The organism is Candidatus Halobonum tyrrellensis G22, assembly GCF_000495475.1.
Classification (GTDB): domain Archaea; phylum Halobacteriota; class Halobacteria; order Halobacteriales; family Haloferacaceae; genus Halobonum; species Halobonum tyrrellense.
In genome coordinates this window covers 1-57,671 of the sequence record NZ_ASGZ01000034.1, presented here as the reverse complement: position 1 = coordinate 57,671, position 57,671 = coordinate 1, and the positions used below count along the sequence as shown (strand labels likewise).

49 protein-coding genes and 1 pseudogene (1 of these 50 running past the window's edge) are annotated in these 57,671 nt (G+C 72.2%); 22 read left to right on the top strand and 28 right to left on the bottom strand.

Annotated features, from left to right (window positions below; genetic code table 11):
* Positions 1–670 carry the 3' portion of an AAA family ATPase gene (locus tag K933_RS10470; protein ID WP_023394708.1) on the top strand. 299 nt of this gene lie to the left of the window's left edge, so the window shows 670 of its 969 coding nt (coding positions 300–969); its start codon lies beyond the left edge, outside the window; it ends in the stop codon at positions 668–670.
* A gap of 301 nt (positions 671–971) precedes the next feature.
* Here the strand turns inward: K933_RS10470 and K933_RS10465 are convergent, their stop codons facing one another.
* The 6 genes from K933_RS10465 to K933_RS10440 all read right to left on the bottom strand — a co-directional run bounded on the left by K933_RS10465 (position 972) and on the right by K933_RS10440 (position 6,085).
* Positions 972–1,463 (bottom strand): DUF7519 family protein, encoded by a 492-nt coding sequence (locus K933_RS10465; protein WP_049947787.1) that lies wholly within the window; start codon positions 1,461–1,463, stop codon positions 972–974.
* Positions 1,460–2,788: a DUF58 domain-containing protein gene (locus tag K933_RS10460; RefSeq protein WP_023394706.1), complete on the bottom strand. Its 1,329-nt coding sequence runs from the start codon at positions 2,786–2,788 to the stop codon at positions 1,460–1,462. The genes K933_RS10465 and K933_RS10460 overlap by 4 nt, the downstream gene beginning before the upstream one ends.
* Positions 2,785–3,465 carry a DUF7269 family protein gene (locus K933_RS10455; protein WP_023394705.1) on the bottom strand — a complete coding sequence of 227 codons (681 nt, stop codon included), beginning with the start codon at positions 3,463–3,465 and terminating at the stop codon, positions 2,785–2,787. Before K933_RS10455 ends, K933_RS10460 begins: the two co-directional genes overlap by 4 nt.
* The gene (locus K933_RS10450; protein ID WP_023394704.1) at positions 3,462–4,457 is read right to left on the bottom strand and encodes a DUF4129 domain-containing protein; all 996 of its coding nucleotides are present in this window, start codon (positions 4,455–4,457) and stop codon (positions 3,462–3,464) included. The genes K933_RS10455 and K933_RS10450 overlap by 4 nt, the downstream gene beginning before the upstream one ends.
* Before the next feature lie 233 nt (positions 4,458–4,690).
* Positions 4,691–5,200: a helix-turn-helix transcriptional regulator gene (locus tag K933_RS10445; RefSeq protein WP_023394703.1), complete on the bottom strand. Its 510-nt coding sequence runs from the start codon at positions 5,198–5,200 to the stop codon at positions 4,691–4,693.
* A gap of 264 nt (positions 5,201–5,464) precedes the next feature.
* Positions 5,465–6,085 carry a DUF7504 family protein gene (locus tag K933_RS10440; protein ID WP_152529804.1) on the bottom strand — a complete coding sequence of 207 codons (621 nt, stop codon included), beginning with the start codon at positions 6,083–6,085 and terminating at the stop codon, positions 5,465–5,467.
* 548 nt (positions 6,086–6,633) lie between these two features.
* Between K933_RS10440 and K933_RS10435 the strand changes: the two genes are divergently transcribed.
* Entirely contained in the window at positions 6,634–7,536 is a 903-nt protein-coding gene (locus tag K933_RS10435) for an HFX_2341 family transcriptional regulator domain-containing protein (protein WP_023394701.1), read from the top strand.
* A 543-nt stretch (positions 7,537–8,079) separates the two neighbouring features.
* Here K933_RS10435 and K933_RS10430 read toward each other — a convergent pair.
* Positions 8,080–8,499 (bottom strand): Rieske (2Fe-2S) protein, encoded by a 420-nt coding sequence (locus K933_RS10430; RefSeq protein WP_049947777.1) that lies wholly within the window; start codon positions 8,497–8,499, stop codon positions 8,080–8,082.
* Between the two features lie 223 nt (positions 8,500–8,722).
* Between K933_RS10430 and K933_RS10425 the strand changes: the two genes are divergently transcribed.
* Positions 8,723–11,155 carry a ribonucleoside-diphosphate reductase subunit alpha gene (locus tag K933_RS10425; RefSeq protein ID WP_023394699.1) on the top strand — a complete coding sequence of 811 codons (2,433 nt, stop codon included), beginning with the start codon at positions 8,723–8,725 and terminating at the stop codon, positions 11,153–11,155.
* An 8-nt stretch (positions 11,156–11,163) separates the two neighbouring features.
* Positions 11,164–12,159 (top strand): ribonucleotide-diphosphate reductase subunit beta, encoded by a 996-nt coding sequence (locus tag K933_RS10420; RefSeq protein WP_023394698.1) that lies wholly within the window; start codon positions 11,164–11,166, stop codon positions 12,157–12,159.
* Between the two features lie 152 nt (positions 12,160–12,311).
* Here the strand turns inward: K933_RS10420 and K933_RS19330 are convergent, their stop codons facing one another.
* Together K933_RS19330 and K933_RS10410 are read right to left on the bottom strand one after the other, a co-directional pair.
* A complete protein-coding gene (locus K933_RS19330) occupies positions 12,312–13,880 on the bottom strand; it encodes an MASE3 domain-containing protein (RefSeq protein WP_023394697.1) in 1,569 nt (522 codons plus the stop codon).
* Positions 13,881–14,000: 120 nt separating this feature from the next.
* Positions 14,001–14,807: a glycerophosphodiester phosphodiesterase gene (locus K933_RS10410; protein ID WP_023394696.1), complete on the bottom strand. Its 807-nt coding sequence runs from the start codon at positions 14,805–14,807 to the stop codon at positions 14,001–14,003.
* 118 nt (positions 14,808–14,925) lie between these two features.
* On the opposite strand from K933_RS10410, the gene K933_RS10405 reads away from it, so the two are divergent.
* A complete protein-coding gene (locus K933_RS10405) occupies positions 14,926–16,359 on the top strand; it encodes an amidohydrolase (RefSeq protein WP_023394695.1) in 1,434 nt (477 codons plus the stop codon).
* 76 nt (positions 16,360–16,435) lie between these two features.
* Here the strand turns inward: K933_RS10405 and K933_RS10400 are convergent, their stop codons facing one another.
* The gene (locus tag K933_RS10400; RefSeq protein WP_023394694.1) at positions 16,436–21,001 is read right to left on the bottom strand and encodes a glycoside hydrolase family 15 protein; all 4,566 of its coding nucleotides are present in this window, start codon (positions 20,999–21,001) and stop codon (positions 16,436–16,438) included.
* Between the two features lie 154 nt (positions 21,002–21,155).
* Complete coding sequence (gene malA, locus K933_RS10395) at positions 21,156–23,168, bottom strand: alpha-amylase MalA (RefSeq protein WP_023394693.1); 2,013 nt, start codon at positions 23,166–23,168, stop codon at positions 21,156–21,158.
* 128 nt (positions 23,169–23,296) lie between these two features.
* Here malA and K933_RS10390 point away from each other — a divergent pair, with 128 nt between their 5' ends.
* A complete protein-coding gene (locus tag K933_RS10390; protein ID WP_023394692.1) occupies positions 23,297–23,656 on the top strand; it encodes a DUF7510 family protein in 360 nt (119 codons plus the stop codon).
* Positions 23,657–23,662: 6 nt separating this feature from the next.
* Here the strand turns inward: K933_RS10390 and K933_RS10385 are convergent, their stop codons facing one another.
* Complete coding sequence (locus tag K933_RS10385) at positions 23,663–24,775, bottom strand: glycosyltransferase family 4 protein (RefSeq protein WP_023394691.1); 1,113 nt, start codon at positions 24,773–24,775, stop codon at positions 23,663–23,665.
* 136 nt (positions 24,776–24,911) lie between these two features.
* Here K933_RS10385 and malQ point away from each other — a divergent pair, with 136 nt between their 5' ends.
* Positions 24,912–26,402, top strand: coding sequence for a 4-alpha-glucanotransferase (gene malQ, locus K933_RS10380; RefSeq protein WP_023394690.1), 1,491 nt, complete (start codon positions 24,912–24,914; stop codon positions 26,400–26,402).
* 38 nt (positions 26,403–26,440) lie between these two features.
* Here the strand turns inward: malQ and K933_RS10375 are convergent, their stop codons facing one another.
* Positions 26,441–26,791 (bottom strand): hypothetical protein, encoded by a 351-nt coding sequence (locus K933_RS10375; protein ID WP_152529803.1) that lies wholly within the window; start codon positions 26,789–26,791, stop codon positions 26,441–26,443.
* Between the two features lie 198 nt (positions 26,792–26,989).
* Here K933_RS10375 and K933_RS10370 point away from each other — a divergent pair, with 198 nt between their 5' ends.
* Positions 26,990–27,190, top strand: a complete 201-nt coding sequence (locus K933_RS10370; RefSeq protein WP_049947775.1) for a hypothetical protein — start codon at positions 26,990–26,992, stop codon at positions 27,188–27,190.
* A gap of 18 nt (positions 27,191–27,208) precedes the next feature.
* Here K933_RS10370 and K933_RS10365 read toward each other — a convergent pair whose 3' ends face one another.
* Positions 27,209–28,054, bottom strand: a complete 846-nt coding sequence (locus K933_RS10365) for an MOSC domain-containing protein (protein WP_235063441.1) — start codon at positions 28,052–28,054, stop codon at positions 27,209–27,211.
* Between the two features lie 109 nt (positions 28,055–28,163).
* Positions 28,164–30,569, bottom strand: coding sequence for a bifunctional metallophosphatase/5'-nucleotidase (locus K933_RS10360; RefSeq protein ID WP_080509253.1), 2,406 nt, complete (start codon positions 30,567–30,569; stop codon positions 28,164–28,166).
* A gap of 265 nt (positions 30,570–30,834) precedes the next feature.
* Between K933_RS10360 and K933_RS10355 the strand changes: the two genes are divergently transcribed.
* A complete protein-coding gene (locus K933_RS10355; RefSeq protein ID WP_023394685.1) occupies positions 30,835–31,428 on the top strand; it encodes a hypothetical protein in 594 nt (197 codons plus the stop codon).
* Positions 31,429–31,458: 30 nt separating this feature from the next.
* On the opposite strand, the gene K933_RS10350 is transcribed toward K933_RS10355, so the two are convergent.
* The 5 genes from K933_RS10350 to K933_RS10330 form a co-directional block, all read right to left on the bottom strand.
* The gene (locus tag K933_RS10350; protein WP_023394684.1) at positions 31,459–33,042 is read right to left on the bottom strand and encodes an ABC transporter ATP-binding protein; all 1,584 of its coding nucleotides are present in this window, start codon (positions 33,040–33,042) and stop codon (positions 31,459–31,461) included.
* Positions 33,039–34,106, bottom strand: a complete 1,068-nt coding sequence (locus K933_RS10345) for an ABC transporter ATP-binding protein (protein ID WP_049947783.1) — start codon at positions 34,104–34,106, stop codon at positions 33,039–33,041. The genes K933_RS10350 and K933_RS10345 overlap by 4 nt, the downstream gene beginning before the upstream one ends.
* Before the next feature lie 62 nt (positions 34,107–34,168).
* A complete protein-coding gene (locus K933_RS10340; RefSeq protein ID WP_023394682.1) occupies positions 34,169–35,596 on the bottom strand; it encodes an ABC transporter permease in 1,428 nt (475 codons plus the stop codon).
* A gap of 1 nt (position 35,597) precedes the next feature.
* Positions 35,598–36,620: an ABC transporter permease gene (locus tag K933_RS10335; protein ID WP_023394681.1), complete on the bottom strand. Its 1,023-nt coding sequence runs from the start codon at positions 36,618–36,620 to the stop codon at positions 35,598–35,600.
* Positions 36,621–36,756: 136 nt separating this feature from the next.
* Entirely contained in the window at positions 36,757–38,673 is a 1,917-nt protein-coding gene (locus K933_RS10330) for an ABC transporter substrate-binding protein (protein ID WP_049947774.1), read from the bottom strand.
* A 151-nt stretch (positions 38,674–38,824) separates the two neighbouring features.
* Between K933_RS10330 and K933_RS10325 the strand changes: the two genes are divergently transcribed.
* Complete coding sequence (locus K933_RS10325) at positions 38,825–39,301, top strand: DUF7529 family protein (RefSeq protein ID WP_023394679.1); 477 nt, start codon at positions 38,825–38,827, stop codon at positions 39,299–39,301.
* The gene (locus K933_RS10320; protein ID WP_023394678.1) at positions 39,298–40,239 is read left to right on the top strand and encodes a metallophosphoesterase family protein; all 942 of its coding nucleotides are present in this window, start codon (positions 39,298–39,300) and stop codon (positions 40,237–40,239) included. The genes K933_RS10325 and K933_RS10320 overlap by 4 nt, the downstream gene beginning before the upstream one ends.
* A gap of 279 nt (positions 40,240–40,518) precedes the next feature.
* Here the strand turns inward: K933_RS10320 and K933_RS10315 are convergent, their stop codons facing one another.
* Entirely contained in the window at positions 40,519–41,487 is a 969-nt protein-coding gene (locus K933_RS10315; protein ID WP_023394677.1) for a Gfo/Idh/MocA family protein, read from the bottom strand.
* Positions 41,488–41,720: 233 nt separating this feature from the next.
* On the opposite strand from K933_RS10315, the gene K933_RS10310 reads away from it, so the two are divergent.
* The 9 genes from K933_RS10310 to K933_RS18730 all read left to right on the top strand — a co-directional run bounded on the left by K933_RS10310 (position 41,721) and on the right by K933_RS18730 (position 49,659).
* Positions 41,721–44,051, top strand: coding sequence for a type II/IV secretion system ATPase subunit (locus K933_RS10310; RefSeq protein WP_023394676.1), 2,331 nt, complete (start codon positions 41,721–41,723; stop codon positions 44,049–44,051).
* On the top strand, positions 44,041–45,969 hold the full coding sequence (locus K933_RS10305) for a type II secretion system F family protein (protein ID WP_080509252.1): 1,929 nt from the start codon (positions 44,041–44,043) through the stop codon (positions 45,967–45,969). Before K933_RS10310 ends, K933_RS10305 begins: the two co-directional genes overlap by 11 nt.
* Positions 45,966–46,688: a DUF7289 family protein gene (locus K933_RS10300; protein ID WP_023394674.1), complete on the top strand. Its 723-nt coding sequence runs from the start codon at positions 45,966–45,968 to the stop codon at positions 46,686–46,688. The genes K933_RS10305 and K933_RS10300 overlap by 4 nt, the downstream gene beginning before the upstream one ends.
* Positions 46,685–47,206, top strand: a complete 522-nt coding sequence (locus K933_RS10295) for a DUF7266 family protein (RefSeq protein ID WP_023394673.1) — start codon at positions 46,685–46,687, stop codon at positions 47,204–47,206. Before K933_RS10300 ends, K933_RS10295 begins: the two co-directional genes overlap by 4 nt.
* A complete protein-coding gene (locus K933_RS10290) occupies positions 47,203–47,886 on the top strand; it encodes a DUF7263 family protein (RefSeq protein ID WP_023394672.1) in 684 nt (227 codons plus the stop codon). Before K933_RS10295 ends, K933_RS10290 begins: the two co-directional genes overlap by 4 nt.
* Entirely contained in the window at positions 47,879–48,346 is a 468-nt protein-coding gene (locus K933_RS10285) for a DUF7262 family protein (protein WP_023394671.1), read from the top strand. Before K933_RS10290 ends, K933_RS10285 begins: the two co-directional genes overlap by 8 nt.
* Entirely contained in the window at positions 48,334–48,888 is a 555-nt protein-coding gene (locus tag K933_RS19030; RefSeq protein ID WP_023394670.1) for a DUF7261 family protein, read from the top strand. Before K933_RS10285 ends, K933_RS19030 begins: the two co-directional genes overlap by 13 nt.
* Positions 48,889–49,031: 143 nt before the next feature.
* A complete protein-coding gene (locus K933_RS10275; RefSeq protein WP_023394669.1) occupies positions 49,032–49,433 on the top strand; it encodes a hypothetical protein in 402 nt (133 codons plus the stop codon).
* Between the two features lie 61 nt (positions 49,434–49,494).
* Positions 49,495–49,659 carry a hypothetical protein gene (locus K933_RS18730; protein WP_023394668.1) on the top strand — a complete coding sequence of 55 codons (165 nt, stop codon included), beginning with the start codon at positions 49,495–49,497 and terminating at the stop codon, positions 49,657–49,659.
* Positions 49,660–49,936: 277 nt separating this feature from the next.
* Here the strand turns inward: K933_RS18730 and K933_RS10270 are convergent, their stop codons facing one another.
* The 3 genes from K933_RS10270 to K933_RS10260 form a co-directional block, all read right to left on the bottom strand.
* A complete protein-coding gene (locus tag K933_RS10270; RefSeq protein ID WP_023394667.1) occupies positions 49,937–50,182 on the bottom strand; it encodes a hypothetical protein in 246 nt (81 codons plus the stop codon).
* Between the two features lie 78 nt (positions 50,183–50,260).
* Positions 50,261–50,998, bottom strand: a complete 738-nt coding sequence (locus tag K933_RS10265; RefSeq protein WP_023394666.1) for an SDR family oxidoreductase — start codon at positions 50,996–50,998, stop codon at positions 50,261–50,263.
* 174 nt (positions 50,999–51,172) lie between these two features.
* Positions 51,173–52,696 carry a helix-turn-helix transcriptional regulator gene (locus K933_RS10260; RefSeq protein WP_049947772.1) on the bottom strand — a complete coding sequence of 508 codons (1,524 nt, stop codon included), beginning with the start codon at positions 52,694–52,696 and terminating at the stop codon, positions 51,173–51,175.
* Between the two features lie 204 nt (positions 52,697–52,900).
* On the opposite strand from K933_RS10260, the gene K933_RS10255 reads away from it, so the two are divergent.
* Positions 52,901–53,278 carry a hypothetical protein gene (locus tag K933_RS10255; protein WP_152529802.1) on the top strand — a complete coding sequence of 126 codons (378 nt, stop codon included), beginning with the start codon at positions 52,901–52,903 and terminating at the stop codon, positions 53,276–53,278.
* Positions 53,279–53,379: 101 nt separating this feature from the next.
* Here K933_RS10255 and K933_RS10250 read toward each other — a convergent pair whose 3' ends face one another.
* Positions 53,380–54,306: a glycosyltransferase family 2 protein gene (locus tag K933_RS10250; RefSeq protein WP_023394663.1), complete on the bottom strand. Its 927-nt coding sequence runs from the start codon at positions 54,304–54,306 to the stop codon at positions 53,380–53,382.
* Between the two features lie 160 nt (positions 54,307–54,466).
* Here K933_RS10250 and K933_RS10245 point away from each other — a divergent pair, with 160 nt between their 5' ends.
* A complete protein-coding gene (locus K933_RS10245) occupies positions 54,467–55,159 on the top strand; it encodes a DUF7344 domain-containing protein (protein WP_152529801.1) in 693 nt (230 codons plus the stop codon).
* Positions 55,160–55,219: 60 nt separating this feature from the next.
* On the opposite strand, the gene K933_RS10240 is transcribed toward K933_RS10245, so the two are convergent.
* From K933_RS10240 to K933_RS18375, 3 genes and pseudogenes are all read right to left on the bottom strand, one after another.
* A complete protein-coding gene (locus K933_RS10240; protein ID WP_023394661.1) occupies positions 55,220–55,978 on the bottom strand; it encodes a hypothetical protein in 759 nt (252 codons plus the stop codon).
* A gap of 145 nt (positions 55,979–56,123) precedes the next feature.
* Positions 56,124–57,299, bottom strand: a complete 1,176-nt coding sequence (locus K933_RS10235) for an AI-2E family transporter (RefSeq protein WP_023394660.1) — start codon at positions 57,297–57,299, stop codon at positions 56,124–56,126.
* 61 nt (positions 57,300–57,360) lie between these two features.
* A pseudogene (locus K933_RS18375) lies at positions 57,361–57,671 on the bottom strand (hypothetical protein); the annotation flags it as partial.

Genomic DNA, 57,671 nt, shown 5'->3' with positions numbered 1-57,671 from the left:
CTTCGCGAACGTCGTCCTCGCCGACGAGATCAACCGCGCGCCGCCGAAGACGCAGGCCGCGCTGTTGGAGGCGATGGAGGAGGAGCAGGTCACCGTCGACGGCGACACCTACCCGCTGCCGGACCCCTTCTTCCTGATCGCGACCCAGAACCCCGTCGAACAGGAGGGGAACTTCCCGCTACCGGAGGCGCAACTCGACCGGTTCAACGTCAAGACGGCGATGGGCTACCCGGACATGGCGGGCGAGGTGGAACTGCTCCGCCGCCGCGCCGGCCGGGTCGAACAGGATCCTTCGGTCGGGCGCGTCCTCGACGAGGAGCGGGTGAAGGGCGTCCGCGACGCGCCCGAGGACGTGCGCACCGACGACGACCTGCTGGAGTACATGGCCGCCGTCACCCGCGCCACCCGCGAGGACCGCCGGGTGGAGGTTGGCGTCTCCCCGCGGGGCACCCAGCGGCTGTTCGAGGCCGCGCGCGCGTCGGCGGTGCTCGCCGACCGGGGGTTCGTCACGCCCGACGACGTCAAGCGGGTCGCCGGGCCGGTGCTCACCCACCGTCTCGTGCTCACGCCCGACGCCAAGGTGGGCGACGTGGCCAAGTCGGACGTGCTCGACGCGGTGCTCGACCGGGTCGAGGTGCCGACCGTCCAGGGGAGCGAGGCGGCGACCTGACCGGCGCGCCGGTCGGCCGGTCGACTCGACTGGACACGGCCGCGGCGTCGGCGCGGGTCCGACTCCGGAGGTAGCGGAGACGGGAGAGAGAAAGGGGGAATGGGGGGAGTCGTCCGGCCGGCCGGGGGCCGCCGATGCGATCAGGTGGGAGCCACCCACCCACCGATGGAGACGTCGGCGTCCGGCATAACTATGCGGCTCGTACTCGGCCAGTAGCCGGCTCCCAACTCGCCGGGAGGGCCACGCCGTCGGCGGAAGCCGGCTCCGGACTCGACCGGGCCGGCCCCGAACTCGACCGGAACTACCGGAGCGCGCTCGCGAGCGCCACCACGCCGACCAGGAGGAACACGAGCGCGACCAGCGGTTGGCCGCCCGCGGCGGCGGTGTAGACGCCGAAGGCGACGGCGGCTGACACCGACCCGACGGCGACGCTCGCGGCGGCGTGGACCGCGACGTTGCGCGTCGCGTCCGTCTCCCGGCCGAGCTGTTCGCCCAGCCCGAGCGCGTGGTCGCCGAGGTCCCACGCGAGCGCCGCGCCGACGCCACCGACGAGCAGCGGTCCCGGCCCGGCGCCGGAAACGCCCGCGAGCAGCACCGCGAGCACCTGCCCCGCGGCGCCGTACCCGAGGAGGCGCCCCGACGGCCGGAGCAGCCCCGCGAGCACGAGCACGAAGCCGGCGGCGGCCACCCCGCCCGCGGTGACCGCGAACAGGGCGGTCGCCGCGACGGTGAGCGCGGCCGCGGCCGTCGCGGCGGCCACCCCGGCCGTCGGCGGCCGTCTGGTGACCGTCACCGCGACCACCGCGCGGCCGCCCGGTCGAGTTCGGTCGCCAGCGCCTCCTCGCCCCAGTCGACGACGCGGAGTCCCGCCCCGCGGAGCGCCGACAGCCGGGCCGCCCGCTCGACGCGCGCGAGCTGCCGGCCCGGTGTGTCGCCGGCGGTCGGGTCGGGGCTGATCACCGTCACGGCGTGCCCGTACGCGTCGAGCCGTCGGGCGACAGTCACCGAGAAGTCGTCCGGCACCGGCGAGAACAGGATCACCTGCGCGTCCGCCGGAAGCCGCCGGCGGAACCGCTTGAGCCACGTCGTCGGCAGGAAGCGGTCGTCGGTCGGCGTCGGCGCGAGCGAGGGGTGGGTCGCGAGCAGGTCGCGCGCCTCCGCGCGGTGGTCCGACCCGGTGCTCGGCGGGAGCCAGCAGTCGCCGGGGGCGAACGCCGCGACGCCGACCCGGTCGCCCGTGTCGACCAGCGCGGAGAACGCCTGACTCGCCGCGTCGACCCCCCGTTCGACCGCGTTCGCCTCCTCGGCGTCGCGCGCGAGGTATGCCTCCGGCCGGGCGTCGATACACAGCACGACCGTCGCGGCGCGCTCCTCGCGGAACTGTAGCGTCGACAGCTCGCCCGTCCGGGCGTACCGCGCCCAGTTGACCCGGCGTGCGGGGTCGCCGTGGCGGTACTCCCGCGTCGAGTGGAACTCCAGACCCGCGCCGCCGACGTCGGTCGCCACCCGGCCGGCGTACGGCGTGGTCAACCCCCGGAGCGGCAACGCCCCCGAGGCGGTCAGCTCCGGCGCACACCGCATCGTCGTCTCGACCGTCTGCTGCTCGTCGTGCTCCTGCGAGCCGCTGGGGTTACGCGTGACGACGTGGACCGGCCGCCACTCGTGGGCGCCGCGGACCGCGGTGACGGTGTACCGCAGCGTCGCGGACTTGCCCGGCCGGAGCGCGGTCCCGAGCCGCGCGGGGTCGTCGCTCGCGAGCGCCGGCGGCACGCCGTCGACCAGCCGGAGGTCGGGGACGACGCCGTCGCCCGCGTTCCGGACGCGCAGGGTGACCGTCACCTCGTCGCCCGGCGCGGGCGAGGGGTCCGACAGTTCGCGCGTGATGTCGAGTTCCGGCCGGGGCGCCGAGTCGCCGCGGGCGTAGGCGGCGTACGCGACCCCGACCGCCCCGACGAGCAGCAGCGGCGGGTGCCGCAACAGCACCCCCAGCCCCACCGGGAGCAGCGCGAGCCCCGCGACGCCCGTCCACCGGCCCGTCGGGAGCACGCCCGCCGGCCGGATCTGTTCGGGGAGACCCCGGCGCTGCCCGCCGCTCCGGTCGCGGCTCCGCGGGCTCACCGGCGCACCTCCGCGAGTCGGTCGCGGGCCGCGTCGACGCTCCGTCGGCCGGCCTGACGCGCCGCGTCGAGCGCCGCCCGGCGCGCCGAGACGTCCGCCGCCGGGTCGCGGTCCCGCTCCGTCTCGGTCCCCGCCTGGACGGCCGAGATGGCCGCGATGGTCCGGGTCGCCGCGAAGCGGAACTCCGTCCCCGACCCGAACACGCGACGGATCCGGACCGACGCCGGCAGGGGGACCGCGCCGTCGTCGGCGAGGAACCACGCCGCCACCGGGTCGGCGGTCCACGTCCCCTCTTCGAGCGCCTCGCCCACGTCGGCCGTCCCGTAGTCGCCGCGCGCGCGGAGCGTCTCGCGGGCCGCGTCCGCGAGCCGGCGGCGGAACTCGCGCCGGCGCTTGATACTCGTGCGCGCGGCGCCCCCCGCGTCCGACACCAGCGCGTCGACGTCGTCGCCGGGCGTCGGCACCCGGTAGCGGTCCTCGACGTCCGCCGTCTCGGTCGCCCGCCGGTCGGCCATCCGGCTCTCGTTGGCGAAGCGGAGCCCCTGAACCAACGCGAGCACGCCGACGAGCGTGACGAACACGTAGTTCAACTGGAGCAGGCCGGCCAGCCCCCGCTGGACGAGGACGACGAACCCGAACAGCACCGCGACCACGCCGACGACGACGGTGGCTCTCATCGCTCGCCCCCCTCGTCACGCTCGTCGTCGCGGTCCGCGTCGACCGCGCGCTCCTCGTCGCCGTACGTCTCCTCGATCTGTCTGAGCGCGTCGATGGCGCGCTCCTCGCGGTCGGGGGTCGGGTCGGCCCCGCCGTAGCGCACCTCCTCGAACACGTCGGTCAGCGCGAGCACGTCCTCGCGGTCCATCCCGGCTTCGACCGCGGCGGCCGCGAACTCCGCGGGCGTGCTCGACGCCGGCCGGTCGACGTCGAGTAAGTCGGTCATCTCCCGCCACGCGCGGTACACCTCGTTCTCCAGCCCCGAGTCGCCCTCAAGCCGGTCGGCCGCCTCGCCCGCGGCGACCCCGACCGCCGCCCGTTGTTCGGGGTCGGGGATCTCCGGTTCGTCGTCGGCGACCCCCTCGTCGTCGTCGCCCGTCGAGACGAACAGCAGCGCGAGGCTGCCGAGCACCGCCACCGCGAGCAGGACCGCCGCGAGCGCCGTCGGCGTCGACACCGCCTCGCCCGCGGCGTTGAGCCCCGCGTTGCCGCCGCCCGACCCGAGACTCGAGTTGTTGGCCGGGGCCGGCGACGCGGCGGGGAACAGGTTGCCGCCCGTCCGACACGACGTGAGCACGAGGTAGACGACGGCGAACGGCACCAGCGCCGAGACGGTGAAGATGCCGCTGAGGAGCGCCGACCCCATGACCCGGTAGGCCGCGCCGAAGAACAGCACTACACCGCCGAGAAGGAGGAGTTGGACCAGCGGGCGAGTCAGGAACGTGACGCAGACCGCCAACCCCGTCGCCGGCCCGGCGCTCCCGTTGGCCGAGTCGCCCAACGGGAGTTGGCTCCCCTCGTCGTTCCCGATGCCGGCCCCGGACGCGGACCCGAACCCGAACCCGCCGCTGTTGGTCGTCGTCGCCGAGTCGAGGGTGGCGGCCGCGACGCCGAGCGCGAGGACGGCGATGACGGCGATGACGGCGGTGAGGACGGCCCGATTGTCTGCCACGACACCCCATAGCAGGATATCCCGGTTGAACCTTTCGACGGACGGCGTCGGGAGTGGGTGCGACCGACCGGCCCGCGGGGACGAACCGGCGATGGTTCGGGTGTAGGCGGGACGGCCCGGGGCGTATCGGAGCGAAGCAGAGATGTCGGAGCCGACCGAACGGGTCGCGGGGAGGGCCGCCGCTCGTCGGTACCACCGTCGGCGCGGCGGCCGCCCCGGCCCCCGCCGCGGACTCAGTCCTCGAACGGCGAGGCCGCCCCCGGCGGCTCCTCGCCGGGGAGGGTGATGACGTTCCCGCGGCCGACGTCTATCTTCGTCACCTCGCCTCGCTCGTCCATCCGCGAGAGCACGCGGCTCACCTTCGACTTCGACCAGTCGGTGCCGCCGACGACCTCCGTCTGCGGGAGTCGCCCCCCGTTGGCCTCGAGGAGACCGACGACGACCGTCTCGTCGTCCGGTTCGGCCGCCGAATCGCCGACGCCCGCCGCAGGCGCTCCGACCGACGCCCCGACCGACCGGGTGGCCGTCGCCTCGGACGCTCCCTTCCGGCCGGCGTCCGTCGCGGCGCCGTCGGCCGGCGCGGCCGAGTCGGCCCGCCGCGTCGACGGACCCGTGGTGTCGGCCGTCGGGCCAGCCGGGTCGGTCCCGGACTCCACTGCGCTCGCTCCGCGGCGGAACGTGACGGCGAACAGCCCCGACGCGACGACGAGGACGACGAGACCGGCGACCGCTATCGTGTTCATTGGGACACCCACCGGTTGGATCGCATTCCAGTTAGTAACGAGTCGCGTTATATCCGGTTACTAGGTCGATACGGAGCCGTGCAACAGTGTGAAACCGTTCGTCTTGCTAATAGGTACGTCCGGCGATACGGGTCGACCCTATCCGTTCGGGTAGCTGTTCGGACGGGACGAGCTAGAATCCGGGCGACGGTCGGGTTCCCCGACCGACCGCCGCCGGACCGTGCCACGCCGGGGAGAACCCCGGATGTCGGGACGCCGGTCGACTCAGCGGCGTCGAACCCGGACGCTGTCGTCAGTGGGGATGACGACGGCGTCCATGAGCGACGCGAAGGTGTCGACCGTTCGGTCGTCGTGTGCCCCCTCGTCGAGGTGGTAGTGAGCGAACGCGTCGACGGCCGTGAGACGGTTGCTCATCGCGTTCAGGAACCGGTAGGTTCGCTGTCTGTCGACGTACTGTAAGAGCGCCGTGAGCGACGGGAGCCAACAGACGGGGCGACCGCCGGACGACTCCAGCGCCGAACAGAGTTTGTCGAGTGCCACACCGACGTCGGTGAGGTTCGACGGCGAAGACACCGTCTCGACAGTGACTGTCGGGTCGGGGCCGGTCTGCTCCGCGATAGTGCCCTGCGGGGTCGCGTCGAGGACGTACACCGCCCGATTCGAGTCCCGCACGCGCTCCGACAGTACGGCCGCGTCCGACCGCGTGAACGCGACGAACAGGACCGCCCCGTCGGTACACGGGCCGATACCCGTGTCGTCCGTCCAGAGCCCCGACCCGGACGCGCTCCGTGGCGCATCCAACACCAACACGTTAGCGGCGTCCGAGAGTCGGCGCGGTAGCGAGGCTGCCTCGCCACCTGTCGACGGGTGCGGCGTCCCTGACATGGCGTTCTCAGCGTAGCAAACCAGGGACTAAAAGGTAGGAATCGGTCCCGACAGTTTTGCCGCAACTGGAACAACCGTTTCGCAGCGTTGCAGGTACGATCCCGATAACCGTCGCATACCGAGTCGGTAAACAACTCGGAACCAGTCTCGGGCAGGTTCTCCCCCGCTTGCGGTTTTCCGCCGAAGGGCTGGCGTACCCCGTCGGGCAGGGCGACCCACCTGGGCGCGAGCCGGACACCGGGCGAGCGACAGTCGGTCGCTGCCCGGAAAGTTACTTGGTGACAAACACCACGAAGAGCCAACCGACACCGATGGCCGCCGCCTCGACCGGTTCGACGGGGGCGGCGCCGGGTCGACGGCGTACGCGTTCGCGTACGCGAGCGTCGCGGCCGGACTGACCGTGTTCGCCGGGGCCGCCGGGGTCGTCGGGCCGTTCGGCGCCGTCGACCCGGCGTGGTGGGCGCTCGTCGGCGTCGTCGCGTCGACGGCGCTCGCCGCGGCGCGCTCCCGGTCCGAACGTTCATAGGGCCGGTCGGCACCACTCGGGTATGGACGCCGACACGCCGCGGCTGGGGGAACGGCGGGTCCACCTCGCCCTCCTCGGCCACGAGCGGGACCGGATCGTCGAACCGCTCCGCCGGTACGGCGCGGACGTGGTCTACCTCCTCGCGGACGACCCCGACCGCGACGCCGACAGGGGCGCCGTCGACCACGGCGCCGCGCGGGTCGACCCGGCCGACGACGAGGTGCGGTGGGACGCGGTCGCACCGTACCAGCGCGCGGTCCGCGACGAGGTGGCGTCGTTCGCCGACACCCGCTCGGTCCCCGTCCGGTTCGACGACGTGTACGACGTACTCGGGGTGGTGACGACCCTCGCCGCCCGCCACGCCGCGGCCGAACCCGGGGCGACCGGCGGCGTCGGCACCGCGAGCGGCGGCGCCGAGACGGGGACCACCGACCGCCTGTTCGTCAACGTCTCGACCGGACCCCGGATCGCGGTGGTGGGCGCCGCCATCGCCTGCATGGCGGTCGGCGCGCGACCGTACGGCGTCGAACCCGAGTCGTACGTCCACGACGTCGAGCGGGAACCGCTGACCGAGGGCGTCGCGGGCGTGGTCGACCTGCCGCTGTACCCCATCGACGCCCCGACCCGCGACCAGGTGGCGGTGCTCGGCCACCTCCACGAACGCGACGAGGCGAACCGCACCACCGACAAGTGGAACATCATCGAGTGGGCGGCCGACGCCGACCTGGCGTTCCTCCGGAACGCGGGCGAGAGCCGGACCGCGAAGTACCGCGCGCTCGAGGGACGCGTGCTCGACCCCCTCCGCGAGCGGGGGTACGTCGAACTCGAGTCGGTGGGCCGGTCGGACAACGTCGCGCTCACGCCGACCGGTGAACGGGTCTACTTCGCGTTCGCGCACGAACTCCACGACCACTCCGAGGAGTAGCCGGCCGGCCCGCGGGGCGCCGGCGGGTTGGAACCGAACGGAGAGACACGACGGTCCGGACTATCCCGATTGTACGGTTCGTCCGGACTATTGTGGCAGTGAGTACAATCGGCTACCCCCGGTAGAACTGCGTACGCGACGACCCCGGTCGGTCCCCACCCGGCCGGACACCGGGGTCGGCGGTCCCGACGCGGTTCGACCGGTCCCCGCTGACGACGTCGGCCTCGCGGTCGTCGCGAACCCGGCCCTCCACCGGCCGTCGCCCGTGCGTCCCCCTCCGCGCCCGGCCGACGGCCCTCGCCGGACGCGTCTCCGCCCGTTTCTCCCCGTACACCGACCGACGACCGCCGCCGAGCGGCGACGGCCGGCGCCTCCACACATACACCTCCACCCGCGGGACGCGTTCGCAGTCGCCGGGTCGCTCGCCGGCCGGAGCGGTCCGGATGCGGACGGGACCCCCGACGGATCCGACCGGCCGACCGGGACCGGATGCGCTCGCGAGGCCCGGGCCGGGTCGACGCGCCGACGCGGGTCGCGAACCGGTCAAAAGGAGAGGTGCGAGGTCGAACCCGGACCGCCGTCGCCGTCGTCGATACCGCCCTCGTGGGCGAACGCGAACTCGTCGTCCGCGAGGAACACCGCGCCGTCCTCGACGGCGACTTCGACTTCGACGAGCGTCGTCCCCGCCGCCTTCCCGTTGTCGCAGTGGCCCGAACAGGCGTCGAACATCGACCCGTGTTTCGGGCAGATCACCTGACCGTCGCGCATCGCCGCACCGCGGCCCCGGTCGAGCCGGTAGTTCTCGTGAGTACAGCGGTTCACCCACGCCTCGACGCCCGGGTCGTCGTCGCAGGGGACCACGATGACCTCCTCCTCGGTGCCGGTGCCGTCGACGGCCGTGAACAGCACCGACCCCCGGTCGGGCACGTCGTCGAGGCTCGCCAGTCGCGTTCGCTCCGTCATCGTCACCGCGTAGGCGGTCCGCGCTCATAGCCTCCGTGGCCGACCCAACACAAATCCATTTGAGTTAGGTCAAACTCGTTGGAAAACGTTTATCCCGGTGGTGGTGCACCGATCGACACGGCAACTCACCCGGCGTAACCGGGCGCGAGCGACGCGTTCGCCGCCGATCTCCGTATCCGAGGAGTGGCGACGCCGTCCGCGTCCGACCGGGCTGCCGACCACCATGAGCGACGTACTCACCGACACCGACGAGCGAATCGACTCCGTCGTCGCGCGGGCCTGCGAGGGTCTCGACCTGCCGGCGGAGCCGGCGACGTTGACCGAGGCGGCGCGGCGCGACTGCTACGCGGGCGCGTCCGCCGACGAGACCGACGAGGCCGTCGTCGGCGTGCTGACCGCGCGGGTCGAGCGCGACCCCGCGTACAAGACGGCGGCCGCTCGGGTCGCCCGCTGGCGGCACGCCCGCCACGTCACCGGCACCGACGGTCCCCTTGACGACGACCGCTACCGCGAGTCGTTCCGCGCGGGCATCGAGGAGGGGGTCGACCGCGACCGCCTCGACGAACGGATGGCCGACTACGACCTCGACCGACTGGCGGAGGCGCTCGTCCCCGCCCGCGACGACGAGTTCGACTACATGGCCGTCTCGACGCTCACCCAGCGCTACTTCCTGGAGACGCTGGACGACGACCCGCTGGAGCTCCCGCAGTCGTTCTGGATGCGGGTGGCGATGGGCGTCGCCCTCCGGGAACCGGAGGGCGAACGCGAGGCGCGCGCCGTCGAGTTCTACGAGGCGCTCTCGACCCGGCGGTTCATTCACTCGACGCCGACGCTGTTCCACGCGGGCACCACCCACCCCCAACTGTCGTCGTGTTACCTGACGACGGTCCAAGACGACCTGGAGGACATCTTCGACTCCTACAAGGCGCACGCCAAACTCTCGAAGTGGTCGGGCGGCATCGGCACCGACTGGACCAACCTCCGCGCCGCCGGCTCGCTGATCCAGTCGACGGGCGTCGAGTCCACCGGGACGGTGCCGTTCTTGAAGATATCCAACGACGTGACCGCCGCGATCAACCGCTCGGGCAAGCGCCGCGGCGCCGCCTGCGCGTACCTCGAAGCGTGGCACCTCGACTTCCCGGCGTTCTTAGACCTCAAGCGGAACACCGGCGACGAGCGCCGCCGCACCCACGACATGAACACCGCGGCGTGGGTGCCCGACCTGTTCGTCAAACGGGTGCGCGCCGACGCGGAGTGGACGCTGTTCTCGCCCGACGAGGTGCCGGAGCTCCACGGCACGTACGGCCAGGAGTTCGAGGAGACGTACGAGGCGTACGAGGAACGGGCCGAGGCGGGCGAACTCCGGCAGTACGAGACGGTCGACGCCGCCGAGTTGTGGCGGACGATGCTCACCCGGCTGTTCGAGACGGGCCACCCGTGGGTCACGTTCAAGGACCCCTGTAACGTCCGCTCGCCGCAGGACCACGCGGGCGTCGTCAACTCCTCGAACCTCTGTACGGAGATCACGCTCAACACCAGCAGCGACGAGACCGCGGTGTGTAACCTCGGCTCCGTCAACCTCGTCGAACACGTCGAGGGCGGAGAGCTCGACCGCGACCGGCTGGCGGACACGGTCGAGACGGCGATGCGGATGCTCGACAACGTGGTCGACCTCAACTTCTACCCGACCGACCGCTCGGAGCGGTCGAACACCCGCCACCGCCCGGTCGGTCTCGGCGTCATGGGCTTTCACGACATGCTCACCGAACGGGGCGTCCCGATGGCGAGCGCGGAGGCGCGGACGGTCGCCGACGAGACGATGGAGGCGGTGTCGTACCACGCCATCCTCGAATCCTCGCGGCTGGCGGCCGAACGCGGCGCGTACGACTCCTACGAGGGGTCGAAGTGGGACCGCGGCCTCCTCCCGCAGGACACGGTCGAACTGCTCGAAGCGGAGCGGGGCGAGTCCGTGGCGGTGGACGTCGAGGAGCGCCTCGACTGGGAGCGCGTCCGTGAACACGTCGCCGACCACGGGATGCGCAACTCGAACACGATGGCGGTGGCGCCGACCGCGACCATCTCGACCATCGCGGGCACCACCCCCTCGATCGAGCCGCGCTACGCCAACCTCTACGTCAAGTCGAACATGAGCGGCGACTTCACCGTCGTCAACGACCGGTTGGTCGCCGACCTACGGGAGCGCGACCTGTGGGACGACGAGATGGTCGACCGCATCAAGTTCCACGACGGCTCGATCCAAGAGATCGAGGCGATCCCCGAGGAACTGCGGGAACTCCACCGCGGCGCGTTCGAGGTCGACCCGCGCCACCAACTGGAGCTGGCCGCCGAGCGCGCGACGTGGATCGACCAGTCGCAGAGCGTCAACGTGTTCTTCCCGAGCACGGACGGCTCGCTGCTCGACGACGTCTACCAGCGGGCGTGGGAACTCGGCTTGAAGACCACCTACTACCTGCGGACGCTCGGCGCGAGCCAGTTCGAGAAGTCGACGCTCGACATGGCCGAGTACGGCCGCACCCAGACGCGCGCGACCGACGGACGCGGAGCCGACGACGAGACCGCACAGCGCGACGCCGGGAGCGCGGACGGCAGCGACCTCCCGAGCGTCGAGGACCCCACCTGCGACGCCTGCCAGTAAGAGCGCCAATGCCGATCAGCTACACCACCGACGCGGACACGCACGACCCGAACAAGATCCTCCCCATCGACTACGACTGGGCGCGCGAGTACTACCGCGCGGGCGTCGACAACAACTGGGTGCCCGAGGAGGTGCCCATGACCAACGACGTCCAACAGTGGGAGGGCGACGACCTCTCGGCGGCCGAACGACAGCTGATCGAGTGGAACCTCGGGTTCTTCTCGACCGCGGAGTCGCTCACCGCCAACAACATCGTCCTCGCGCTGTACGACCACGTCACCGCCCCCGAGTGCAGACAGTACCTCCTCCGGCAGGCGTACGAGGAGGCGATCCACACGGACACGTTCATCTACTGCTGTGACTCGCTGGGGTTCGACCCGGAGTACCTCTACGGCATGTACGACCGCGTGCCCGCCATCGAGGCGAAAGACGAGTTCGTCGTCGACCTCACCCGGTCGGTAACCGACCCCGAGTTCTCCATCGAGACGGAGGCGGACGTGCGGGCGTTCCTCCGTGACCTCGTGGGCTTTTACGTCATCATGGAGGGGCTGTTCTTCTACGCCGGCTTCGCCATGATGCTCGGGCTCAAGCGGCAGGGGAAGATGGAGGGGGTCGGCGAGCAGTTCGAGTACATCATGCGCGACGAGTCGCTCCACCTCGGCTTCGGCGTCGACCTGATCCGGGCGGTCCGCGAGGAGACGGACGCGTGGACCGACGCGTTCGACGCCGAGATCCGCGGGCTGGTCACGGACGCGGTCGACCTCGAACGGCGGTACGCCCGCGAGGCGTGCCCCGACGAGATCCTCGGGATGGGTCCCGCACAGTTCGCCGAGTACGTCGAGTACGTCGCCGACCGCCGGCTGACCCAGTTGGACCAGAAGGAGGCGTACGGCACCGACAACCCGTTCCCGTGGCTCTCGGAGGCGGCCGACCTCAACCGCGAGAAGAACTTCTTCGAGACGCAGGTGACCGAGTACCGCTCCGGGGGGTCACTCGACTGGTGACCCCGGCGGAACGCGACGAGGCGACCGCCGCCCGGCGCTCCACGTAGCCGTCGACCCGTTCGGTCCCCCCCTTCGGCCCTCCACGTACCCCGGCGCTCCACTCCACACACCCCGGCCCTCCACACGCCGCGTTCGGCCGGTCGGTTCCCCGGTCACTCCGTGACGGGGGGCGACTCGCCCGCCGCCGGTTCCGTCGAGTCGGCGGCGTCGACGCCCGTTATCTCGAAGCGGGCGCCGCCGCTCGCCGACTCGCCGACGGTGACCGTCCAGTCGTGCGCGTGGGCGATCTCGCGGACGATGTTGAGTCCGAACCCGGTCCCCTCCGCCGCCGTCGAGTAGCCCGCTTCGAACACCGCCTCGCGGTCGTCGGGCGGGACGCCCGGGCCGTCGTCCTCGACGAAGAATCCCCGCCCGTCCGGCAGCGCGCCGACCCTGACGGTCGGCGCCTCGCCGCCGTGTTCGACCGCGTTGCGGAACAGGTTCTCGAAGAGGCGACGGAGGCGGGCCTGGTCCGCTCGGACCGCGCCCGGACCGTCGACGCGGAGTTCGGCGTCGGCGGTGTCGACCGTCCGCCACGACGCGCGCGCGAGCGACTCGGTGTCGACGGGAGCGGCCTCGTCGACGCTCTCCCCCTCGCGCGCGAGCGCGAGCACGTCGTCGATGAGCGTGGCCATCCGGTCGATCGCGTCGGCGGCGGCCGCGAGGTGTTCGTCGTCGCCGCCGTCGCCGTCCGCCTCCGCCCGCGCGAGTTCGATCCGCCCGGAGGCGACGTTGAGCGGGTTGCGGAGGTCGTGGCTGACGATCCCCGCGAACTGGTCGAGCCGACGGTTCTTCCGCGCGAGTTCCGCCTCGCGGTCGGCGAGGCGGTCCCGCTCCTCGTGGAGTTGGCGGAACAGCACCTCCTGGGGGTTCGAGATGACGGTCTTCACTCCCGCGAGGTAGATGAGGTAGAAGGATGCGATCTTCAGCAGGTGGCCCACCATGGCCGAGAAGCCGTAGACGCTGATGTAGGTGGTGAAGAACAGTTCGCTCACGATCGTGACCCCGATCCCGACCACGAAGTAGCCGTACACCCGGCGGTCGAGCCCACCCCGGTGACGGTACAGTTGGACCAGCGAGACCCCGAGGAGAGCGACGATGGCGTACTCGGCTACGACCTTGAACGTCGTCAGCCCGCTCTCCGGGACGTAGGAGGTCGGGAAACTCCCGCCGAATATCCCGACCAGGAACGCCGCGGTGACCGCGACGTAGCCCGCCACCAGCAGCGCGGTGTCGCGCGACCGCCGGCTGAACGAGAGCCGCGCGCTCGCGGCGTTGTCGCCGACGAACCCGGTGGCGACGACGAGCGACCCCGCCTCGACGAACCGGGCCGCGAGCCACAACTGCGTCGAGAGGTTCGCCCCCCGGCCGGGGAACACCCCCATCCCCGCGTACGCGAGCGTGTGGAACGTGTCGAGCACCGCGACGGCGGCGTACGCCACACCGAGGATCAGGAAGAAGTCGGTGTCCATCCGCGCCCGCGAGTTCCACGCGACCAGGAACACCGCCGACGCGATGACGATGCTGAACACCTCCGCGAGGCTGTGAAACAACAGGAAGTTGAACAGTTGGACGACGTACAGCCCCGCGAACACCGCGGTCCACGCGACGAACGGGAGCCACGGCTTTCCGCGCCGTGCGGTCGAGTCTCCCCGTCGTCCCGAGTCCGGTCCCCCGTGCATATCGGTGCCTGTTCCCGAATCGCCGACCGCCTCGTGCGCCCGTCGTGCCGTCCCGTCGGAACCCCGACCCCGCCCGGCGGTCGTCTGCCCCGTCTACGTGGCTTCCGTCCCCCGTCGCCTTCAGTGCTCCGCCGCCGGCCCGCCCAGACACGGGTAGTCGGCGATCAGCCCGTCGGCGCCGGCCGACACCGCCGCCGCCGCCTCGTGCCACGTCCGTACCGTCCAGACGTTGACCGCGAGGCCCTCCTCGTGGGCGGCCGCGACCAGGTCCGTCCCCTCGACCCGGTCGGGGTCGGCGTACGGCGTGTCTGCGAGCAGCGCCAGCGGCGCCTGCACCGCCGCGGCGCCGTAACGGCGGGCCACCTCCAGCCCGTCGGCGAGTTCGAGCGCGACCGGCGCGACCGACTCGTCGGGCGCGATGTCCGCGACCGCCGCGATGGCCCCCTCGTGGAACGACGAGAACAGGGTCTCCCCGTCGAACTCGTCGGTCACCGCCAGCACGTCGCGGACGAACGGATGCCACGCGGCGCGGCGCGCGCCCACCTCCGCTTCGGGGAGCGCCTCGCCGGCGGCGGTCGGCGACTCGCCGTTCGACTTCAGTTCCACGTTGACGCCGACGCCCGCCGGGAGCGCCTCCAGTACGTCCGCGAGCGTCGGCACGGTCCGGCCGCTGTCGAACACGTCCGTCTCCGAGAGCTCCGCCGCCGTCGACTCCGAGACCAGCCCCGTCCCGTCGGTTATCCCCCGACTCCCCTCGCGGTCGTCGAGCGCGTCGTCGTGGAAGACGACGACGGCGCCGTCGGCGCTCGGGCGCACGTCCACCTCGACGAGGTCCGCGCCGTCCTCGCCGGCCGCGCGGGCCGCCTCGACCGTGTTCTCCGGGTACGCGCCCGCGAAACCGCGGTGTGCGACGAGCGTGGGTGTCATACGCACCTCACCCGCGGCCGGGGCAAAACCCTACTGGCGGGTGTCGAGTCCGTCCGTCCGGGCGACCGCGCCTGCCGCTGGGCGAACGCTTTTCGCGCTCGTCGTCGCCCCTCGAACCGTGCCAGACGATACCACGGGTGGCGCGAAGGCGCGGCTGTTCGACGCGGTCGAGCGGCGGCGCGACCGGCTGACCGACCTCTCGCGGCGCATCTGGGAAGAGCCGGAGGTGGCGCTCCGCGAGACGGAGTCCGCCCGGCGGCTCCGGGAGGCGCTCCGCGAGGAGGGGTTCGAGGTGGAGACGGGCGTCGGCGGGATGGAGACGGCGTTCGTCGCCCGCTACGGCGAGGGCGACCCGACGGTGGCGACGATGGGGGAGTTCGACGCCCTGCCGGGGATGTCCCAGACCGCGACCGCCGAGCGCGACCCCCGCGAACCGGGCGCGCCGGGCCACGGCTGCGGGCACAACCTGTTCGGCGTCGGGTCGCTCGGGGGCGCGCTCGCGGTCAGAGACGCCATCGAGCGAGGCGACTGCGGGGGCACGGTCGTCTACTTCGGCACGCCCGCCGAGGAGGCGGGGGGCGGGAAGGTGTACATGGTGCGCGACGGCGCGTTCGACGGCGTCGACGCGGTGGTCTCGTGGCACCCGGGGTGGTACAACGCGCCCGGCAAGGGGTCGTGTCTCGCGGTCGACGCCTACGAGGTGGCGTTCGAGGGGGAGACGTCGCACGCCGCCGCCGCCCCCGAGGCCGGCCGGAGCGCCCTCGACGGCGTTCACCTGCTCAACACGGGGATCGAGTTCATGCGCGAGCACGTCCCCGAGGCGGCGCGGATCCACTACGTGGTGAGCGAGGGCGGCGGCGCCGCGAACGTGGTGCCCGCGGCGGCGACGACCGAGTGTCTCGTGCGCGCGCCCGATCGCGCACAGGTCGAACGCATCGGCGGGTGGGTGCGCGACATCGCCGAGGGTGCGGCGCTGATGAGCCGGACCGACGTCGAGGTGACGAAGACCAGCGCGATGTACGGCGTGCTCCCCAACCACGCGCTCGCCGACCGTATCCGCGCCAACATGGACCAGGTACACCGCGCGGGCGGGATCTCCCTGTCCGACGACCAGCGCGAATTCTCCGCGGACCTCCGCGCGTCGCTCGGCGACGTCTCGCTCGGCCGCCTGCCCGCCGAGTACCACGACGAGGTGCGCAATCGCGCGATGTACACCGAACCGCTCGACGCGCCCGACGAGGGGACCACCGGGTCGTACTCGACCGACTCGGGCGACGTGAGCTGGACCGTCCCGCTGGGTCGGTTCACCGCGGCGACGTGGCCGGTAGGCACGCCCGCCCACTCGTGGCAGGCGGTCGCGGCGGGCCGCGACTTGGGGACCGAAGGCGCGCTGTTCGCCGCGAAGACCATCGCGGCGACGCTGTACGACCTGCTGGTCGACGGGGAGTTGCGGACGGCGGCCCGAGCCGAGTTCGACGACCGGACGGGCGAGCGGGGGTACGACTGCGGGTTGCCCGCGGACGCGAACCCGTACGAACTCGTCTCGCGGTAGAACGGCAGCACCGAACCGTGCCGAACCGGACCCGACCGAACCGGACTGGATCGAACCGGACCGCGCCCGGCCCGGATCAGAGCGTGATCTGGGTGAGCGCGGTCGTGGCCGTCTCGAAGTCGCGGTCGTCGGCGGCCGCGACGGTGATCGTGTTCTCGCCGTAGTTGATCCGGAGCCGCGCCTCGAACTCGCCGTCCTCGGGTTCGACCAGCGCGGTGTCGGTGGGCGTCTTGACCGCCACCACCTCGCCGGTGGTCTCGCCCGAGACGACGATCCGGTCGCCCTCGAACCGCGAGTGGACCCGCAGGTCGGGACGGTCGTCGGCGTCGGCGAGCCCACGGTCGAGGTAGCGCTCGCGGACGAACCGCGGGGTCTCGACGGGTTCGCCCTCGTCGAGTCCGTGCGCGAGGCGGGCGAACTGCGCCATCGACCACGCCAGCGGCGTCGCCGACCCCGTGCCCTCGCCGTACTCCCAGTTGTACTCGGTGGCGTGGTCGCGGTCCCACACCTGTTCGGCGATCATCCGCCCGGAGTTGGCGAACTCCTGCATCGCCGTCAGCAGCGCCGCCGGGTCGACCAGGTCGTCGTCGCGCGCGTCGGCGTCCGCGAGCAGTTCGTACTCGCCGCGCTCGCCGCTCAACAGCGGCCAGAGCCGCCCTTTGCCCGCGTGTTCGACCGACCACGGTGCGCCCTCGTCGTCGCGGCCCCGCTCGCCGTAGCCGTCGCCGTTGTACCGGTAGAACGCCGCCGTCGACTCGGTGTCGACGCGGATGGTCCTGTCCACCTCGACCAGCGAGTTGCGGACGATGGGGTCGTCCCACGGCTTGATCCCCAGCCGCACGAGGTCGAGAAAGCCCCCGTCGATGATGTCGCGCTCGTCGAGCGTCGGTCCCTGGTTGGCGAGCGTGCGGAGGTGGCCCGCCTCGGGGTCGCCGTCGCGGGTCACGCGGACGTAGTACGGCGTCTCCGTGTGGAGGTCGGTGCCGGTCATCGTCGCGGTCCAGTCGTCGACCCCGCGGGTCCACTTGTCCGCGAGCGCGAGCCACACCAGCGCGTCGGCCTCGGCGCCCGTCTCGACCGCGAGTTTCCCCGCACACGCCAGGCCCGCGATCTCGGCCGCGATCGAAGACGGCGAGTAGCCCGCCTCCTCCTCCCACCGCTCTTGGGCGGTCGCGGGACCGTTGCGGACGACGTAGTCGGCCGACCGGCGGACGTTCTCGAAGCCGTAGTCGGTGTCGTCGAACGCGACCCCCCGCTCCCACAGTTGGTACGCCATCACCTGCGGGAACGAGATGTTGTCCATCTGCTCGCCGCCCCAGCGGGTGAGCCCGTTGAGGTAGGTGTTCTGCGGGATGAACCCGTGGTCGTCCTGCTGGTACTCGTAGATGTACTCCAGTTGGTCGACCGCCGTCTCGATGTCGCCGACCATGTCCAGCACCGTAAACACCTGATAGAGGTCGCGCGACCAGACGAAGTTGTAGCCGTACCCCTTCGGCTCCTCGGCGGTCACCGCCTCCCCCCACGGCACCGACGGCGAGGCGATGGAGCCGCCGAGGTACGTCTTGTCCTCGACCGCCCGCAGACACATCAGCGCCGAGCGGTACTGGTTCGCGAGCACCTCGTCGTCGGCGACCGACGCGGGCAGCGGCTTGTCCGCGAGGAACTCCCGCCAGGAGTCGGCGTACGCCGCCGCGGCGGTCTCGTACCCCCGGGTGAGCGCGCCGAACGACTCGCCGAGCGCCGCCGCGGTGTCGGCGTGGCGGGCGAACCCGAGCGCGATGGTCTCGTCCGCGCGCCGGCCGGCCGCGAACCGCCCCACCAGCACCACGTTCTCGTCGTCGACCGTCTCGCGCGTCTCGGGGAGCGTCCCGTCGGCGTACAGCGTCCGGAGGGCGTCGCTGCCGGCGACGCCGACCGTCGCCCAGTCGAACCGGTTGGCGGCGGCCATCGCCACCGCGACCGAGTAGCCCTCGCCGTCGTCGTCGACGAGCAACGGCTCCTTGCTCTCGCCGGTGTACGCCGCCGAGTCGCGCGCCGCGAGGTGGTGGCTCCCGGGCGACCCCAGCCGCATCCCGCGGTCCTGCGTGCCGGTGTTCGCGAGCGCGGTGTCGGCGACCGCGAACAGTTCGTACTCGGTGTCGTCGTCCGCCTCGAAGCTCACGTCCGCCAGCAGCGCGTCGTGTTCGGGGTCGGTGGCGTACTCGACGTCGAGCGTCCACGCGTGGCCGCGACCGTCGCCCGTCTCGGCGACGGTCTGTCTGAACAGCAGCGCGTCGTCGGCGGCGGGCGTCACCTCCCGGGTGACGGTGTCGGAGTCGTCGTCGGTCCGGGTCTCGTTGTGCGTGCGGACGGTGTAGCGCTCGTCGTCGGGGTCGTTGACGATGAAGTCGAGCGTCCGCAGGTTCATCAGGTCGATCCGCGGGAACCGCACCTCCGTCAGCGCACCCGCGGTGAGCGTGAACCAGACGCGGGAGGGGTCGTCGCTCCGGTGGTCGGCGACGGTGCCGACGCCGAACTTCTCGCCGGTGGTCCACCGCGGCCGGTCGGTCGGTCCCTCGGGCAGCGACGCCGCCGTCGGCAGCGCCTCCAGTTCCGACAGCAGCGCGGTCGCGCGGAGTCGGACGGCGTGCGCCTGCCCGAGCGGCGTCGCGCTGTCGGGCGTGCCGTCGTCGAACAGTTGTTCGGGGAGGTAGCCCGCGCCGGTGGTCAGCGGACCCTCGGCGTCGAGCAGGCGGTACAGGTCGCTCGCGCGGTCGAGCAGCGCCTCGCCGCGCTCGCCGTCGTCGCGTTCGGTCAGGAGTTCGCCGACGCGGGCGGCGGCGACGACGCCCTCGGCGGTCGTGAGCGACCAGACCTTCGAGCCGGCCTGGCCGTGGGTCCGCCAGTCGTCGCCCTCGTAGCGGACGAGACCGGCCACGGGCGCGCCCGAGGGGTCGCGGTACAGCGTCTCCAGCGCCGTCTCGGTGTGGGCCGCGATACGGTCGAGCGTCGCGTCGGGGAGGTCGAGTCCCTCCACGGCGTCGTACTCGGCGGCGGCGTCCGCGAGCGCGAACCCCGCGGCGTCGACCCGGTCGTCGAGTTCGCCGTCGGGGGTGAGCCGCATCCCGTAGCAGTCACGGCCGTCGACCCACAGCCCGTCGAGTCCGCCGAGCACCGTCCGCGCCGACTCGCAGGCGCGCTCGGCGAGCGACTCGCCGACTGGCGCGCGCGCGACGGCGGCGTACGCCTCGACGAAGGCGGCGGCGGTGTGGGCGAACTGGCCGCTCATGTCCTCCCAGACGTTCTGACACGGGCCGGGCAGGCCGTCCTCGCCGAGGCTGTCGTCCATGGCGGCGACAGCGGCGTCGAGCGACTCGCGGGTCGCGGCGACCACCGACGAGCCGAGCACGTCGCGCCGCTCGCGCAACAGCCGCGCGAGAAACGCCGTCACGTTCGCCGTCTGGTCGGCCTGGTACTCCATCGACTCCGAGTCGCCCTCGACGTGGGCGTTCGCCCACCCGGGCGCGAGCGTCCCGTCGACCGCCCAGACGCGGTGGGGCCACGTCCCGTCGTCGAGTTGGGCGTCACAGCAGAAGCTGGCGGTCTCGGTCACGTCGTCGAGGGTGTCGACCCCGAACGCGTCGTCGGCGTCGAGCAGGGCCGACGCGATGGCGGCGTCCCCCCGGAACCACGTGTAGCCGTAGCCGCCCGAGTTGGTGAAGAACGGGTCGACCTCCGGCCCGGAGACGTGCGCGCCGGTCGGCGCCTCCAACAGGTCGAGCGCGCGGAGGTCCGCGCGGACCACCGCCGACCGGGAGCTCCCCTCGGGTACCGCGACGGTCGTCCGCTCGCGGGCGGCCGAGCGGATGTCGTCGGCCGACCGGTGGCTCGCGGTGCAGTCGCGGAGGTCGGCGAGCGCCGTCTCGCGGTCGAGTTCCTCGTGGTCCGATAGCTGGGTGACGAGCGTCGTTCGGGCGGCCCGGCCGACGCGTTCGAGCGGCGCCGTCACCACCACGTCGCCGCTGAGGTGGGCGTCCTCGTAGCGGTTCCGCCCGGTGTGCCGCGGGAACTCCACCGGCTCCTCGTCGAGTATCTCGTCGAACCGCTCGGGGATCTGCCCGCGCACCTCGTCGATGCCCGTCGAGGCGGTGACGTAGTCGTGTTCCCGGCGGTGGTACACCTCGACCGCCTTCGTCCCGTCGGGTCCGCCGCCCTCGTGGATGAGGCGGCCGACGCGCGTCTCCTGGCCCTCGGGGGCGAACGTGAGGAACGCGACCAGCCGCGCCTCCGGCGGGACCGCCCCCCGGAGTTCGACGTGGGTGACGTGCGCCCGTCCAAGCGTGAGGTCGTACTGGTGGACGGTGAACTTGCCCGCGTCGTACTCGGTCTCGACCAGGTTCGTCTCGCGGTAGTAGTGCTGACGGACGGAGTCGAGGTCGTCGAACCACCGGATCCGGTCGGCCGTCTCCACCCCGAACCGCGACCGGTCGACCCCGTACAGCCCCGACAGCGACGAGGAGTAGTCCCGCAGGTAGCCGCCCGGGTCGACGTGAACCAGCCTGTCGCCGTGGCCCGAGAAGGAGCCGGTGATCGTCGGCTCCCGCCCCGGGGACCGACCGGCTCGGTCGCGTTTGTATTCGTTGAGCGCCGTGCGCAGCCGCATACCCTCGCTACAGCGAGCCGGCGTATAAATATGGATGTGCTAGCGCCGCCCGCGGGTTCGACCGGCACGCGCCGGCGCTCGGAGACGCTCGTATCGGTAGGTGCCGGCGCTCGGAAGACGCTCGCGTCGGCACGTCGGCAGGCGCGCTCCCGGCTCAGAGCGTGTCGGCGTCGGCCGGCAGGAGCGTCGCGTCCTCCACCGTGACCGCCCCGCCCTCGGCGACCCGGTCGCCCGTCGCGACGTCGACCGCCCCGACCGCCGGGTCGATGGCGACCGTCGCCGTCTCGTCGGCGAAGTTGAGCACGACCACGACGGCCTCGCCCCCGTCGGGGGCGGCGCGGCCGTACGCCACGACCCGGTCGGCGGGACCGTCGCGGACCTCGTAGCCGACCCGGCGGAGGGCGGCGTCGTGTTCGAGCGCCGGGTGAGCGTGCCGCGCGTCGACCAGCCGGGCGTACTGCTCCTGTAGGTGGGGGTTGGCGTGCTCCCACGCCAGCCCGTCGCGGCGCCCACGCTGGCCGAGTTCCTGCCCGGCGTACAGCATCGGCGTCCCCGGGAGCGTCATCAGCGCGCCCGCGGCCGCCCGCGCCGCCGGCTCGCCGCACTCGGTGATGTAGCGGCTCTCGTCGTGGTTCTCGGCGTACAGCATGAACGAGGCGTGGTCGGGGAACCCCGCGTCGACGCGCGCGTCGATGGCGTCGAGCAGCCGTTCTGCGGGCTGGTGGCCCGCGCCGACCTCCCGGAGGGTGAACGCGGTGGTCGAGTCGAAGTGCATGTCGAACATCCCCTCCTGGAAGTCCGCGATGTACGGGATGGTCTCGTCGAGCAGCAGGAACTCGGGGTCGCGCGCCTTCACCCGGTCGTGCAGTTCCTTCCAGAACCCGTTCGGCACCGCCCACGCCATGTCACACCGGAACCCGTCGACGAGCGGCGCCCACTCGTCGACCGCGTCGAGCAGGTGCCGGCGGACGTCGAGGGTGTCGAAGTCGAAGTTGGCGATGTACTCCCAGTCGAAGTAGGTGCCCGGCTCGCCCGACTCCTGCCACTCGTACCAGTCGTAGTACTCGCTGTCGGGGTTGCGGTAGGCGTCCTCGAAGAACGGGTGTGCGCGCGCGGAGTGGTTACAGACGAGGTCGAACAGCACCTTCATGCCGCGGTCGTGGGCGGCGTCGAGGAACCGCTCGTACGCCTCGCGGCCGCCGAGGTCCTCGGCGATGGCGAAGAAGTCCGTGATGTTGTACCCGTGAGGGGCGTGGTCGTTCTGGAGGACGGGCGTGAGCCAGAGCACGTCGACGCCCAGGTCGTCGAGGTAGTCGAGGCGGGCCGCGATGGCGTCGAACGTGGTCGCGGAGTCGTCGTCGTCGGGCGCGAACGTCCGGACGTAGATCTCGTAGATGAGCGCGTCGGTCGCCCACTCGGGGGGGTCGTACGGCCGGGTCGTCTCCACGCTCCGGCGGGCGCTCGCGGTTCCGCCGTCGGTCCGGACGCCGTCGCCGTCGTCCGTGCGCACGTCCACCGAGTCGGCGACGCTGTACCCGCCGGCGCCGACCGCGACGGCGTGGACGCGCAGGCGGCCGGGGAGCGCCGACACCGGCACGCGGAACTCGCGGTCGCCGACCGTCGCGGCGTCGGCGGGCAGGTCGTCGCGGTCGTCGACGACGAACTCCACGTCGGCGTCGTCGGGCGACTCGCCCGCCGCGGCGCGCACCGTCGCCTCGACCACCAGTTCGTCGCCCGCGACGCGCGCCTCCAGCCGGACCCGCGGGCGGCCGGCGCCGTGTTCCCCCTCGCGCGTCCCCGTGCCGGAGCCCGACCCCGACCTGGCGCTCCCGCTCGCACCGCTCCGCCCGCCCGCCCCGCCCGAGCCCCCGCTCCACTGCCCGGACCGCCCCGACGCCCCGCCGGCCACGCCCTCGGGGCTCAACTCGCCGGGGAACGCCCTGACGGTGAGCCGGTGGGTGCCGTCGGGCGCGCGCAACTCCACGACGTACGTCCCGGGGGCGTCCGGGACGAAGTGGACGACGGGGTCGTCGCCGAGTTCGGCGACCGACGCGACGGGTGCCTCGGCGACGCGCCAGCGGTACGTCGCGTCCGGGTCCGGGTCGCGCGGGGCGAGTTCGACGGAGTGACCGACGGCCACGAACCGGGGGGGTCCGGGGTGGTGCATGGAGTGTCCTTCCACGACCGCCGCCTTTGCCTTTTCCCACAGTTCCCCCGTCGAGAATCGGGAACGATCCCCACGGGCGCGCCTGCGACGGGAGGAACGGCTAAGTGGCGCGGACACGCCTCTCCCCCATGAGCAGTACGGAGTCGGAGCCGAACGGGAGCGACGGCCGGGTCACCGTCGACGTGGAGATAACCGACGACCGGACGGTCGTGACCGTCTCGGGTGACCGCGACGCCGCGGTGGTCGTGCGGTCGGCGTCGGGCGAACAGATCTACCTCCCGCCGGAGGACTTCGACCGCCCCGCGGGCGAGCAGCGACAGACGCCGTACGACAGCCCCTACCAGTCGGCGTCCCCCTACGACAGCCCGTACGACAGCCCCTACCAGTCCGACCGGGGCGGCGCGCCCGCCGCCGGCGTCCAGCCGACCGTCGACGGGTTCCGCGTGGTCCACCCCGAACCCGTGACCGACTTCCGGCTGCTGCGGTAGGGACCGCTACTCCCCGCCCGTCTCCGACGCGGAACCGCCCTCGGGGTCGTCGGACCCCGCGGCCGCCCGCCCCTCCATCACCCGGTCGTAGAAGGCGACGTGGTCGTCGGCCACCTCCGCCCACGTGCGAACGTCGTACTCCAGCGGCGTGTCGAGCGAGAGGGCGTACTCGATCCCCTCGGCGATGGCGTCGGAGTCGGTGTCCACCTCGATCAGACAGTCGTCCGGGAGCAGTTCCGCGGCGCCGCTCTGACTGGAGACGACCCGCGTCCCAACGGAGAGCGCCTCCACGATGGTGATCCCGAACGGCTCCGCGAGCGACGGCGAGACGAACAGGTCGGCGCTGGCGTAGTAGTCGCCGAGTTCGTCCTCGGGGATGTACCCCGGGAACAGCACCTGGTCGTCGACGCCGAGCAGTTCGACGAACCGCTTCAACTGCTCGGTGAGGTGGCCCGACCCACCGAGCACGAGCGTCACGTCGTCGCGCCGGAGTTTCGAGAGCGCGTACAGCAGGTAGGAGATCCCCTTCTGGTCGGTGTGTCGACCGACGAAGAACAGCATCTTCCCGTCGATGTCCAGTTCGGCCTTCAGGTCGCGACCCGTGGCCCGAACGCTCGGGAAGCCGTTGTGGATGACGGTCGCCTCGCCACCGTAGCGGTCGCGTATCTCGCCCGCGGTGAGGTGGCTGACCGCGATCAGGTGGTCCGCGCGGTCGACGATCCGCTGTTCGGTCTCGACCTCCCGCTGTGGCGGGTTGACGTTCCGGTCCGAGGAGAGCGAGTGGAACGTGGTGACCCACTCGACGTCGTGGGCCGACTGCGCGCGCGACCCCGCGTTGTAGCCGAACCAGTCGTTGGTGTGGACGATGTCGGCGTCGGCGGCGCGGTCGGCGAACTCGCCGGAGAGCCGACCGATGCGGGTGATGATGTCGCCCGTCCCCGTCGGCACGCCGTGGATGCCGTCGCGCCCCTCGGGCGCGTACTCCGCGGGGAGGACGAGTTCGATGTCGACGTCGTCCCGGGGATGTAACTCGTCGAACAGTTTCCCGACGGCGGTGTCGAGCCCCCCGGTCACGTTCGGCGGAAACCCCCAGCCCAACATCAGTACCTTGGGGCGCATTGGCCGACGATTGCGGCGTTCGTACTTATTGATTGTGCGTGAGCGTTCCCGCCGGCCGCGGTCGTGGAGCCCGACGGACAGTTCTCGGGGGGCGTCCGCGGATAGTTTGAAACCCCCGCCCGGCGAACGGGCGCCCATGCGCTTCGACCGGCAGAGTGGGGTCTTCCTGCACCACACGTCGCTCCCCAGCCCGCACGGCGTCGGCGACCTCGGCGCCGGTGCCCGCACGTTCGTCGACTTCCTCGAGCGCGCGGACCAGTCGCTCTGGCAGTTCTGCCCCATCGGGCCGACCGCCGACGCGCAGGCGAACTCCCCCTACCAGTCGTACTCGGCGTTCGCCGGCAACCCGCTGCTCGTCGACCTGCGCGAACTCGGCGAGTACGGCCTGTTGACCGACGCGGAGTTGGACCCGCCCGACGCGGCGTCGCCACACGAGACGAACTACGAGGCGGTGCGGCCGTACAAACACGAGCGGCTCCGGAGCGCGTTCGAGCGGTTCGAGGCGGGCGAGGGCGACGCCGACCCCGACGCGTTCGAGTCGTTCCGCGAGCGGGAGGCGGCGTGGCTCGACGACTACGCGCTGTTTTCGGCGCTCCGCGAGGAGTTCGACGGCCGGCTGTGGACCGAGTGGCCCGAGCCGGTCCGCCGGCGCGACCCCGACGCGCTCTCCGACCGCCGGGAGTCGCTGGCCGGGGAGATCCGCTACCACGAGTTCTGCCAGTGGTGGTTCGACCGGCAGTGGCGCGCCCTCCGCGAGTACGCGAGCGAACGCGGCGTTCGGCTGGTGGGCGACCTCCCCATCTACGTCGCGCTCGACTCCGCGGACGTGTGGGCGACCCCGGAGGCGTTCCAGTTGACCGACGACCGCCGGCCGGCGGCGGTCGCGGGCGTCCCGCCGAACCCCGGCGACGACGGCCAGCGGTGGGGGAACCCGCTGTACGACTGGGAGACGTTGGCCGACGACGGCTACGACTGGTGGCTCGCGCGGCTCGAACGGCTGTTCGACCTGGTCGACATGACCCGACTCGACCACTTCACCGGGTTCGACCGCTACTGGGCCATCCCCGCCGACAGCGACGACCCCGCCGACGGCGAGTGGCGCGAGGGACCCGGCGCCGACTTCTTCGAGGCGGTCCGCGACCGACTGGGCGACCTCCCGTTCCTCGCGGAGGACCTCGGCTTCCTCGACCAGTCGGTGGTCGCGCTCCGCGAGGAGTTCGACTTCCCCGGGATGCGCGTCCCCCACTACGCCGACTGGTGTGAGGGCGGCAACATGCACCAGCCGATGACGTACCCCGACGACTGCGTGGGGTACACGTCGACGCACGACACGAACACCATCGTCGGTTACTACCGAAACCTCTCCGAACGCCAGCGCGACTGCCTCCACTACAACCTCGGCACCGACGGCAGCGAGATACACTGGGACATCGTCGAGGCGGTGTGGAACTCCAACGCCGCACTCGCGGTGACGACCGTCCAGGACCTCCTGGGACTCGGCGGCGACGCCCGGTTCAACACCCCGGGGACGGCGGCGGGCAACTGGCGGTGGCGCGTGACCGAGAGCGGTCTCGACCCGGAGGTCGCCGACAGACTCCAGCAGATAACGGACCTCACCCTCCGATAGTTCCGCCGGTCGAGTCGCCGGGCGCGCCGTCGGGTCGGCTAGTCCCGGATCCGAGCGGCGACGCTGGCGAGCGACGAGCGGACCGACCGGAGCGGCGACCCCGCCGTCGGTCCCCCCGCGTCGGTCGACTCCTCGCGTGCGGCGACCGTCCCCCCGTCGGTGCTCGCCACCCCGACGGCCTCCGTCTCGACTGCGGCCTGTGCCGCGAGACAGTCGAGACAGAGTTCCGCCGCGCGCGCGTCGCCGTCGGCGCGGTTGATGCAGTGCTCCCCGCAGCGCCGGCAGCGGTACTCCGCCCACTCGTCCGGCGCGAGCGGCGCGTCCACCGACGGCCGCTCGGTGTCGTTGCTCCTCTCCGGTTGCGGTTCGGCGTTAGACATGATTGTCACGGTGCCGGTGGCTCCGTCGCCCGGTCGCACGGGACGGACTCCCTACCCCGGCCCAATTCTGGTAAACACCTCGTAAGTACTTAAGAGAAACGGCGGTCCCGCTCGACCGGTCGTGAACGCCGACGGGCCGGGGTGATCGACGGGACGCGACGACGCGGCCGCCCCGGGATTCAAGCCCGGCGGGGACGAAGTCGGTGCGTGAAACCGAACCGTGGACTGGGCCGCGTGGGCGTCGCTCTCCTCGTCGTCCTCGCGCTCCTCCTCGGCGTGACCGACCTCTACGTCTGGGCGACGCGGGGCGTCCTGCCGGGCGAGAAACTGCTCGTCGCGGGCGCGCTCTGTGTCGGCGCGGTGTACTACGCGGTCCGGACCGCGCGCGCACACCCCCCGAGCCGCTGACGGCGGTCCGACCCCGGGCTACTCGACCGGCCGCTCGGGGCGTTCCTCGCCGACGGTCACGGGGTCGCCGACCGCCAGGTCGGCGCCGACGGCGGCAGCCGGGGCGGCGGTGTGGACCATCAGGCTGTACATGTGGTCGAACCGGTCGGTCGTCGCCCACTCGGGGAACGTCGCCTCGCGTCGTTCGACGAACGTCTCGCGGAACCGCTCGTAGCGCTCGCCCGTCTCGGGGTCGCGCGACGGGACGACACACCGCGGGCACGGCCGCACCCCCTCGAGTTCGACGCCGCCCACCTCGAACGGGACGACCCGTCCCGCACTCCCCACGAGGCGGTCCTCCCAGAACGCGGGGACGTTCTCGACTTCGAGGTTGGCGCGGAGCCTGCGGCGCACGCCGTCGGCGTCGAGTCCGTCGAACCACGAGGCGACGGTCCGGAGCGTCGCCGCCGACACCACCGACGGCCCGGTGGCGTAGTCGGTGGTGTCGGGGTGGCCGCCCGCGCGGTCCCGCCGGAGTTCGACCGGGAAGCCGAAGAACTCCCCCAGCCACGCCTCCGCGGCCGCCCGCTCGTCCGGGAGGGCGAACCGGCCGGCGTCGCCCGGATCGAGCGCCCCGGTCGACGGGACGGACTCGCGGACGCGGAATCGGAGTTCGTCGGCCGCCGGGTCGAACGCCGCGTCGAGTCCGTGGACCGCGTCGGTCCGCTTGCCGTTGACGTACTCGCCGTCGGCGTCGACGACGGCGAACTCGCGGTCGTGTTCGAGCGCGCCGCCGTCGACCAGGCGGACGGTCTCGCGGGAACTCCCGGGGAGCGACTTCACCGGGAAGACGGTGATGCGACCGAGTCTGGGCGTCGACGTCACGTGCGTACCGTCGGCCAGCGGGGTGAAACCGTTTCCGCCCGGCTCGCTCCCGGTCGAGCGGTCGGCGCGAAAGAAGGGGGAGTCGTATCGGTCGTCGTCGCGTCGGCGCTCAGGCCGGAGCCGCGACCGGGACCGCACCGGCCGTCAGGCGGGCCTCCGCGTCCGCGGCGTCCGAATCGGGCAGCGACACGGTGATGGTGTGCGTGCCGGGTTCGAACGTCTCGGTGGTCGCGTCGAACAGTTCCTGCTGGTCGGCCGTCTCGGGGCTGAACCCAGCAGTGGGTTTCGTGTACGAGACGAGCGACATGGTCGCGTTCTCACAGCTCTCGTTGACGGTGAACGTGATCGTCGCCGTCTCGCCCTCGCGGTCGATCACGCCCGCGGAGTCGACACACGAGCGGACCTCCTCGCTGGCCCACGCGCGGCCGCGGTCGGTGATTCCCTCTGACGTGTCGCCGTGCGCGAACCGCACGAGACGGTCCTGTTCGTCGTTCGCGTACAGCGTGTCAGCCGAGAGGTTCTCGAGGGGTTCCCCCGCCACGAAGTCCACCTGGTAGTACGTCGCCTCCGGCTCCATCGGTTCGTCGGCAGTCGTCACGTCGAGTTCGCCGCTCAGCACCGACGCGCCCCAGTAGACGCGCTCGCCGTCGTAGTAGGAGTCGGTGTACTCGCCGTAGACGTTCAGGTCGGCCGCGTCCGCGACCGCCGAGAGGTCGTCGGCGTCGAACGTCACCGTCACCTCGCCGTCGGCGAGCGTCGCGTCGGTCGCCGCGACCCGCTCGCCGTCGGCGTCGAGCGCGTAGAAGCTCGACGCGTTCACGGCCGTCGCGTTCGCGGGCGCGGCGTACGTCGCGGTCACCGTCTCGCTGTCGCCGTCGAGCGACACCGACGCGTTACCGACGCCGGCGTCGACGCGGCGCATCCGACCCTCGACTTTCGGCGAGATAGTGCCCCGCTCTTCGACGTAGTTGATGAACGCCGTCGAGTAGAGGATCCCCGACTCGGAGACGCGCGTCGCGTTCTCCAGCGGGTAGCCGTCACCGCCGCCGGCCATGTAGCTGTTCACCGTCACCGTGTAGTTCTCCTCGGCGTCCAGCCGGGTCCAGTTGGCCGGCTCGTCCGGGCCGGCCTGGTCGACGTACACGTCGCGGACCTTCGGCTCGACCCCCTCGTGGGGCACCCACTCGAAGCGCACGCCGCTGACCTGGTGGGTGATCTCCGTGCCGTACTGCTGGCCCTCCTCGCTGGAGAGCGTGACCACCTGGCTCGCGAGCACCTCCCGCAGTTCCGAGCCGTTCAGCCGGAACGTCACCAGCGTGTTCGTGAACGGCAGGATCGTCGTCGCGTCGCCGACCGTCACGTTGCCCGCGGGGTACACCCGGTTGCTACGGATGCCGCCGGAGTTGGTGATCGCGACCTGCGAGCCGGTCTCGGCGCGGAACGCGTCCGTGATCGCGTTGCCGAGTGCGGTCTCGCGGTGGTAGTTGGCCGCACTGGTCGCGTTGAGTTCCGTCGTCGACTCGCCGATGACCTCCTCGAGTCCGGTCTCCCGCGCCTCCTGGATCAGGCGCTGGACCGACTCGTTCGGCTCGACCTCCTCGGTCGTCTCGATCAGCCGCCCGTCGACGGCCGTCACGTCGCCGTCCGACAGCGTGAGGTTCACCTCCGCGAGGTGGGAGGCCTCGCTACCCGCCTCGACGATGGTGGTGCCGCTGGTCTCCTGGGGCGGGTAGACGAGTTCGTCGTCGCCCGTCACGATCAGGTCGATGGCGCCGTCGTCGGCCTCGGCGAGTTCCTCCGACTCGGGGACGCCGATGTGTGCGAGCGAGACCACCACGTCGACGTTCCGCTCCTCTTTGAGGTACTCGGCGCGCTCGGGACCGACCTCGGCGAAGTCCCGCACCTCGATGCCGGCCTCGTCGAAGTCGAGCGCCGTCTTGCCGATGATCGCCTCGTCGACCAAGCCGACGAATCCGACGCGGACGCCGTCGCGCTCGACGACGTACGTGCCGTTGGCGCCCTGGATCGGTTCACCCGTCGACTCGTTCACCAGGTTGGCGGCGAGCCACGGGAACTCCGAGGCCGCCGAGGCGTTCGCGAACGCCTCGTCGCCGTAGTCGAGGTCGTGGTTGCCGACCGCCTCGGCGGCGGGGTCGACGACGTTGAGCACCTCGACCGGCAGTTGCCACGCGCTCACCGGCGAGAGCGCGTGCGGGCTGATCTCGTCGCCGCCGCCCGCGAGCACCGTCGGGTTGTCGTGAGCCGCCCGGCGCTCGTCGATCAGGCCCGCGAGCCGGGCCATCTCTCCCGTGTCCGACGCCATCGCCGTCTGGATGTCGTTGTACGCCAACACCGTCAGGGTCGTCCCGTTCGCGCCCACCTGGGCCGCCGGAGCGGACCCGACCCGGTCGGCTCCGTCGGCGGTCGGCGCCGCCCCGCCGAGGGCGAACGCGGCCCCCGGGAGCGACGCTCCCACGACGAGACACGTCAACAGCACCGCTGTGAGTCTGCGCATGCGGGCGTCAGCACGCGACGACCTTTCATCAATCCAACTAAGAGAGGTAACGATTGCTGGAAAACGGTACCGTGAGTCACGTTCTCAGGCGCCACTCGGCGGCGCCGGACCCCGTTCGGTTACCAGTTCGACACGACGATCCGTCCCGGACCTGTCTGTTCGCCGACCGACCCGGGTCGGGCCGCGCTCGCGCGCGAGTGGGGGTCGGGGACCCGCTCCGGCGGCCGACCCGAACCGTCATCACGTCAGCCCGCCTAGGGGAGGGGTGAACCACGCCGTGTCGGTCCGGGAGGCCGTGTCGACGGGTGCGGTCGGCGGCGCGGCCGTCGCGGCGACGGGCGCGGTCGGGTACGTCGTCGTCCCGTTGCTCGCCGCCGTGAACGCCGGCCGGGTCGGCGGGGCGGTGGACGCGATGTTCGTCGTGTTCGAGGCGGTGTTCGGTCCGCTCCGCTGGGTCGCGGTGCTGGTCGTCCCGGCGGCGCTCGCGGCCTGCTGGCGCCTGCGCGCGCTCCGGCGGCGGGGCGCTCCGTCGCTCCGGGACGACCTCTGGGTCGGCGCGGGCGTCGTCGCCGCGGCGTACGCCGGCGCGGTCGCGTGTTACGTCCTCCTGTCGGTCGGCGCGGGCGTCGCCGCCGCGACGTACGTCGGCGCGTCGGCCGACGCGGTCGGGTTCCTGGGCGAAGCCGCCATACTCGTCGTCGGACTGTTAGTGTACGCGCTCCCGTTCACGGTGGTCGTCCTCCTCGTCGTGGTGGCGGGGGCGAGCGTCGGCGCCGGGGTCGGCGTCCTGGTGGTGCGTGCGGCCGACCGGCGGCGGAGTCGGCCGGCCGGACGCGCGAACGGGGGCGGTGCCGGGTAGTCGGACGCAGTCGGGTCGACCGACCGACCGCTACCCGCCCGTCCCGTCCGTCTCGTGTTGCCGGCGCTCGACCGTCTCGCGGGCGCCGTCGTACTCCGCCTCCCGGCGGAGACAGCGGTTGGTGCGCGCGCGCCCCCGACCCCCCGTCTCGGGGGCGGGGAACTCCTCGTCACACCGCGAGCCGAACGCCTCGCGCATCCGCGCTGCGGCCGCCCGGTCGTCGCCGTGGCTCGCGTCGTCGACGGCGTCGTCGACGACCGCCCGCGCGTCCGGCGGGAGGTCGGCGGCGTCGAGTACGTCGCGGGCCGCGTCGGTCAGCGACTCGTCGTCGACCGACATCCCGAGCAACTGCTTCGCCCGGGTCGCCGTCGGCGTCTCCGCGCGGGCGCGCGTCCGGAAGAGCACGCGGAGCGCGTCGAGCGCGCGCCACGTCGCCTCGGGGAACGACCAGTCGTCGGGGCGGATCTTCGCCGGACACCGCGTGGCGAACGGACAGCCCGACGGCGGGTCGCGCGGACTGGGCGGCGCACCGCGGAGCGTGACCCGCTCGCCGTCCCACGGCGACCCGCTACCGGGGATCGCCGACAACAGCGAGACGGTGTACGGGTGGCCGGGGTCGGCGTACACCTCCCGGGTCGGCCCCGACTCCACGATGCTCCCGAGGTACATCACGGCGACCCGGTCGGCGATGTGTCTGACGACCGAGAGGTCGTGCGTGATGAACAGGTACGTCAACCCGAGTTCCGCCTGCAGGTCGTCGAGCAGGTTGATGATCCGCGCTTGCACCGACACGTCGAGCGCGCTCGTCGGCTCGTCGAGCACGAGGAAGTCGGGTTCGAGCGCGAGCGCGCGCGCGATGCCGACCCGCTGGCGCTGTCCGCCCGAGAACTGGTGGGGGTAGCGGTAGAAGTGCTCCTCGTTGAGCCCCACGCGTTCGAGCAGGTCGGTGACGCGCCCCTCGCGGACCGCCCGCTCGTCGACCAGCAGGTCGACCCGGACCGCGTCGGCGTCGACGGTCACGTCCACCTCGTCGGCGTCGAGCGGGAGGCGGTCGCGGACGGCCACGTCGGCCGACCCGTCCGCGTCGACCCCGACCGTGAGGTCGGGCGTCCCGTCCGCGCCGGCGGGGACCGCGTCCCCCTCGACGCTCCGGTCGCGCGCGTCGCCCTCGACGGCGACCGTGAGGGTGGGCCAGTCGTGTGCGTCGAGCGGTTCGCGCACGATCTCGCCGACCGTCATGCGGTCGTTGAGACTCTCCTCGGGGTCCTGGAACACCATCCCCGCGTTCTCCTGCCACTCGCGGCGCTCGGCGCGCGAGAGGTCGGTCACGTCGCGGCCGCTCGCCTCGACGGTGCCCGCGGTGGCGTCCTCCAGCCCGAGGAGGGTCCGCCCGAGCGTCGTCTTGCCGCAGCCCGACTCGCCCACCAGTCCGACGGTCTCGCCCTCGTAGACGTCGAGGTCGACGCCGTCGACCGCCTGGACCGGCGGCTGCGAGGAGAGGATCGACGAGTCGGTGTAGTACGTCTTCAGCCCCCGGATCGACACCAGCGGCTCGTCCGACCGCCCGGCCGCCGCGCCGTCGCGACCCGGCTCGGCCTCCGGACGCGCCGTCATTCGCGCCCCCCCGCGTCGTCGGCGCCCGCGGCGTCCGGAGCGTCCCCGCCGCCGTACGCCGCCCCCGCTTCGATGTCGAACTCGTCGTCGTGGAGCAGACACGCCGCCGTGTGGTCGGCCGACGCCGACCCCACCGCCACCGGTTCGGGGTGGACGCGCTCGCAGTCGGGGGCGGCGTGGGGACACCGCGGCGCGAACCGGCAGTGGGTCGCCGGCTCGGTCGGCGTCGGCACCTCGCCCTCGATGGTCGGCAGGCGCTCGCCCGGACCGCTCCGGCCCGGGATCGACTCCAGGAGCGCGCGCGTGTACGGGTGGGCGGGGGCGTCGAACAGCTCCGCCGTGGGCGCGCGCTCGACCACCTCGCCCGCGTAGATGACGTTCACGCGGTCGGTCGCCTCCTCGATGACGCCCATGTCGTGGGTGATGAACAGGATCGCCAGCCCCTCCTCCCGTTGGAGGTCGGCCAGGAGGTCGAGGATCTGCGCTTGGATCGTCACGTCGAGCGCGGTGGTCGGCTCGTCACAGACCAAGAGATCCGGGTCGCAGGCGAGCGCGACGGCGATCACCGCGCGCTGTTGCATCCCGCCCGACAGCTGGTGGGGGTACTCCGACACCCGGCGGGGGGCGTCGGGGATGCCCACCGCCTCCAGCAGTTCGACCGCGCGCTCGCGGGCGGCGCTCCCGCGGAGGCCCTGGTGGATCTTCAGCGCCTCGCGGATCTGGTTGCCGACGGTGTACACCGGGTTGAGCGAGCCGCTGGGGTCCTGGAAGACGATCGAGATGTCGCCGCGGTGCTCGCGCCACAGCCCGTCGGTGAGGTCGTCGCCGCGGAAGCGGATCGACCCGCCGTCGATCGACCCGGGCTCGTCGACCAGCCCGAGGATCGACCGGGCGGTCACCGACTTGCCCGACCCCGACTCGCCCACCAGCCCGACCGTCTCGCCCTCGTAGATGTCGAACGAGACGCCGTCGACCGCGTGGATCGTCTCGCGTTCGGTCCGGAACACGGTCCGGAGGTCGCGGACGGCCAACAGCGGGTCCCCGTCCGTCTCTCTGTCGCGCACCGGGTCCGGGTCCCGAGCGGAGTCGGCTGTCGGGTCCGCCCCGCGCCCGTCGGAGATGCGGCTCACGCCCCACCACCCCGGCCGGCCGCCGCGCCCGACGCGCTGTCGGACTGCGGGTCGATCGCGTCGCGGACGCCGTCGCCGAGCGCGTTGAACCCCGTCACGACCAGCGTGATCAGGATGCCGGGGATCAGCGAGACGTGCCACGACCCCGTGGTCACGTAGTCCTGCCCGAGGTTGACCGCGCGGCCCCACTCGGGGGTGGGGGGTGCGACCCCGAGTCCGAGGAACGACAGCCCCGCGATGGCGATGATCGCGCCGCCGAGCGTCATCGACCCGTAGACGAGCAGGTAGCCCGTGATGTACGGGAGGATGTGTCGGCGCATCACGACCGACGGCTTCTGTCCGAAGCTCTTTGCGGCGTCGATCCACTGGCGTTCGGACACCTGCAGGGCGGGACCGCGCACCGACCGCCACATGTACGTCCAGCCCGTCCCCGCGAAGATCAGCGCGAGGACGAACCCGCCGCTGTACACGCCGTCGATCCACGTGTCGTCGAGCACCGTCGTGAGCATGATCAGTAAGAGGAGTTGCGGCATCGCCATGATCGCGTCCGACAGCAGCACCATCCCGAGGTCCGCCCGGCCCTTGTAGTACGCCGCCGCGAGCGCGAGCGAGGTGGCTATCGACGCGCTCAGCCCCACCGAGAGCACGCCGATCACCAGCGAGATGCGCGACCCGACCGCGAGGAACGTGAACAGGTCGCGGCCGGTCGGGAGCGTCCCGAACGGGTGATAGCGGCCGAAGTCGTCGTACTGGCCGGGCAGCACGCGGTCGGTGTCGCCGCTCGACTGGGAGGCCAGGTTGGCGTCGCCGACGAGGGTCGTGTCGACCTGCTCGGTCTCGGCGTTCCAGTAGCTGATCTCGTTCGAGTAGGAGTTGCGCATGTTCTTGTCGACGGTCGTCGGCCCGAGCGCGGGCGCGAACACCGCCATCACGACGAACATGAACACGACGACCAGCCCGAAGACTCCCCACCCGTGCGAGCGGAAGCGGTCGACCACGTCGTCGCGGGGCGTCCACGCCGCGGTGCGGTACTCCCGGCGGTAGAGGCGGTAGCCGAGCACCGCCCACCCCGCGACCGCGAACGCGTACGCGTACACCAGCGCCACCCGGAGCGCCCACGCGACGCCGGGGCGCAGTCCGAGGAACGTGTCGACCCACCGCCGGCCGTTCCAGTAGCCCGCGTTGGGGATCGTCTCCCGCGAGAGCAGCGTCGGCACCGACGCGGCGGCGCGTTCGACCGCAGCGAGGGCGCCGACGCCGGGCGCCGACAGCGTCGCCAGCACGTCCGCGAGGAAGCCGACGACGAAGTTCGCGAACGCGCCGGCTTCGAGCGCGAACAGGCCGACGCCGAGCGCGACCCAGACCGCCCCCGGCGCGCCCGTCGGGAGGACCGTCGACCCCGAGGTTCGCTCCTCGTGGGCCATCTCAGTTGCCCTCCAGCCCCACGCGGGGGTCGATCAGCGTGTACAACAGGTCCTGTAGCAGGTTGATTCCGACGATCATGAGGATGAATACGTACATGAGCGTGCCGACCAGCGGCAGGTCGCCCTGGATGGCCGCCTGGAAGAACAGCCAGCCGATGCCGTTGATGCCGAACACCGTCTCGACGAGGACGGAGCCGCCGATGAGGAGGAACGCCTCGCTCGTGATGATCGGCACCAGCGGGACGAGCGCGTTCCGGAGGATGTGCTTCCAGACCAGCGCCCGCCGCGAGACGTTCTTCGCGCGCGCGAAGTCGATGTAGTCCTCGTTTCTGACCTCCAACACCGCGGTCCGGCCGATGCGCATCTCGTTGCCCATCGACGCCGACCCGAGCACGAGCGCCGCCGGGAGCACCTTCTTCGTCGCCGCGAGGAACCCCTCGACGCTGCCGATTCGGGACATGTTGGGGCTGCCCGTGAGCGCGTCGAGCGGCACCCCGAACGACTGCCAGTCGAACCCGAAGAAGATGGCCTCGGAGTTGCTCAGCACCGCGATCAGCATGATCGCGAGCCAGAAGTTCGGCATCGCGCGCCAGACGATACCGCCCATCGAGGCGACGTAGTCGGCGGCGGTGTTCGAGCGGAGCCCCGCGTAGAAGCCGAGGGGGACGCCGACGAACACCGCGATCAGCACCGCCCAGAAGCCCAGCCAGAGCGTCCGCGGCAGGAAGTCGAGGATGAGCGCGTTCACGTTCGACCCCTGGTACAGCAGCCACGTCTGCCCGAGGTCGAACACGAACAGGTTCGTCGTCCAGTCGAGGTAGTGTTCGAGCGGCGGCCGGTTCAAGCCGAGTTGGGTCTGGGCGGCCTCGTACGCCGCCGGGTTGCGCGTCTGCCCCTCGCTGAGCAGCCGGGTCGCCGGGTCGACTGGCCCCATGAAGATGATGAACCACGTCATCGAGGCTCCGAGCCAGACGACCGGGATGCTCATCAGCAGGCGCTTGCCGAGGTACGTGAGTTTGCTCACGGGGGTCCTCCTTGGGGTGCGAGTCGAAGACGGAGTCGGGAACGGTCGGAGCGATTCGGGTACATACGGTAGTCGAACGGGTCCGCGGGCGACGAACGGCGGTACTGCGACGAGACCGGCGGCCGCGGGGCGGCCGTCAGCGGTTCAGCGTGAGCTGGTCGAACGTCTGGTTCTCCATCACGCCGTGCATCTCCACGTCGACGTAGTCGTGCCAGAAGCGCTGGTGGGTCGGGTGAACCGTCGGGAGCTCCTGGACGGACGCCCAGTTCATCTCCTCGATGGTCTGGAACGCCTCCGCGCGCGACTCGGCGGTCGCGTCGTCGGCCGCGTAGTTCTCCCCCCAGGCGTCGAGCGTGGTCTGGCGGTACTCCTCGGTGAAGTAGCTACCCTCGGCGCCCCACCGGGTGAACTGACCGCTGGGGCTCTCGCCGTAGAGGAACCGGAGGAAGTTCTGTGGGCCGGGGTACTCCATCCCGTCGCCGAGCCCGAACACCTGCATGTCGCCGGAGATGGCGCGGCTGATGATCGTGCCGAACTCCGCCTCCTCGATCTCCATGTCGATGTACGCCGACCGGAGCTTCGACTGGAGTCGGGTGAACACCGAGCCGTACGCGTCGTCGCCCGAGATGGTGGTGGCGGTGATCGAGAAGCGTTCGTTCTCGCCGTAGCCGTCCTCCTCCATCACCGCGCGCGCCTCGTCGAGCAGCGTCGCACCGTAGCCGTACGGGTAGCCGTCGGCGCCGAACTCGGTGTTCGACTGGTAGCCCGACTCCGCGTGCCGGTCGTACGTCTCGACGGAGGTGACGCCGTCCTCGAAGGTGGGGTACGGCGCGGGCGGCGTGATGTGGTAGCCCGCCTTCGCGTTCCCCTTGTAGACGTTCGCCGCGATCTCGTCTTGGTTCATCGCGTACGCGAACGCCCGGCGGACCGCGAGCGGGACCTCCAGCGTGTTGAACACGAGGTACTCCGTCCGGAGCGCGGGCACCTCGCCGTAGTTGACGGTGGTGCCGTCGTCGAACTCGTAGGTGCCGACCGAGCGGTTGCCCGTCGTCTCGTCGATCGAGACGTTGCTCGGGTTGAACGACGCCGTCGGCATCTCCGAGAGGATGTCGGCGTTGCCGTTCTGGAACCGGCTGAGCCGGGTGTTGCCGCTGCCGACGACCGTGTAGGTGATCCCGTCGATCCGGGGACCCTCGCCGTAGTAGTCGTCGAAGGCGGTGAGCTGGATCTGGCTCCCCTTCGTCCACGAGTCGACCTCGAACGGGCCGAGCGCCGAGAACGTCGGGCCGCCGTTGGCGGTGCTGAAGAACTCGTTGTAGCCGAACTCGCCGTCGTACCCCTCGACGTCGCCCACCGCGTTCTCGGGGAGGATCGCGAACGTCCCGCCGGCGATCTGAAAGAGGGTGTACGCGAACGGCGACGCGAGCGTCATCTCGACCGTCCGCTCGTCGACCGCCTCGACCGCGAGCGACCCCGGCACGTAGTCCGCGAGCGTCTCCTCGTCGGTCGGCTCCGACAGCGAGGCGTCCTTCTCGTGTTCGACCGTCATCGTCTCGCCGATGATGTCGTCGCGGTTCCGGGAGTTCTCCGACCCCGCGAGCCGGCGGAACGAGTAGACCACGTCGGCGGCGGTGAGTTCGTCGCCGAAGCCGTGGAACGGGACGCCCTCCCGGAGCGTGAACGTGTACGTCAGCCCGTCGTCGGACATGGAGTAGTCCGACGCCAGCGCCGCCTCGGGCGGGTACAGCCCGTTGGGGAACTGCATCAGCGACCGGTTGTACTGGCTGTAACCGGCGCCCGACCCCTTGGCGTTGATCGGGTCGAGCGTCTGGACCGACCCCGTGGCGAGCATCTGGAGCGTGCCGCCGGAGTCACCGGAGCCGTCGGTGGACTCGGCGGTGTCGCTCGCGTCGGTCTCGTCGCCGCCCGACTCGGTGGTCGCGGCGGTGGTCTCCGTCTGCTGGGAGGGTCCGCTCGAACAGCCAGCGAGCGCGGTCACCGCGCCGGCGCCGGCGGCGGTGAGAAATCCTCGACGTGTGGTGTCCCGAGACATCACACGTACCTGACTGGTGCGCGGATAACTGGGTTGCTAATTCTCGTCTCCATGGGAACGTAGTTCACGTTTTGATACAGACATCTATATATGCATGACGATCCGTTCGAGGATCCGAAGCGGTTTGTACGGATGTCAACAACGGGGCTGCATGCCCGAGACGACCGGCGACGGCGCCAACGGGTGGGGTCGGACGCTGGAGGCGGCGACCGAGATGACCGAGACGCTCCGCGCCGACGGCTGGGAGGTCGTGACGGTGCGGGCGGCACACGTCGCCCCGGAACCGCCGAGTCACGGCGACTCCGACCGGTTCGGCTTCGTCTACGTCGCACAGGGCGAGGACGCCGACGCGTTCACCGCGGCGGTCGACCGAGGGGAGTTCGACGGCTACGAGGTGTTCAACCGCCGGCAGGGGACCGACCTGTACACGCTCACGCGCGTGACCGACGCCGACCGCCGGCTCGCGGTCCTGCTCGTCGGCGCAGTCGACCTCTCGAAGGCGGACGAACTCGTCGAGACCGCCCGCGACCGCGGCGAGATGTACTCGCACGTCCAGTTGCTCGACGGCGAGCATCTGGGGAGTTTCCACCACGACGACCCCGCGCCGTTCCTCCCGGAGGAGGCGTGAACGACGACCGCGCCGCCGGGTCGGTGCTCGCGCGTCTCGCCCGGCCGGCGGGACCGCACACCCGCTTCGCCGTCGTCGCGGACCCCCACGTCGCGACGCGCGCGGAGGGCACCTCGAAACTGTTCGAACACAGCCGCGACCACCTCGCGGCCGCCGTCGCGGACATCAACGACCGGGCGGTCGACGCGGTGCTCTCGCCGGGCGACCTCACCAAGGACGGCGAGCCGTGGAACTACGACGCGGTCGACGAGGTGCTGTCGGACCTGGACGCGCCGTTCTACGCCGTCCCCGGCAACCACGACGTGCCCAAGGAGAGCGACGAACACGACCGGCTACCCGTGTCGGGGTTCGCCGAGCGCTACGGGCCCGGCGAACTGCCGTTCCGCGTCGAGGTGGGCGGACTCGACGTGTTGGGCGTGAACAGTTCGGGGACGAGCGACCGCCTGTACGACAGCCACGACGGCCGCGTGACCGACGCCGACCGCGCGTGGCTGGCGGACGCGCTCGCGGACGCCGAGCGGCCGGTCGTGCTGGTCCACCACAACTTCCCGCCGGTCTCCGACCAGGTGGAGGCGCACCGCGAGGCGGAGCCGGAGATGGCGCTCCCGCCGGTCATGCGCGACCCCGACCCGCTGGCGGAGACGCTGGTCGAGGGCGGGGCGGACGTGGCGTTCACCGGCCACTACCACCTCCCCGCGACCGGCTTCTACGGCGGCGTCCGCGAGATAGCCGCGCCGACGACGTGTTCGTTCCCGCAGGCGTACCTGCTGTGTGAGACCACGCCCGACGGCACCACGGTCCGGTTCGTCCCCGTCGCCGACGAGGCGGGTCTGGGCCGGGCGCACGCGCTCCGGACCGCCGACTCGGTCACCTCGCGCGGGCTGACCGCCCTCGCGGCCGCCCGGGTCGCGTCGTTCCCGCTGGTCGACGAGTCGTAGCGCTCGGCCGTCCGCACCGGACTCTATATAGTCCGGTCGCCCTCCCCGGCCGACGCCCCTCTCACTCCCCGCCTCCCGCCGCGGCCGGCCGTGACTCCCGAGCCGAACGTCCCGTCGCGCCGCCCCGCGTCACGGCCCGTTCGTGCGGGCCGAACAACTGTCCGTTTCTATAGAATTTGTAGTACGTTTCGAGAAACGAAGTGGTTCGGCGACTCCGGTCGGCGGCCGTGGCCGGGCCGGAGCGGTGTGCGGTCGCGGCAGCGAGCGCCGGCGCGCGTATCAGGCCACGTCGACGGGTACGCCCTCGGCCGCGCTCTCGCGGAGGGCGTCGAGCGTCCGCACGTTCCCCAGCGTCTCCGCGCGGTCGACCCGCGGGGGCGACCCGCTCTCGGCCGCCGCGGCGAACCCCTCGACTTCGCGTTCGTACTGGTCGACCGCGTCGAACGTCTCCTCGACCCGGCGGCCGTCCACCTCGTAGCGCATCGCCACCTCGCGCTCGCCGGGCGCGAAGCAGTCGCGGGCCTCGAGGAACCCGTCGACCGCCTCGACGCGGTAGCGCTCGACGTGGGCGGTGTCGAACCCCGCGGCGACCCGTGCGGTCCGGCCGTCGTCGTACTCCAACAGGCCCGCGACGTCGGTGTCGACGCCGCTGTCGCGCGTGTCCGCGAAGTGAGCGTACGCCCGGTCGGGTTCGCCGAGGAAGCCGCGGGCGGCGCTGACCGCGTACGACCCCACGTCGAACAGCGCGCCGCCGCCCAGATCCGCGTCGAGGCGGATGTCCGGCGGACCCGGCAGTCGAAACGTGAACGTCGCGTCGACCGAGCGCACGTCGCCGAGTTCCTCGACCGCCACCTCGCGGGTGCGCTCCGTCCGCGGGTGGAACTGGTACATGAACGCCTCCATCAGCGTCACGCCCGCGTCCGCACAGTGGTCGAACAGGTCGACCGTCCGGTCGGCGGTCGTCGTCAGCGGCTTCTCACAGAGCACGTGGAGACCGGCGTCCGCGGCGCGTTCGCTCCACTCCGCGTGGAGCGCGTTCGGGAGCGGGTTGTACACCGCGTCGATATCCGCGTCGAACAGCGCCTCGTAGCTCCCGTACGCCTCCGTGATGTCGCACTCCTCGGCGAACCGCTCGGCGCGTTCGTGGTCGCGGGAGGCGACGGCCGCCGCCTCGTGGTCGCTCTTCCGGATGCCCGGAATGACCGACTCGCGGGCGATGTCCGCCGTACCGAGGATGCCGAATCGCACGGTCGATGCAACGGGGAGTCGAGTATAGGCCTTTGGGACCGGCGGACTGCGAGCCGCGAACGAGGGGGACTCACGCCGGACACGCTCGGCTCCTCGTCGCCACGGGCGGAGTCGGGTGACGCACGGCGGACGGGACGGCCGCCTCGGCGACCGTTCGACACAGGAATCAGACCAGATAATAGGAGTTGATACGCCGGCGAGGTTTTATTACCAGCAACGAACCAGACGGAGTAATGTCAGTTACCGAAACCGGCGCGACGACCGTGCCGGCGCCGGTTCCGCCGGGCGACGCGGCGGCGTGGTACGCCCCGAACGTTCGCGAGCAGTACGAGGTCCACCCGGGCGTCGTCGCCACCGTGAGCGGGCCGCGCGCCGACGGGATGTTCGAGTACCGAGTGCGGGAGCCGACGCTCGGTCCCGGGGGCGAGGCGGCGTTCGGCCGCGTCGCCGAGCGGTTCGACGGCGGCCAGCACCGCCGGCCGCTGACCCGCGGGGGGACCGTCGAACGCGCCGCCGCGGGGTTCGAGCCGAAGTACGAACGCGCGCTCGACCGCCTGGTCGACGCGACGCCCGCGCTCCGCAGGCGACTCGACTACCACGCGCTCCGGGAGTTCCGCCTGCTCGGAGCCGCGACGCCGCTCGCGCTCGACGACCGGATCGAAGTCGCGGACGCCGGCGGCGACGGCGGGACGCTCGTGGTCCACACCGAGACGTTCGCGCCCGTCGAGACGGACGTCCCCGTCGACGCGCCGTACGCCAATCGCGTGGCGAGCGAGCGCCTGCGGAGTTACTCGGTGCCGTTCGAGGGGTTCGACGTGGGCGTCGTCGTCTACCGCGACCACCTGCTCGGCGAGGACCGCTTCACCACGAAGTACGCGGTGCGGGAGCCGCCGCTGTTGCCGGGCGACGAGGACCTCATATCCGAGTGTAAAGAGCGGATCTGGGAGACCAGCGTCGACGGCGTCGTGGAGGACCGCGCGGGGTTCGTCACCGCGCGGGCGCGGCGCTTCCTCGCCCGCCGGCTGACGGCGAGAAACACCCGCGCGTGGGTCGAGACCGCGCGGTTCCGGGCGCGCCGCGCGCTCGCGGCGTACGACCTCGCGGTGCCGCCCGTCGACTCGCGGTACGCCCGCGACCGACTCGACGACCTGACCTACTACGTGGTCCGCGACTTCGTCGGCGAGGGGATCCTCACGGTGCCGCTGCGCGACTCCAACCTCGAAGACGTGGAGGCGAACCGGGTGGGCGAGCGGGTGAAGGTGGTGCCGCGACTCGGCGTCGGCGCGGGCGGCCGCGTGCCGACGAACCTCGCGTTCGACGACGAGACGCAGTTCGTCAACGTCGTCACCCAACTCGCGGCGCGCGACGGCACGGAGTTGAACGCGTCGACCCCGAGCGCGAAGGTGAACCTCGACCTGCCGGGCGTGACGGAGACGGTCCGGTGTGCGGTCGCGCTCCCCGTCATCTCCGAGGACGGTCCACACCTGTCGGTGCGCAAGCAGGCCGCCGACCCGATGACGCCCGTCGACCTCGTCGAGAGCGGGTCGCTGTCGACCGAACTCGTGACGCTGCTGTGGCTGCTGTACGAACACGACGGCGTCGTCCTCTTCTCCGGGCCGACCGGCGTCGGGAAGACGACGCTGATGAACGCGCACATGCCGTTCGTCCCGTTCGACGCCCGACCCGTCTCCATCGACGAGGGGAGCCGCGAGGTCCACCTGCCCCACGAGACGGGCATCTCGCTCACCACCCGGGACCACGAGAGCGAGTACAAGCGGGTGACGATGGCGGACCTCATGACGGAGACGAACTACCTCAACCCGGACGTGGAGGTGATCGCCGAGATCAACACGCCCGAGTCGTTCCGGACGTTCGGCGAGAGCCTCAACACCGGTCACGGCGTCCTCGGGACGACCCACGCCGAGGACGTCGAGACGCTGGTCAACCGCACCATCGAACAGGGGCTTCCGGCGTACCTCCTCGGTGAGATCGACTTCGTCGTCTTCCCCAACCGCGTCGACGGCGAGCGCTACGTGAGCGAGGCGGTCGAACTCGACACCGCGGCGTTCGACGACTGTGCGGGCGCCGGCGGCCGGATCGAGAAGGACGGCGAGACCGTCCACTGGAACCGCGTCGCCGGCCGCGACGCCGACGGCGCGACCGACCTGGCGTACGACCACCCCGAACTGGGCGACTCGGTCCGCCGGCTGGACCACCGCCTGTTCCACCGTCTCGCCGAACGGACCGACCGGTCGGTCGAGGCGGTCGAAGCCGAGTTCCACCGGAAACACCGGTACGTCGAGTACCTCGTCCGCGAGGGGGTGACGGACTTCGAGGCGACGTTCGACTTCCTCGCGGACCTCCGGACCGACGAGGCGGCGACCGTCGAGCGCGTCCGCCGCACGGCGACCGGGACGAACGACGCGAGCGACGCGACCGGGACGAACGACGCGGAGTCGGCGGGCAGTGCGGACTCGGCGGACGACGCAACTCCAGCGGCCGACGCGAACGACGCCGGCGTCGCGGACGAGGCCGGACCGGCGGGGAGCGTCGATGGCGACTGAGTCGGCCGACGGGCGGACGGTCGCGTCGGACCTCGACGACCCCGACGCCGGGCGCGCGACCGGGGGGAGCGACTTCTCGGTGGTCGACCGCGCGCTGTACGCGCTGTTCGCCCGCCACGCGGACGACGACCGCCACGCCGTCGACCGCAAACGCTACCGCGGGACCGCGCTGAAGACCGGGTTCGACGTGTTCCTCGCGCGGGCGTACGGTCTCTCCTGGCTCGCGGGTCTCGCGGTCGCCGGGTGGACCGCGCTCCTCGTCGGGGCGCTCTCGCCGGGGGCGTTCGCGGCCGCGGGGGCGGCGCTCGCCGACGCCGGTCTCCCGGTGCCGTCCCTCCCGCGGCGGTACGTCGTCGCGTCCGTCGTCGTCGTCGCCGGGGTCGGCGCGAAGGCGACGACGGTCCGCCTCGGGAGCGCGTACCTCCGCTGGCGCGCCTCCGCGCGCCGGGCGGCCATCGAGCGAACCCTCCCCGGCGCCGCCCGCTACCTCCACGCGCTCTCGTCGGGGAGCGACGGCCCGCGGGCGATGCTCGCGCGGGTCGCCGACAACGAGGCGTACGGCGAGACCGCAGTATCGATACGCGCCGCGCTCAACACCGCGGCGCTGACCGGCAGCCTCCGCGAAGGGTTGGGCCGTGTCGCCCGCGACACCCCCTCGCGGGACGCGCTCGCGCCGTTCCTGCTCAAGTTCCGCGAACACGCCACGCAGGGCGACGACGCGCTCGCGACGTACCTCGGGATGGAGTCGCGGATGTTGGGCCAGCGGGGCGAACGCACCCGCGAGCGCAACGTCGACTTCATGGAGCTGGTCGCGGAGCTGTTCGTCGTCCTCCTCGTCCTCCCGGCGCTCCTGGTGGTCGTGCTCACGGTGATGAGCATTCTCGCGCCCGGCCTCTCCGACCCGGTGGCGACGCCGCTCGGCACCACGACGGTCCGCGCGCTCGCCGTCTACGGCAGCGCGGCGTTCGTACTCGTCGTCGGCGGGGTGGCCGCGCTGGTCGTGAGCGGGCTCCGCCCCGCCGACCAGCGGGTGAGCTACCGGGCGCCGCGGCGTCCGGTCGCACTCCTCCGGACGGTGCCGTCGAACCCCGCGAGCGCGGCGGTGGTCTGTACCGTCCCGGCGGCGGTCTGTGTCGCCGCCGTCCTCTGGACCGGCGGGCTCCACCCCGTGAACGTCGCACTCGCGGGCTACGTCGCCTACGCGCTGCCGGTCGGTGCGGTCGCCGTCCGGCGGGGACGGCGCGACGACGCCAAGGACCGGGAGATATCCGACTTCGTCCACGCGGTCGCCGGGCACGTCGGCCTCGGACGGCCGCTTCCCGACGCGGTCGAACGGGTCGCCGAGGAGGTGGACCTCGGCCCGCTGAACCCCGACGTCGCGGACCTGGCGTTCAACCTCACGCTCGCGGGCAAGGAGTCGGAGGGGCTGCGGACCGCCGCGCTCGAACGGTTCGTCGAGCGGGTGGGCACGCCGCTGGCCGCCCAGACGATGGGGCTGGTGACGGGCGCGCTCGACGCCGGCAGCGACGCCGAAGCCGTCTTCGACACGCTCCAGACCGAGATCGGTCGGCTCTACCACGAGAAGCGCGCGCTCCGGTCGAACATGTCGGTGTACGTCGTCATCGGCTGGACCACCGCGCTGCTGGTGGTGGGCATCGTCGTCGCGGTGAACGCGACGGTGCTCGACGGGTTCGCACAGCTGTCGCAGACCGCGGGCGCCGGACGGGCCGCGCTCGACCCGAACGCGGTCCAGCCGGCCCGCGACGGGATGCGATTCTACGTCGTGACGCAGGCGACCGTGCTCGCGTCGGGCTGGTTCGCGGGCGCCGCCCAGCGGGGCGGCTACGCGATGCTGCTCCACTCGGGCGCGATGAGCGCGGTGTGTTTCGTCGTCTTCGCGGGGGTGGGCGTGATATGACCGGCTCGACCCGCGGCGACGCCGACCGCGCGCAGTCGCACGTCGTCGGCGTCGCGCTCCTGTTGGGCATCACCGTCGTCTTGCTCGCCGGGCTGACCGCGACCGTCGGGACGGTCGTGGAGTCGAACGCCGCGGGCGTCGACGCCGGCCGGGTGGCCGCCGACGTGGACGACGCGCTCGCGCCAGTCGAGACGACGGGGAGCCGCACCGGCCCCCTGTCGTACGGCGACGGCCGTCTCCACACCGAGAACCGAACCGTCCGACTGTTGAACGGCGACCGCGTCGTCGAGACCGTCGACGCGGACGCGCTCGTGTACGACCGCGGCGCCCACCGGGTGACGTTCCTCGGCGGCGCGGTCGTCCGCGAGTCGGGCACGAGTACGACGTTCGAGTCGGAGCCGCCGCTGTCGACGTCGACCGACGCGCTCGTCGTCGGCGTGGGGGCGCTGGGCGACGAGTCGGTCGACACCACCGGCGGCGGCCGCCTGACGCTCCGGACGCGCGTCACCCACGAGCGGGCCGCCTACGACGTGGGGACGTGGCGTGTCGCCGTCGAGACGGCGACGCCGGGCGTCTGGGAGCGCTACTTCGACCGGCGCGGCGGGGTCACGAGCCGGCGGGACTTCGACGACGACGGGACGACCAGCGTGGTCGCGTCGTTCCCCGGCCGGCGGGCGTACCTGGTGGTCCATCGGATGCGCCTGGAGGTGGACCCGTGAGCCGCGCGCGCCGCCGGAGCGAACGAGGCGGACGAACCGGCGACGAGCGGACGCGAGCCGCGCCGGGCGCGACCGGGAGCGACCGCGCCGTCACGCCGGTCGTCTCGAAGACGCTCGAACTCGGGTTGGTGTTGCTGTTCGTCGGACTGACCACGACCGCGCTGTACGGCAGTGCGGTCCCGGGCTACCGGACCGCCGCGGGCGACGAGATGGCCGACCGGACGGTCGCCGCCGCCGCCGAACGTGTCGAGGCGGCCGTCCCGCCGGCGGCGCGCCGGGTTAGCGTGGAACACCGGGTGCCGCTCCCGGCGACGCTCCGGGGGTCGGCCTACCGCGTCGTCGCGGCCGACGGAACGCTCGTCGTCGACCACCCGAACCCGGGTATCGAATCGCGCGCGCGACTCGCGCTGCCGTCGCGGGTCGTCTCCGTCGCCGGCGCGTGGGAGAGCGAGGCGGACGCGCTCGTCCGCGTCGAACCGACCGACGGCGGCGTCCGCGTGGAGCTGGTGAGCCGATGAGCGGGCGCGACCCCGACGGCGAGGAGCCGACCGGGCGCGGACAGGCGAACCTGGTCGCGCTCGCGACGGCGCTCGTCGTGCTGACGGCGGTGCTGGGGAGCGCGCTCGCGGTGGCGGACGGCGCGCTCGCGAGCGCCGACCGCGACCCCGCCGAGCGGCGGGCGGCCGTCGCGGCGGGCGAGCGGCTGGTCGCCGCCGACGCGCCCGTGACGCGCCGTGCGAACGTGCTCGACGCGGGCACGGTGGGGACGCTCGACGCAACGCGACTCGCGCGCCTGGTCCCGCCGCTCGACGGGACCGCCTTCCGGGTGCGGCTGGGCGACGAGACGCTCGCCGAGCGCGGCGACCCGACCGGCGGGGCGACCGTCCGCCGGCTGGTTCTGGTGTCGACGGCCACCGAGCGAACGGTCGACGTCGCCGCCGACCGCCCGGTGTCGCTCCCGCGCCGAACCGCTCGGGTCCGTCTCGACTTCTCGGGGACGAACGTCACGACGGTCCGGGCGAACGGCCGGGTGGTGCTCCACCGCCCCGGCGGCCTGCGTGGCGCCGAGACCGTCGCCGTCTCGCGGCTGGAGACCGCCCGGCTCCGGTTCGGCGACGGGGCGACGGGGACGGTCGGCGTGACCTACTACCCCGAGCGGACCAGGAAGGCGACGCTGGCGGTGACCGTCGATGCGTGAGCGGCCGGGTCGGTCGGCGGGACGACACGGGCGGGACGAACGGGACGACGCGCCGGCCGCGCGGGGGCAGCTGTCGCTGTCGACGGTCGAGGCGGTCGTCGGCGTCGCGTTCGTCCTCGCGACGGCCGCGACGTTCGGGATGGCGCTTCCCGACCCCGGGACGGCGGAGGCGCAACTCGACGCGTACGCCGACGACGCCGCGACGGTGCTCGTCGAGGAGCCCCCGCGGCACGCCGGCGGGACGCGCCTGAGCGAACTCGCGCGGTCGAGCGCGGCGTTCGACCGCGAGCGGGACGCGCTCCGCCGGCGCGTGGGGCGGATCCTCGGCGACAACCTCCTGTTCCGCGTCGAGACGCCCCACGGCGCCGTCGGCTACACCCGTCCGCCGGACGCCCCGCTGGGTCGGGCGTCGGTGCCGACCCGCGGCGGCGAGGTCGTTCTCTGGGTGTGGTACGCGTGAGCCGGGCGGGCGGCCGGACGACCGCCGACCGGGGGCAGTTGGTCCTGCTGGCGGCCGCGCTGGTCGCCGTCGCGCTGGTGCCGATGGCGTTCGCCTACCTCCAACTCGGCTCGCACCCGGACGTGGCGGCGAGCGACCCCGGCGGCCGGCCGGCCGAGGAGGCGGTCCGCGCGGTCGAGCGGGCGGCGGCCAACGCCTCCGGGAGCGTGGCGAGCGCGTACGACTGGGAGGACCGGGCCGCCGCGGCCGCGACGTTCGAGCGCGCCTTCGACGCCGACGCCGCGCGGATCGAACGCGCGCGCCTCCGCGAGTCGGTCGCGGTCGGTATCGAGGCGAACGCGACGGCCGCGGCGGCGTGGGCCGACGCCGGCTGTCCGGCCGGCGAGAACCGGCGGTTCGGGTCGTGCGAGGCGGTCGACGGGCTCGTCGTCCAGGAGCGAGCCGGGACGACGGCGGTCGTCGCGCTCGCCGTCGACGTGACGGTCACCGAACCGCGGGGGACGACGCGGCTGACGGTCGTCCGGACCGCGCCGTTCGCGTGAGCGGACCCGCCCCGGGTCGGTCGTTCCCGCGCCGTCGAACGAAACGAACGGTGTGAACCGACGGAACCGAGGGGAACCGACGGGAAGCGACGGGAACGGTCGGAGCCGATTATGTGGGACGCGACGGGACGGATCGGCGACGGATGGCGACGAACTCCGACCGGTCGACCGACCGGCGCGACGGCGGGAGGGACGACAGCGCGAGCGACGGGGACGCGGGGACGCGACCGGACCGCGACGCCGAGTCGACGCGCGGCGCGACGGCCGCGCGTCGGTCGTTCGAGGCGGACGAACGAGCGGCCGCGCGGGCCGAACGGGAGCGGACCCGCGGCGGCGACGAACGCGCGCGCGAACGGGACCGGGAGCGGAACCGCCGACGACGGGGGTGGAACGCGGTCGGGGTGGTAACCTCGTTGGGGGCGACGTGTCTGTTCGGCGTCGGCGGTCTCTTAGCCCGGTCGAGCACCCTCGTCGCCGCCGCGTCGGTGACGTTCGTCGCCGTCGGCGTCCTCCTGGCGCGGAGCGGCGTGCGCCGACTCCCTTGATATCACCTCCGATAATTTGACAGTAGCTTTGAAGTAACCTCTGGGCCGATAGGTAGTCACCATGAGATATCCGGACGGGGCGTGTCAGAACTGCGGCGAACGGCTGTACGCGACCGCAGACGGGGGGACGTTCTGTCCCAACTGCGGGAACCACCACGACGCCGTGGCCGAGGAGCGGTCGGGCGGCGAGTCCGACCCGAGCGAGGCCGTCGCGGAAGCGTCCTGATCCGTCGGCCCGCCGGGTCGACCCCTTTCTCCGCTCCGACGCGCGTCGCGTCGGCCGTTCGGGCCAGCACTGCCCGTCGGTGCTCGCGAACCCGCGAGTCGGAAGCGTCGCCCGCGGGTCCGCGGTAGTCCGAGTCGCGAGTGACGGCTCCCCGAGAGTCGTGGTTCGGATGCGGTCCGGATGCGACCCGACCGCGGCGGTACCGACGAAACGAGTGTCGCCGTTCCGACCGCGAACCCGGAGCGAGAAGGAGGAGGAGAACCCCGACCGCGACGGCTCAGTCGTCGAGCGCGGCCGTGAACTCGGCCGTGGTGGACTGCTCACCCTCGTCGTCGGCCGGGACGGTTCCGGCGGATGCCGCCCGCCGGAGGGCGTCGGCGTCCGACTGGAGCGCGGCGGCGAACTCCGGGTCGAAGTCGGCCTGGTCGTCCGCGAGCGACTCAGCCGCCACCACGAGCCGTTGGATCTGCTCTACCCCGAGCGAAACCGACGTCGTGAGACCGCGTTCGAGTTCTCCAGTCATCGTCTGTCTTCGAGTTGGCGAGGGAGTAGTAAACCGTTTCGCTCCGAATATCAAAACCGATTTCGAATCGGGACGACCTCAGAACTCGGCGAACTTGTCGCGCCGGTAGAGGTTCAGTTCGCTCACGGTGTCGGGCGCCTCGCGTGCGAGCGCGAAGCCGACCGCCTCGGCGACCGCCGCGGGGTCGGTGACGTCGCCCGGTTCGAACCGGTCTTCGAACGCCTCGCCGTCCTCGCCGCCGAACTCGGTCCGGACCTCCGAGGGGTTGATCACGGAGACCGCGACACCGTCGTCGCCGACCTGTCCTTCGAGGCTGTGGGCGAACCCGCGCGTCCACCACTTGGTCGCCGCGTACACCGGGTTGCCGGGCCGGGGGTGGTGGCCGGCGAAACTGCCGATGAACACGAGCGTCCCCTGCGTCTCGCGGACGTGCGGTAGCGCCGCCCGCGTCGCGTAGAACATCCCGTCGACGTTCACGTCGGTCATCGTGTGGTAGTCGTCGTCGTCCATCGACTCCACCTCGCCGCCGAGACCGACGCCCGCGTTGTTCACGAGCGCGTCGAGCGCGCCGAACTCCGAGACGGCGGCGTCGACGAGCGCGTCGACCTGCTCGCGGTCCGTGACGTCCGTCTCGACCGGCAGCGCCGCGGCGCCGTACTCGGCCGCGAGGTCGGCGGCGATCCGGTCGAGTTGGTCCAGCCGCCGCGCGCCGAGGACGACGTTCGCGCCCGCCTCCGCGAGGTGGTGGGCGATGGCCTCGCCGATGCCCGAACTCGCGCCGGTGACGACAGCCGTCTCGCCGTCGAGTGATCGCATACGCGGGCGTGGTCGTCCGGGAGCAAAGTCGTTCCCCCGTTGGCGGAACGCGCCGGGACCGAAACGCGGGCGGGCGCGTCGGCCCCGCGGTCGCAGTCGCTCGGGGCGGAGCGGGTCGGGACGAGGAGGGGAGCGAGTATCGGGGAGAAGCGCGCCGCGGAGCGGCCGGCCGGGTCAGCTCGACTCTTCGAGCGGCGAGCGCGCCCAGTCGGGTTCCTCGCCGTGCCGGACGACGATGTTCTCCCGGCCGATGCTGATCTTCCGGATCTCGTCGTCCTCCTCCATCCCCGAGAGCACGCGGCTCACCTTCGACTTCGACCAGCCGGTGGCGTTGACGATCGCCCCCTGGGGCATCCGGCCGCCGTGTTCGTCGAGCAGTTTGAGCACCTGCCGCTCGTTCGAGAGGGCGGTGGGCATCGGCTCGTCCGCGCCCGCGGCGTCGTCGCCCTCGCCCCCGACCGGGTCGGCCGCGGGGTCGCTCTCGTCGGCCGTCTCGGTCGTCGCGGCCGCGCCGGCGTCGTCGGGGTCGGAGTCGTCACCAGACCCGACGAACGGGAGCGAGCCGCCGCGCCGCCGGACCAGGACGGCGACGGCGCCGGCGGCGAGACACGCCCCCGCGACCAGCCCGACCCCGAGGAGGGTCGTCTCGTCGAGCCCGTCGGTCGGGTTGGTGCCGCTCTGGACCTCCGCGCCGTCCGGCCGGCCGTCGCCGTCCGTGTCGGGCTCCGTCGGGTCGGTGCCGTACTCGTTCACCTCCGGACCGTCGGCCAACCCGTCGCCGTCCGTGTCCGGTTCGTTCGGGTTGGTGCCGTACTCGTTCACCTCCGCGCCGTCGTCCAGCCCGTCGCCGTCCGTGTCGGCGGTGGTCGGGTCGGTGTCGTGGACGTTCACCTCCGCGCCGTCGTTCAGTCCGTCGCCGTCCGTGTCGGCCTTCGTCGGGCTGGTGTTGTACTCGTGTATCTCCGCGCCGTCGTCCAGCCCGTCGCCGTCCGTGTCGGCGGTCGCCGGGTCGGTACCGTGCGAGAGCACCTCCGCGCCGTCACTGAGGTTGTCGTTGTCCGTGTCGGGTTCCAGCGGGTTGGTCTCGTACTCGTTGACCTCCGCGCCGTCGCTGAGGTTGTCGTCGTCCGTGTCTGCGACGGTCGGGTCGGTCTCGTACGTCCGGACCTCCGCGCCGTCGTCGAGTCCGTCGTCGTCGCTGTCGGGGTCGAGGAAGCCGGTCGACCCGTTGATCTCCGCGCGGTTGCCGAGCCCGTCCTGGTCGACGTCGCCGTCGGCCGCGACGATGTGGATCGACTGCTCGGTGCTCGCCAGCACCGTCCCGTTCGACCGGGCCGTCGCCACCAGCGTCCGCTCGCCGGTGTCGTTGTTGGGCCAACCGTCGAACGCGAACTGGACGGTGGTCTGGGTCGCGTTCCCGGTCAGCGGCCGACACGCGAGCGTCCGGTCGGAGCCGCCGCCCGACGTGCCGAGACACACCGTCCCCACCCCGGTTCCGTTGACCGAGACGGACACCGACTGGGGCTGCCAGGCGGCGAGATACGCCACGTTGTCCGCCGTCACTACGACGCCGTCGTCGTCCACGGTCATCTCCAGCGAGGGGGCGGCGACGGCCGACCCAGACGACACCAGCAGGAGACAGACGACGACGACCGCAAACGCGCGACCACGCACCCCTGCGGGGGACCGGAAGTCCATCGTACAGTTGGGAGACGACGGGAGGTAAAAACGCCGTCGCAAGGGAGAATCAACTAGTAAGTAACGAGCAACAATTAGGGGCCGAAACAGCGCGCAACGCTCGAAACGCGACGGGACGGTCGGGGACCAGTCGAAACCCGACGGAAGCGTCGTGGACGATGACGCCGAGTTAATCCGGCTTCCGACGTGGGGTGGACTGCTACGATGCGAGAAACCACAACCAGGCGGAGGCTGCTCGCGGGACTGTCAGGCACAGCACTCGCGGCCATCGCGGGCTGTTCGGGCGGCGGCGGCGACGGCGCGGCCAACGGCACGGGCGAGGGCGCCGGTGCGGCCACGACCGCGATGGCGGGCGAGGGCACCGAGATGGACGCGGAGACGACCGAGGAGGAGGTCACCACCGACGAAGAGGAGACGACCGAGGAGGAGACCACCACCTCGACTGAAGAGGAGACGACCGAAGAGGAGGTCACCACCGAGGAGGAGGAGACGACCTCGATGCTCAACGAGACCGAGGAGGGCAACGAGACCACCTCGACGAACGAGACCGAGGGCAACGAGACGACCACCGAAGAGGAGTAACCGGCGGCCCTCGGCGGTCCCGGGCGAGTACACGCCGTTTTTCTCCGCGCGACAAACACGTCGGGAGCCACGGCCCCGGCACGGGCGTCGGGGTACCGCGTTCAGTCGGTCGCCGCCCCGCCGGTCGCGGCGGCGCTCCCCCCCGCCAGCCGCGACCCCAGTCGCACGCCGGGCGCGCCGAACAGCGACGCCGCGAGCAGCGCGACCGACCGCGGAGTCCGCCGCCACCACGCGACCAGCGCGAGGTCCGCGACGGCGCGGGCCGACCAGCGCCGGTCGGCGAGCAGTTTCGACGCGCGGAACTCGTGGGTGGACGCGAGCGCCCGCGCCCGCGTCGCCGGGTCGTACAGGTCGGCGTACTCGCGGACGATGTCGCGCCGCCCCTCGAAGACGCCGAGCGACCCGCCGAGCGACCCCGGCGGGTCGCCGCGGACGACCAGCGGTTCGTCGACGAACTCGAAGCGGGTCCGGCGCGCGAACTCCACCATCAGTCCCAGGTCCTGCGCGCCGGGGCGGTCCGCCAGCGGGAGCACCGCGTCGTAGAGGCGGCGCTCGGCGAGCATCGTCGAGGTGACGCAGGGGTACAGGTCGAACGCGAGCGCACGGTCGAGCACGTCCCCGCGGGCGTCCGGGTCGGGGTCGAACCGCCTGCCGTCGTCGAACGTCATGCCGCAGTAGGCGACGCCGACGCCCGTCGTCGACCCGAGCAGGTCGACCTGTCGAGCCAGTTTCTCCGGCTCCAGCCGGTCGTCGTCGTCGAGCAACTGGACGTACGCGCCCGCCGCGCGCTCGACCCCGGCGGTCCGCGCGGCGTTCGCGCCGCGGTTCTCCGCGAACGCCACGTAGTCGACGTCGTGCCGTTCGGCGACCGGGCGGGCGTGCGCCTCCCCGGAGTCGTCGACCACGATGGTCTCGACCCGGTCGTGCGTCTGGGCGGCGACGCTGTCGAGGGCGGCGTCGAGGCGGTCGTTCCGGTAGTGGGTGGGGACGACGACGGAGACGAGCGGCTGACCGTCCGCGTCGGGCATGCGCGGGTGGTACGGCCGGCCGGGGATAAGTACGTGCGGCCCGGGCCGTGCCGCCGGATCCGGGGTGAAGTTATCAAACTCGTGAATGGTGCGGAAGGATTATGTTCGAATACTCGAATTGGCGGGTAGTCAGTATCTTGGTGGGGTGGACGAGGGCAACATGACAGGGAACGGGGTGAGCGTGGACGGAGACGAGAACAGCTACGTCGAGCGCGACGAGATATACACGTTGTTGAGCAACCGGCGGCGGCGGAACGTCATCCACTCGCTGTTGGACGACGGGCCGGAGTCGACCATCGGCGAGTTGGCGACGCTGTTGGCGGCGTGGGAGAACGGCTGCCCGCCCGACGAGGTGACGTCGAAACAGCGCAAGCGCGTCTACACCGCGCTCCGGCAGACGCACCTGCCGAAACTCGCCGAGGCGGGCGTGCTCGCGTACGACGAGGACCGCGGCAGCGTCGAACTCACGCCCGCGGGGTCGGAGCTGCGGAAGTACCTCTGGCACCCCCACGAGGTGCGCTGGACGCGCTACTACGCGGCGGCGTGCGCGCTCGGGGTCGGGCTGGTCGGTCTCTCGCTGGTCGGCGTGTTCCGGGTCCCGCCGGCGGTGCTCGCCAGCCTGATACTCATCCCCTTCGCGGTGCTGACGGGCGCCAACTTCGCACGCACCCGCCGTGCGGTTCGGGACGCGCACGCCCGCGACGCCGACACCGGCTACGCGACGCCGAGCGGCCCGTCGTGGCGGTCGGTCAGGCCCGTCTCCGACGGCGGCCACGACGACGAGTCGGCCGACGACGACTCCGCGTCCGACGAGTCGGCCGAGGAGGCGACGGTCGACCGGGCTTCGGACTGAGTTTTCCGCCTTCGGGCGGGCCGATCCACCGTCTCCGAGCGCCGCGAGCGGACGCGGCGGTCAGTCCTCCCGGCCGTCCGCGCCGGGCGAACGGGTCGCGCGGGTCAGTCGCTCTCGCTCGGCGCGGAGCGTCCGCTCCCACACGGAGAACAGCGTCGAGTCGAGCCGGTAGCTCGTGTCGACGTCGCGCACCCACGCGTCGTCGGCGAACAGGTGCCGCTGGAACCGTCGGACGTCCGGCGGGAGCGTCTCGCGCCGCCCGCCGTAGTACGCCGCCGAGACGCGTCGGGTCCGGTCGACCAGCGACGCGGGCACGTCGACGCCCGCCTCGCGGGCGACGTGCGCGAACCACTCGACGTGGATGACGGCGTCCGCGAGCAGGAACCGGTCGTGAAAGCCCGACACCCCCGCGGTCGGGGGTGCGCCGTCGACGAGCACGTCCGCCGGACGGGAGAACGCCGGTGACGGCACGCCCCCCGCGGCGTCGGCGTAGGGGCGCGCCGCCCGGCGGAGCCGCCGCGCCGCGAGGTGGACCGGCCCGGTCAGCGCCGCGCGGTACCACGTCGGCGTCCACGGCAGGAACGGCGGGCCGAACTCCGCGTCGCCCAACAGCGTGGCCGCGACGGTCCGCGCGAGGTCGGGCGCGACGTCGGTCCGCTCCGCCCGAAGCGCCGCGTAGCCGTCGTCGCGCGCCGCCCGCAGTCCGGCCGCGTCGAACCCCATCCCCTCGGCCACCCGGAGCGTGTACTCCGCGCCGGCTCGGTACCACTCGGCGAAGTCGGCCGGCGTCCGACACGCCAGCAGGCGCAGCAGCGTCACACCCGACGGTCGGTCCGCGGCACGGTGACTCCTGCGGTTCCGTGGCGAGGATGGGGACCGGGTAGAGCCGGCGAGCGGGAGAGGTTAGACGGGACGGGCCACTCCGGTCGGACGGGACGGGCCACACCGGTCGGGTCGGTCGGAGTCAGCCGGCGGTGTCGCCGTCCGCGGCGTCGCCGTCGTCCCCGTCGACGTCGTCGACCACCTCCTCGGGTTCCGCACCCAACCCGGTCGCCTTGACGCTCTCGTCGTCGACGGCGCCCTCCTCCGCGCGGAGGGACGCGACCGAGTAGCCGACGGCGTGGACCGCGAACACCGCGAGCAGCGGCCCGAGGAACAGCCCGTACCAGCCGAACAGCGCCGCGCCGAGCACGTACGCGAACAGCACCAGCCCCGTGTGGATGTCCCGCCCGGAGAGGTACGGCCGCAGCACCGTCTGCGGGAGGATGTCGAGCAGGAGGAACGCGACGACGACGAACGCGACGGGGTAGACGAGCGAGCTGTCGGTCCGGACCGCCGTGGCGGCGAGGAACAGACCCGCGGGGACGTAGACGAGTTTGCCGACGACGATGGGGACGAACGTGGCGAGACCGGTGAGCAGCGCGAGCAGCGTCGGCGCCGGGAGCGCGACCGCCGCCGGGACGAGCGCGTTGTACCCGTTGTACACTCCCACGGCCGCGACGCCGACGAGGACGACCGTCACGAAGTTGCCGAAGTACACCCCTTCGAGGTCGGCGTCGACGGTCCGGAGGAACGCGTACCCCGTGCTGTCGGGGTCGAACACCCGCTCGCGGACCCACCGATCGACCTCGTCGCCGTCCCGGAGGAGGAAGAACACCAGCCCCATCACGAGCGAGAGGTGGAGGAGCACGTTCGCGATGGCGCCGAGCGTGCCGAGGAGCGGGCCGATCCCGTCGCGTACCTGGTCGATCTCCGCGAGCCGGCGCGAGAACCGGATCGGGTTCTCGACCACCGCCGACACCGACGAGGGGTCCCCCGGGAGCCGCGCGGTGACGAACCGGACGACGTCCGGGCCCGCGAACGCCGTCAGCTCCTGAAACGCCACGTAGCCGGCGTAGCCCGCGATGGCGAGTATCGGGACGACGAGCACCAACACCGTCGCGGTCGCGTCGAGACCGTCCGAGCCGAACACCCGGTCGAGTCGGTCGCGGAGCGGCCGGATGGCGTAGTAGACGAACAGCCCCGAGACGAACGTGCCGACGAACGAGTAGAGGAACAGCCCGACGACGGCCGCGCCGGCCACCCCGAGGAGCCACCAGCGCGCCCGCGACGGCGTCGGCAGTCGTCCCGTTCGGCTCATACGCGTACGCACTCGATAGGGGTACGAGTGTCCTGTGGCCGTTCGGTCGCCGGCGACCCCGTCAGCCGGGCGGGACCCCGTCTCCGGTCCGGGCGCCGTCACCGCCCGTCGCGTCCGCGTCGGCGAGTTGGTCCGACAGCCCCCACTCGCGGGCGCGGCTCTCCGCCTCCGCGCGCGCCTGCTCGCGAATCGCCTCGACCTGTTCCTCGTCGGCGAGGAACGACGCCAGCGCGTCGTGCGCGCCGGCGTCGTCGTCGCCCCGGTCGGCCGGCGCCGCCTCGCGCGTCCGCCGCGCGAGTTCGGAGTCGTCGGCGACGTCGCGGGCGGGCGCGCCCGGCGCCACCCGGAGGTCGGCGCAGTCGTGTGCGGCCG

Bases quoted from the DNA above. Each gene is read 5' to 3' on its own strand.
- K933_RS10455 (WP_023394705.1), bottom strand. From the start codon at position 3,465: ATGAGAGCCACCGTCGTCGTCGGCGTGGTCGCGGTGCTGTTCGGGTTC.
- K933_RS10445 (WP_023394703.1), bottom strand. From the start codon at position 5,200: ATGAACACGATAGCGGTCGCCGGTCTCGTCGTCCTCGTCGTCGCGTCG.
- K933_RS10440 (WP_152529804.1), bottom strand. From the start codon at position 6,085: ATGTCAGGGACGCCGCACCCGTCGACAGGTGGCGAGGCAGCCTCGCTA.
- K933_RS10435 (WP_023394701.1), top strand. From the start codon at position 6,634: ATGGACGCCGACACGCCGCGGCTGGGGGAACGGCGGGTCCACCTCGCC.
- K933_RS10430 (WP_049947777.1), bottom strand. From the start codon at position 8,499: ATGACGGAGCGAACGCGACTGGCGAGCCTCGACGACGTGCCCGACCGG.
- K933_RS10425 (WP_023394699.1), top strand. From the start codon at position 8,723: ATGAGCGACGTACTCACCGACACCGACGAGCGAATCGACTCCGTCGTC.
- K933_RS10420 (WP_023394698.1), top strand. From the start codon at position 11,164: ATGCCGATCAGCTACACCACCGACGCGGACACGCACGACCCGAACAAG.
- K933_RS19330 (WP_023394697.1), bottom strand. From the start codon at position 13,880: ATGCACGGGGGACCGGACTCGGGACGACGGGGAGACTCGACCGCACGG.
- K933_RS10410 (WP_023394696.1), bottom strand. From the start codon at position 14,807: ATGACACCCACGCTCGTCGCACACCGCGGTTTCGCGGGCGCGTACCCG.
- K933_RS10400 (WP_023394694.1), bottom strand. From the start codon at position 21,001: ATGCGGCTGCGCACGGCGCTCAACGAATACAAACGCGACCGAGCCGGT.
- malA (WP_023394693.1), bottom strand. From the start codon at position 23,168: ATGCACCACCCCGGACCCCCCCGGTTCGTGGCCGTCGGTCACTCCGTC.
- K933_RS10390 (WP_023394692.1), top strand. From the start codon at position 23,297: ATGAGCAGTACGGAGTCGGAGCCGAACGGGAGCGACGGCCGGGTCACC.
- K933_RS10385 (WP_023394691.1), bottom strand. From the start codon at position 24,775: ATGCGCCCCAAGGTACTGATGTTGGGCTGGGGGTTTCCGCCGAACGTG.
- malQ (WP_023394690.1), top strand. From the start codon at position 24,912: ATGCGCTTCGACCGGCAGAGTGGGGTCTTCCTGCACCACACGTCGCTC.
- K933_RS10360 (WP_080509253.1), bottom strand. From the start codon at position 30,569: ATGCGCAGACTCACAGCGGTGCTGTTGACGTGTCTCGTCGTGGGAGCG.
- K933_RS10350 (WP_023394684.1), bottom strand. From the start codon at position 33,042: ATGACGGCGCGTCCGGAGGCCGAGCCGGGTCGCGACGGCGCGGCGGCC.
- K933_RS10340 (WP_023394682.1), bottom strand. From the start codon at position 35,596: ATGGCCCACGAGGAGCGAACCTCGGGGTCGACGGTCCTCCCGACGGGC.
- K933_RS10330 (WP_049947774.1), bottom strand. From the start codon at position 38,673: ATGTCTCGGGACACCACACGTCGAGGATTTCTCACCGCCGCCGGCGCC.
- K933_RS10325 (WP_023394679.1), top strand. From the start codon at position 38,825: ATGCCCGAGACGACCGGCGACGGCGCCAACGGGTGGGGTCGGACGCTG.
- K933_RS10310 (WP_023394676.1), top strand. From the start codon at position 41,721: ATGTCAGTTACCGAAACCGGCGCGACGACCGTGCCGGCGCCGGTTCCG.
- K933_RS10305 (WP_080509252.1), top strand. From the start codon at position 44,041: ATGGCGACTGAGTCGGCCGACGGGCGGACGGTCGCGTCGGACCTCGAC.
- K933_RS10300 (WP_023394674.1), top strand. From the start codon at position 45,966: ATGACCGGCTCGACCCGCGGCGACGCCGACCGCGCGCAGTCGCACGTC.
- K933_RS10290 (WP_023394672.1), top strand. From the start codon at position 47,203: ATGAGCGGGCGCGACCCCGACGGCGAGGAGCCGACCGGGCGCGGACAG.
- K933_RS10285 (WP_023394671.1), top strand. From the start codon at position 47,879: ATGCGTGAGCGGCCGGGTCGGTCGGCGGGACGACACGGGCGGGACGAA.
- K933_RS10275 (WP_023394669.1), top strand. From the start codon at position 49,032: ATGGCGACGAACTCCGACCGGTCGACCGACCGGCGCGACGGCGGGAGG.
- K933_RS18730 (WP_023394668.1), top strand. From the start codon at position 49,495: ATGAGATATCCGGACGGGGCGTGTCAGAACTGCGGCGAACGGCTGTAC.
- K933_RS10270 (WP_023394667.1), bottom strand. From the start codon at position 50,182: ATGACTGGAGAACTCGAACGCGGTCTCACGACGTCGGTTTCGCTCGGG.
- K933_RS10265 (WP_023394666.1), bottom strand. From the start codon at position 50,998: ATGCGATCACTCGACGGCGAGACGGCTGTCGTCACCGGCGCGAGTTCG.
- K933_RS10260 (WP_049947772.1), bottom strand. From the start codon at position 52,696: ATGGACTTCCGGTCCCCCGCAGGGGTGCGTGGTCGCGCGTTTGCGGTC.
- K933_RS10255 (WP_152529802.1), top strand. From the start codon at position 52,901: ATGCGAGAAACCACAACCAGGCGGAGGCTGCTCGCGGGACTGTCAGGC.
- K933_RS10250 (WP_023394663.1), bottom strand. From the start codon at position 54,306: ATGCCCGACGCGGACGGTCAGCCGCTCGTCTCCGTCGTCGTCCCCACC.
- K933_RS10245 (WP_152529801.1), top strand. From the start codon at position 54,467: ATGACAGGGAACGGGGTGAGCGTGGACGGAGACGAGAACAGCTACGTC.
- K933_RS10235 (WP_023394660.1), bottom strand. From the start codon at position 57,299: ATGAGCCGAACGGGACGACTGCCGACGCCGTCGCGGGCGCGCTGGTGG.